Raw genomic sequence first — 56,352 nt, 5'->3', positions numbered from 1 at the left:
TCCTGGAGTTCGGGGAGCCGTCTCGGCGCCTGGTTGCGCCAGTCGGCGAGGATCGCGGTGCGCAGTCCGGAGGTGAGGCCGAGGTCGCCGGCGATGTGGCGGGCGTCGAGCAGGCCGAGCTGGACCTTGAGGTCGTCGCCCGCGGTCTTGCGGGCCTCGGCGGGGGTGCGTACCGAGTGGTCGAGGGCGAGGCCGAGGTCCCAGACGGGGTACCAGAGCCGGTCGGCGACGGCGGCCACCGCGCCGGAGTCGCCGCCGTCGTGCAGCAGCAGGAGGTCCAGGTCGCTGCGCGGCGAGAGTTCACCGCGGCCGTAGCCGCCGACGGCGACCAGCGAGACACCGCCGCGGATGCCCTCGGTGGCCGCCGCGAACAGCCCGGTCAGCCATTCGTCGGTGAGCTCGGCGAGGGCGCTACGGCGCGGCGGCCCGGACCGCGCCCCCTCGGTGAGGAGGCGCAGCCGGGCCGCCGCGTAGCCGCTGGGTCCCGTGTCCTCTGCGTCGTTCCGCACATCCGTACCCGTCACCCGGCGACTCCTGCCTGTATGCAGATGGTGGTTCTGTTCTACAGCGCGTCGGGGCCGCGCTCGCCCGTGCGCACCCGCACGGCGGTCTCGACCGGGAGCGACCAGACCTTGCCGTCACCGATCTTGCCGGTGCGCGCGGCCTTGACGATCACGTCGATCAGCTGCTCGGCGTCGTCGTCCTCGGCCAGCACCTCGATGCGGATCTTGGGAACCAGGTCGACGGTGTACTCGGCACCACGGTAGACCTCGGTGTGGCCGCGCTGCCGACCGTAGCCGCTGGCCTCGGTGACCGTGAGGCCGTGGACGCCGAAGGCCTGCAGGGCTTCCTTGATCTCGTCGAGCCGGTGCGGCTTCACGACGGCGGTGATGAGCTTCATGCGTCCACCTTCTTGCTCGAACCGGCCAGGGCTCCGCCTGCGATGGCGCTGACGACACCGCCGCCCGCGCCGCTGAAGTCGTATGCAGTCTCGGCGTGCTCGGCCTGGTCGATGCCGGAGATCTCGTCGTCCTCGGAGACCCGCATGCCGATGGTCTTGTCGAGGAGGAAGGCGAGGACGGCGGAGGCGACGAGGGAGTAGGCGAGGACGGCACCGACACCGGCGAACTGCTTCCACAGCTGGGTGAAGGAGTGGTCGCCGTAGAAGACACCGGTCGCGGTGGACTGGCCCTTGCCGGTGGCGAAGAAGCCGATGAGCAGGGAGCCGATGATGCCGCCGACCATGTGGACGCCGACCACGTCCAGGGAGTCGTCGTAGCCGAACTTGAACTTCAGGCCGACGGCCGCGGCGCAGGCGACACCGGCGATGGCACCGACGGCGATCGCGCCGAGCGGGGAGACCGCACCACCCGAGGGGGTGATCGCGACCAGACCGGCGACCGCTCCGGAGGCGGCGCCCAGCGTGGTGAACGCGCCGTGCCGGATCTTCTCGTAGGCGAGCCAGGCGAGCATGGCGGCGGCGGTGGCGACCTGCGTGTTGACGAACATCAGCGCGCCGACGCCGTCGTCGTTGCCGAGCCAGGAGCCGGCGTTGAAGCCGAACCAGCCGAACCACAGGAGCCCGGCGCCGAGCATGACCAGCGGGAGGCTGTGCGGGCGCATCGGGTCCTTCTTGAAGCCGACGCGCTTGCCGATGACCAGGATGACGCCGAGGGCGCCGGCACCGGCGTTGATGTGGACCGCGGTACCACCGGCGAAGTCGATCACGCCGAGCTTGAAGGCCCAGCCGTCGGCGCCCCAGACCCAGTGGGCGACCGGGACGTAGACAACCGTGAGCCACAGGGCGACGAAGAGCGCCCAGGCCGAGAACTTGACGCGGTCCGCGATGGCGCCGCTTATCAGGGCCGGCGTGATGACCGCGAACATCATCTGGAAGACCATGAAGACGAAGATCGGGATCGTGTAGCCGTCCCAGAGCTCCGTCAGGCCGATGTTGCTCAGGCCCAGCCAGTCGGAGTTGAAGCCGATGAAGCCGTTGCTGGAGCCGAAGGCCAGGGAGAAGCCGTAGAGCACCCACAGGATGGTGACGATCCCGATGCTGATGAAGCTCATCATCAGCATGTTGAGGGTGCTCTTGACGCGGACCATGCCGCCGTAGAAGAAGGCGAGTCCCGGCGTCATGAGCAGCACCAGGGCGGAGCAGATGAGCATGAAGCCCGTGTTCGCGGCAGACAGCTTGGGTGCCTCCGCGGCAAGCGTGATGGCGGCTGATGCCATCGGCGTCTCCTCGTCGGTTGTACGGCCCCGTGCGGGTCGGAGCGTGAGCGGTCCGGTGAAGCGGGGGGTGGGCCGGTTATGCGCCATGAGATTGGCGCAGCGCGGTTTCGGTCGGTGCCCCTCGTTGTTTCGCCGGGGTGACGAAGGCGCCTTGCGTGTTACGCGTCGATGAACTGCGAGATGTCCGACTGCGGGATCGTTATCGTGACGCAACCTTCCCGGGGAGGCATCCCGGCACAAGAGAGCCGGCCGCGGTGGCCTTCCGAATGACCTGGCATGGGGGAGCCGAGTCGGGCAGTTCGGGAGGGCCGGCCGCGGCCGGGGTCCGGGGTCGCCGGAGGTCAGACCGCTTCGGCGGTCTCCGGCAGGTCGGCGGCCAGCTGCTCGGTGAGGTCGACGACCGCCGCGAGGTCGCCGTGGTCACGGACGGCCGAGTCGACCGTCTTTCGAATACGGGTGTTCACGCGCTCGGAGCGCACCTTCTTGGCGATGCCCAGGGCCTCGGAGACGAGCACCGTGCTCTGCTCGGCCTCGCTCCGCAGCAGGTGCACGGTGGCCATGCCGATCAGGTTCAGCGCGTACGACCGCTGGTGCTCGGCGTCCTTGGCGAACAGCTCCACGGCCCGCTGCATCAGGGGCTCCGCCAGGGACGCGTAGGTGGGGCTGCGGCCGGCGACATAGGCGAGGTCGCGGAAGGAGTGCGAGTTCTCGCCGTAGAGCTCGGCCTCGGAGAAGAAGCGGATCCAGTCGGGGTCCGGCTCGTCCCACTCGTCCGCCTCGGCGAAGGTGTCCTCGGCCATCCGGACCGCCCGCTTGCACTTGCCGGGCTGGCCCATGTTGGCGTAGGCGCGGGCCTCCATCGCATACAGCATCGACTGGGTGCGCGGGCTGGCGCAGTCCCGGCTGCCGTACTGGGCGAGGTGGATCAGCTCCAGCGCGTCGTCGGGCCGGCCGAGGTGGATCATCTGACGGCTCATGCTGGAGAGCACGTACGAGCCGAGCGGCTTGTCGCCGGCCTCCTTGGCCGCGTGCAGGGCGAGCACGAAGTACTTCTGGGCGGTGGGCTGGAGCCCGACGTCGTACGACATCCAGCCGGCCAGTTCGGCGAGTTCGGCGGCGACCTGGAAGAGCTTGCGGGAGGTGGCCTCGGGCTGGGGCTCCTGGAGCAGGTCGGTGACCTCGTGCAGCTGGCCGACGACCGCCTTGCGGCGCAGTCCGCCGCCGCACTGGGCGTCCCACTGGCGGAACATCACCGTGGTGGACTCCAGCAGCTCCAGCTCGGGCCTGGAGAGGCGGCCGGGCCGGCGGGACTCGGCCGCCGACTCGGTGACCGCGTGCTGCGGGCCGCCCGGCGAGGGGACCAGCCAACGCTGCATGGGCTCGATGAGGGACGGGCCCGCCGACAGGGCCAGCGAGGTTCCGAGGAAGCCGCGCCGCGCCAGCATCAGGTCGCTGCGCGAGAACTCGCTGAGCAGGGCCACTGTCTGCGGGCCCGTCCAGGGCAGGTCGACGCCGGTCGCGGAGGGTGACTGGCGTGCGGCCCGCAGACCCAGGTCCTCGACCGAGACGACACAGCCGAACCGCTCGGAGAACAGCTCGGAGAGGATCCTGGGGATGGGCTCGCGCGGGTTCTCCCCGTCGAGCCAGCGGCGCACCCTGGACGTGTCGGTGGAGATGTGGTTGGCGCCCAACTGGCGTGCTCTGCGGTTCACTTGCCGCGCCAGCTCGCCCTTCGACCAGCCACTGCGCACGAACCACGAGTTGAGCAGCTCATTGGGGCGCTTGTCGGTGCTGGTCGCGGTCGCCCCGCTTCCGCCGTTGCCGCCCACTGGAACGCCCCCATCCCTGAGACCACTTGATGCCGGATGCGCCAAGCCCTATCAGAATGCCGGTAAATACGGCCGCCCGTCCCGCGGTTCTCACCCTTCGAACGGGATCCCGAGTTGCCTCCGGCATACCCACGAGTGCATGTGCCCCCAGGCCTCGTGCACTCAAAGTAATCCTACGATCACTGGTCCAGCCATGGCGATCCCGGAAACGCCACCATTCGCCACCCCTTCGAATGAACTCACGATGCCCTTGGCGCGATTCACTTGACATAGGACGGCCGGGAGTTGGCGGAACGATGCGTTCGGGGGCGCGTGTCCTCAGGTACACCACCCGGAATGCTTCGAGGCGCCGCCTTGACCGTGCGGGCGGACGGGAAAGCGGAGCCGTAGCGTCACGTTCCGTTTCAGTCCCGTTCCGTGTCGTAACCACCGGCGCGCCGGACCCGTTGGAGGGGGCATGGGCTTCACGATCGGCGGCATGCGAGAGATCCGCTCCGGCACACGTCGGCGCGGTCGTTCGTCGGACTGCACCGCCGTCGCCGAGTTCACCGGCCTGTGGGGCTGGGACGTGGTGCCGGGCGCCCGGGCCGCGGCCGGGGCGTGCTCCTGCGGGCACGCCGACTGTCCCGCGCCGGGCGCGCACCCGCTGGACTTCGCGCCCCAGGTGTCCGCGGGCGCCACGCTCGACGAGGTCACCAAGGCCTGGGGCGAGTTCCCGGGCGCGGCGGTGATGCTGCCGGTCGGCCGCGCGTTCGACGTCATCGAGGTCGCCGAGCCCGCCGGGCGGCGCGCCCTGGTCCGCCTGGAGCGCATGGGCCTGCCGCTCGGGCCGGTCACCGCCACCCCGGAGGGCCGCGCCCACTTCTTCGTCGCCCCCGGCGCCGCCGCCGAACTCCCCGGCCTGCTCTACCGCATGGGCTGGGACGACCCGACCTCGCTCGACCTGCGCGGCCTCGGCTCCGGTGCGTACATCACCGCGCCGCCGTCGGACCGGGGCGGCCTGGGCCCGGTGCGCTGGCTGCGGCCGCCGGCCCTGGACTCGGCGACCAGGCCGCCGGCCGCGCGCCTGCTGCTGGGGACGCTGGCGTACGTGGCGCACCGCTCGCGGGCGTAGGGCTCCGCACACAGCGAAGCGCCCGCTCCCGGCTGTGTCCCGGGAACGGGCGCTTCTTGCAGCTGTGGGTAAATTTACCCGGCTGCTACTCCCCGATAAGGGCGTCAACGAACGCCTCCGGCTCGAACGGGGCCAGGTCGTCCGCGCCCTCGCCGAGGCCGATGAGCTTGACCGGAACCCCCAGTTCGCGCTGGACCGCGATCACGATGCCGCCCTTCGCGGTGCCGTCCAGCTTGGTGAGCACGATGCCGGTGATGTCCACGACCTCGGCGAACACCCGGGCCTGGACCAGGCCGTTCTGCCCGGTGGTGGCGTCGAGGACGAGCAGCACCTCGTCCAGCGGGGCGTGCTTCTCGACGACCCGCTTGACCTTGCCGAGCTCGTCCATGAGCCCGGTCTTGGTGTGAAGCCGCCCGGCGGTGTCGATGAGGACGACGTCGACCCCCATCTCCTTGCCCTCCTTCACCGCGTCGAACGCGACGGAGGCGGGGTCACCGGCCTCCGGCCCGCGCACGGTGTGGGCGCCGACCCGCTCGCCCCAGGTCTGGAGCTGGTCGGCGGCGGCGGCCCGGAAGGTGTCGGCGGCGCCGAGGACGACCGTCCGGCCGTCGGCGACGAGCACCCGGGCGAGCTTGCCGGTGGTGGTGGTCTTGCCGGTGCCGTTGACACCGACGACCATCACGATGCCGGGCTTGCGGTCCTCGGGCTCGGTCTGCACCGCGCGGTCGACGTCGGTGCCGACCAGCTTGAGCAGCTCCTCGCGCAGCAGCCCGCGCAGCTCGTCGGGGGTGCGGGTGCCGAGCACCTTGACGCGCTCGCGCAGCCGGTCGACCAGTTCGGTGGTGGGCTGCACACCGACGTCGGCGGTGAGCAGGGTGTCCTCGACCTCCTCCCAGGTCTCCTCGTCGAGGTGCTCGCGCGAGAGCAGCGTGAGCAGCCCCTTGCCGAGGGCGTTCTGGGAGCGGGACAGCCGGGCGCGCAGCCGGACCAGGCGGCCGGCAGTGGGCTCCGGGATCTCGATCGCGGGAGCTTCGGGGACGGGCGGCTCTTCCACGACGACGGGAGCCGAGCCGTCGGGAAGATCGACCTCCTCTATCGTCCGGCGCGGTTCGTCGCGCGGCGTCTCGGCCTCGTCGCCGACGTGCGGCTCGGCCGGGGGCGCGGTGATGTCGGGCGCGGCGGGGGGCGGCGGGGGCAGCGACTTCTTGCGCCGGCTGCCGACGACGAGCCCGCCGAGCGCGCCGAGCACGACCACGGCGATGACTACAGCAAGGATGACGGTTTCCATAACCCGTCCAGTATCCATCCCTCCATCACGGCCGACTTTGTTCCCTCGCGAAGGAGTCCCTGGAGGATCCCCCGAATACGGGCGTACCTTTTGAGCGGATTAGTCGGTCTAACGTACGATGATTGACCATGAGCACCACCGCCCGTCACGACGGCGCGCTCGAACATCTCGAAGAGTCGCTGGCGCACCACGGCCTGGAAACCCGGGGCATCGAGCCGGTTCCGGACTCCGAGCGCACCGCGACGACCCGCGGTCTGCTGCCCACCTGGATCGCCGCCAACATCACGGTCCTGCTGGTGACCATGGGCGCCGGTCTGGCCGTGTCGTTCGGGCTGAACTTCTGGCAGATCCTGGTGGTGGCCGGTGTCGCGCCGGTGGTGGCCTACGGGCTGGTCGGACTGATCGGCATCGCGGGCAAACGCGGGGGCGCCCCCGGTATGGCCCTGTCACGGGCGGTCTTCGGGCAGCGTGGCAACCTGCTGCCCGGCGGGCTGATCTGGGTGGCGCGCTGGGGGTGGGAGACGATCAACGCGGTGACCGGCGCCTATGCCCTGCTGACCGTCCTGGACGTGCTCTTCGGTGTCCGGAGCAACACCGCGCTGATCATCGCGACCCTGCTGCTCTTCGTGGCCGCGACGTTCGTGATCTCGGGCATGGGCATCAGGCTGGTGCAGCGCTGCAACCGCTGGGCGGCCTGGCTGTTCGGGGCCTTCTCCGTGCTGGTCGTCGGCCGCCTGGTGGTGACGGCGGACTGGGGCAGGGTGTTCGGGCAGGGCGCCGGTTCCACGGCCGCGCTGGTCACCGGGGTCGGTCTGATCGCGGCCGGCGGGATGAGCTGGGCGCCGGCCGCACCCGACTTCACGCGCTACCTGCCGGGTACGGCGTCCTCGACGGCGATCGTGCGCAACACGGCCGCCGGCGCGGGGATCGTCGTACTCCCCCTGGTGCTGGTGGGCGCGGTGACCGCGTCGGCGATGCCCGACCTCGCGGGGGCCGCCGACCCGGTCTCCTTCCTGGGCGCGGCCCTCCCCCGGTGGCTCGCGGTGCCGTACCTGCTGATCGCCCTCGTCGGCATGCTGCTGATCAACGCGATGTCCATGTACTCGGCGGGCTTCACCGCGCAGACGCTCGGCTTCCGCGTCCACCGCCTCTGGGCGGTCTCGGTCAACGCGGTGATCTCGCTCGTCCTGGGCGCCGTCCTGATGCTGGCGGCGACCTCCTTCATGGGCGCCTTCACCGCCTTCCTGGCACTGCTCGCGGTGGCGTTCTCGGCGTGGGTGGGCGTCTTCGGAGTGGACATGCTCCGGCGGCGCGAGTACGACGCCGCCGCCCTCCTCGACACGACCCCGGCCGGCGCCTACTGGTATCGGGCGGGCTTCTCCCCCGCCGCCGTGACGGCCTGGGCGCTCGGGCTGGCGACCGGCCTCCTGTTCACCGGCTCCGACTGGTTCACCGGGCCGCTCGCCACCAACAACCCCGTCGGCCGGTACGGGCTCGGCTGGCTGGCGACGATCGGCCTCTCGGGCCTGGTGTACGCGGTGCTGCCGAAGCCGGCGGTGGTGACGGCGGCGGCCGGGGAGCCCGCGCCTCTGGCTGTCTGACGCACCGTCAGCTACTGTCCCCGCCACAGCCGCCGGCCAAGGTGAAGGGGAACTCCCATGCCCGTCTCGGTCGTTCGCTTCAACCTCGTCGAGCCCGGGGCCGACTCCGCGTCCCTGGGGGCCCGTTACCGGGCGGCCGTGGAGATGGCCGCGTACGCCGACACACACGGGGTCACCACGGTCCAGACCGAGGAGCACCACGGGGTGGACAACAACTGGCTCCCGTCGCCGTTCGCGTTCGCGGGCGCCGTGTTCGGGGCGACGCGCTCCATCGCGGTGACCGTGTCGGCCGTGATCGGCCCGCTGCACGACCCGCTGCGGCTGGCGGAGGACATCGCGGTCCTCGACCTGCTCAGCGGCGGGCGGCTGGTGACGGTGGCCGGGATCGGTTACCGGCCCGAGGAGTACGCCCTGTTCGACGTGGACTGGAAGCGGCGGGGGCGGCTCCAGGACGAGGTGCTGGAGACGGTGCTGAAGGCATGGAGCGGCGAGGAGTTCGAGTACCGGGGCCGTACGGTACGGGTCACACCGCGCCCCTTCACCGACCCGCACCCGCTGCTGCTGGTGGGCGGCTCCTCCAAGGCCGCCGCCCGCCGCGCGGCCCGGCTCGGCCTGCCCTTCTTCCCGAGCGCGCACCTTCCGGAACTGGAGGCTTACTACAAGGAGCGGCTCACCGAGTACGGCACGGAGGGCTGGACGATGATGCCGACGGCCGAGACACCGCTGCTGCACATCGCCGAGGACCCGGACCGGGCGTGGGAGCGGTACGGAGAGCACTTCCTGCACGAGGCCCGGACCTACGCGTCCTGGCAGTCCGGGGACATCCACTCGGCGGTGCGTTCGGGGGCGACGACGGTGGCGGAACTCCGCGCGGAGGGCGTCTACCGCATCCTCACGCCGGAGCAGTGCGTGTCGGCGGGGCTGGACAACCTGGTGCTGCATCCCCTGGCGGGCGGAATGCCGGTCGAGGAGGGCTGGCGAAGCCTACGGCTGTTCGCAGAATCCGTACTCCCGGCCCTGTCGGCATAGGGGGGCGGGCCGCTTCGGCGTGGGGCGGGGGCGAGCCGGGCGCCGCCGGACACCGCCGTCGTGGCCCATCGCCGCCGCGGCGGACACGAGTGGACGGCGGTCAGAAGCGGGTGCCCCGGAAGGGGGGCGGGGGCGAGCCGGGCGCCGCCGGACACCGCCGTCGTGGCCCATCGCCGCTGCGGCGGACAAGTGTGGGCGGCGGTTCAGAAAGCGGGCGGAGCCGGCGGCGGGCGCGCAGGGAGTGGGGCGGTTCAGAAAGCGGGCGGAGCTGGTGGTGGGGGCGCAGGGTGAGTGGGCGTCGGTTTGTGTGGGGAAAGCCGTCGCCCCCGCCCGGGCAGTGACCGGGCGGGGGCGACGGGGGATACGAGGAGAGGGGCAGCGGGGACTTGGCCCTTCTCCCCGAGTTCGAGGGGGCGGGTCAGCCCATCTCCTCCAGCGACTTGCCCTTCGTCTCCTTGACGAACTTGAGCACGAACGGGATGGAGAGGGCCGCGAAGACCGTGTAGATCACGTAGGTCGCGGAGAGGTTCCAGTCGGCCAGCGACGGGAAGCTCGCGGTGATGGCCCAGTTGGCGATCCACTGGGCGGAGGCGGCCACGCCCAGCGCGGCGGCACGGATCCGGTTCGGGAACATCTCGCCGAGGAAGACCCAGACGACGACACCCCAGGACAGGGCGAAGAAGAGGACGAAGACGTGCGCGGCGATCAGGGCGATCCAGCCCTGCGTGGCCGGGAGCTTGCCATCGACCAGGTCGTAGGAGAAGGCCCAGGCCTCGAGGCCGAGACCGATGACCATGCCGACCGAACCGATCAGGGCCAGCGGCTTGCGGCCGACGCGGTCCACGAAGATCATCGCGATCACGGTGCCGATGATGTTGATGATCGACGTCGTGAAGGAGTAGAAGAACGAGTCCGTCGGGTCGACGCCCACCGACTGCCACAGCGTCGAGGAGTAGTAGAACGCGACGTTGATGCCGACGAACTGCTGGAAGACGGAGAGGCCGATACCGACCCAGACGATCGGCTTGAAGAAGAAGGAGCCGCCGAGCAGGTCCTTGAACGTGGACTTGTGCTCGCTCTTCATCGCGTGCTCGATCTCGGCGACGCGGGCGTCCAGGTTCGCGTTCTTGCCCTCGACCTCTTCGAGGATCGCGCGGGCGCGTTCCCGCTTGCCGACGGAGAGCAGGAAGCGCGGGGACTCGGGGATCGCGAAGGAGAGCAGACCGTACAGGACGGCCGGGATCACCATGACGCCCAGCATGACCTGCCAGGCCTCCAGCCCCATCAGCTTGCCGCGCTGGTCGCCGCCGGCGGCGTTGAGCAGACCCCAGTTGACCAGCTGCGAGATGGCGATGCCGACGACGATCGCGGCCTGTTGGAAGGACCCGAGACGGCCGCGGTAGGCCGGCGGGGCGACCTCGGCGATGTAGGCGGGGCCGATCACGGAGGCCATGCCGATGGCGAAACCGCCGACGATCCGCCAGAAGGCGAGGTCCCACAGGGCGAAGGGCAGCGCCGAACCGACGGCGCTGACGGTGAACAGCACGGCGGAGATCTGCATGCACCGGATGCGGCCGATGCGGTCGGCTATCCGGCCCGCGGTCGCGGCACCGATGGCACAGCCGATCAGGGCGATGGCGATGACCTGGGCGAGGGCCGCGGACCCGATGTCGTAACGGCTCCGGATCGCCTCGACGGCGCCGTTGATGACGGAGCTGTCGTAGCCGAAGAGGAACCCGCCCATCGCGGCCGCCGCCGCGATGAAGATGACATGCCCGAGATGATCGGGGTGAGCCGTCCCGGCTCCTGACTGGGGTGCCTGCGCAGTGCTGGTCACAAGAAACTCCTCGGGCCACCGGCAACGCTGCCGGGTGGGGGGTGAGCCCTCTCAGGTCAAGTGGCGCACAGGTTCACGCCGCTCACACCTGAAGGTAAAAGCAACGTTGCAGAGACTATGCCTTCAAGTATCGAAGTCAATAGTCAGGTGAGTGTGACGTTGTCGAGTGATCATCGGAGGAATACGTTCAGTTCTTGAAGGGAACGTGAAGGGATTCCGGTCAGCGCACGTCAGCGCAGGCGCTGGCTGATGACCTTCGACACACCGTCGCCCTGCATGGAGACGCCGTACAGCGCGTCGGCCACCTCCATGGTGCGCTTCTGGTGCGTGATCACGATCAGCTGCGAGGACTCTTGGAGCTCCTGCATGATGCGGATCAGCCGCTGGAGGTTGGTGTCGTCCAGGGCCGCCTCCACCTCGTCCATGACGTAGAACGGGCTGGGGCGCGCCTTGAAGATGGACACCAGCATCGCGACGGCGGTCAGCGAGCGTTCACCACCCGACAGCAGGGAGAGCCGCTTGACCTTCTTGCCCGGCGGGCGGGCCTCGACGTCCACGCCCGTGGTGAGCATGTTGTCGGGGTCGGTCAGGAAGAGCCGTCCCTCACCGCCCGGGAAGAGCCGGCTGAAGACGCCCTCGAACTCCCTCGCCGTGTCCCGGAACGCCTCCGTGAAGACCTGCTCGACACGCTCGTCGACCTCCTTCACGACCTGAAGCAGGTCGGCGCGGGTCTTCTTCAGGTCCTCCAGCTGCTCGCTGAGGAACTTGTGCCGTTCCTCGAGGGCGGCGAACTCCTCAAGGGCGAGCGGGTTCACCTTGCCGAGCTGCTGGTAGGCGCGCTCGGCCGCCTTGAGCCGGCGCTCCTGCTCGGCCCGGTGGAAGGGTTTCGGCTGGTTGCGCGGGTGCTCGGGGTCCTCGGGCAGCATCTCGCCCTCGGCGGGGGGCGAGGGCGGCACCAGCTGGTGCGGGCCGTACTCCGCCATGAGTCCCGCCGGTTCCACACCGAGTTCCTCCAGCGCCTTGGTCTCCAGCTGCTCGATCCGCAGCCGTTTCTCGGCGCCGAGTACCTCGCCCCGGTGAACTGAATCCGTGAGTTTGTCGAGCTCCGCCTTGAGGTCGCGGCCGGTGCCGCGGGCGGCGGTCAGTTCCTGCTCGCGTTGCGCCTTCGCGGCCTCGGCGGCGGCCCGTTCCCGGTCTGCCCGGCCGGCCGAGACCTCGACGTGCGCGAGGAGCTGGCGGGCGCCGGAGGCGACGGCCTCCGCCACGGCCGCCTCGTGGCGCAGCCGGGCCCGGCGCTGTTCGGCACGCGCGCGGGCCTCGCGTTCCGCGCGGGCGGCGCGGTCGAGGGAGTCGGCGCGGCCGGCCAGGCCCTTGACGCGTTCCTCGTGGGTACGGACCTGGAGGCGGGCCTCCATCTCGGTCTGCCGGGCGTTGGCGCCGTCGGCGGCGAGCCGGTCCCGGGCGGAGGTGTCCGGCTCCTCCTCCACCGGCATCTCCTCGGCGACGGCCAGCCGCTCGGCCAGCACCTCGGCCTCTTCGAGGGCCTTGTCGAGGGATTCCTGGGCGCGGGCGGCGGCGGCCGTGGAGCGTTCCGCCTCGCCCGCCGCGCCGCGGGCCTGTCCGGCGAGCCGGCCGAGCTGCTGGGCCACGGCCGACTTCTCGCGGTCGGCGGCGCGGCGGCGTTCGCCGACCTCTTCCACGAGGGCGGCGCAGGACCTGCGGTGGGCCTGGGCCGACTCCTGCGCCTCGGCCAGTTCCGCGCAGCGGACGGCGAGTTCCTCCAGTTCGGCGGCGGCCTCGTCGACGGAGGCCTGCACCTCGAGGAGGCTGGGCGCGCCCGCGGAGCCGCCGTGCGCGAAGTGGGCGCCGAGGAGGTCGCCTTCGGCGGTCACCGCGGTGAGGTGGGGGTGCCGGTAGACGAGTTCTTCGGCGGCTTCGAGGGTGTCGACGACGACGATGCCGTGGAGGAGGCGACGGACGGCGGGCATGAGCTCGGCGGGGCCACGGACGAGAGCGGCGGCGGGTTGCGGGGCGGGGGGTGCGGGGAGGGCGGCGGCCGGTTGCGGAGCAGGGGGTGCGGGGACAGCCCGTCCGCCGGGTGCGGGTGCGTCGTGGTCGGTCGCGCCGTTCCCCGCGCCCCTATGGGGCGCCTGATCGTGTCCGGTGTTGTCCAGGGGGGCGGGTGCCGCGGTGTCGTGGTCGGTCGCGCCGTTTCCCGCGTCCCTTTGGGGCGCCTGGTCGTGTCCCTCGTTGTACACAGTTGGTTCAGGGGTGCCGGACAGGAGGAGGGCTGCTCTGCCGCCGTCCTGTTTGCGCAGGAGGCGGATGGCGTCGGCTGCCGACGCGGGGGTGGTCACGGCGATCGCGTCCGCCGCCGTGCCGAAGGCCGCCGCGAGGGCGATCTCGTGGCCGGGGGTGACCGTGAGGAGTTCCGCGGCGGGGCCCAGGATCCCGGTGAGGCGGTCCTTCGCGCCGAGCAGTATGCCCGTGCCGTCCTTGCGCCGCAGGCCCAGGGCCAGTGCCTCGTGGCGGGCCTGGGTCGCGGCGCGCCGGCGTTCCGCCGCGGTGGTCGCCTCGCGGGCCGCCGTCAGGGCCGCCTCCGCCTCGGCGAGCCGCTGCTTCGCCGTCTCGTGCCGTTCGGCCAGTTCGTGGTCGTCGGCGTCGAGGCCGTCGACCTCGGCCTTGAGCGCCTCGTACTCCTCCTGCGCGGTGACCGCCCGCTCCTGGGCCTCGTCACGCGCGGCGGCGAGCCGGTCGATCTCGGCCTGGGCCGACGCCGCGCGGGACCGGGCCGCACCGGCCTGGCCGTTCAGCCGGGCCAGGCTCTCCCGGCGGTCGGCGATGGAGCGGGCCACGTCCTTGAGCCGCCGTTCCTCCGCGGCCAGCTCGCGCTCCAGCTCGGCGCGGTGCGCCACCGTGTCGTCGAGGGCGTGCTGGGCCGCTTCCAGGGCGGCCTCCAGCTCGGCCTCCTGCTCCCGGACGCGCTGGGCCTCGCGTTCCATGTCCTCGGGGTCGCGGCCGCGCCGCTCCTCGGGGGGCGTGGAGGTGGCGCTCTTCACCCGGGCGTCGGCCAGCGAGATCGTGCCGCGGACCCGTTCGGCGAGCTGGGAGAGTTCGTACCAGGTCTGCTGGGCCCGCTGGAGGCGCGGGGTGAGCTGCCGTACCTCGTCCTCCAGGAGCGACTCGCGCTGGAGGGCCTTCTTCAGCTCCTGCTCGGCGGCTTCCTTGCGTTCCTTGAGGGCGGCCTCGTCGGCGATCTCGGTCTGGAGTGCGTTGCGGAGTCGTACGAGGTCGTCGGCGAGCAGGCGCAGGCGGGCGTCGCGCAGGTCCGCCTGGATGACGGCGGCCCGGCGGGCGACCGCCGCCTGGCGGCCGAGGGGCTTGAGCTGGCGGCGGAGTTCGTCGGTGAGGTCCTGGACGCGGGCGAGGTTGGCCTGCATCGCGTCCAGCTTCCGCAGCGCCTTCTCCTTGCGCTTGCGGTGCTTGAGGACGCCGGCCGCCTCCTCGATGAAGGCGCGGCGGCCCATCGGGTCGGCGTGCAGGACGGAGTCGAGCTGGCCCTGGCCGACGATGACGTGCATCTCGCGGCCGATACCCGAGTCGCTCAGCAGTTCCTGGACGTCCAGCAGGCGGCAGGTGTCGCCGTTGATCTGGTACTCGCTGCCGCCGTTGCGGAACATGATCCGCGTGATGGTGACCTCGGCGTACTCGATGGGCAGGGCGCCGTCGGAGTTGTCGATGGTCAGGGACACCTCGGCGCGGCCCAGCGGCGGGCGGCCGGTGGTGCCGGCGAAGATGACGTCCTCCATCTTGCCGCCGCGCAGCGACTTGGCGCTGTGCTCGCCCATGACCCAGGTGAGCGCGTCCACGACGTTGGACTTGCCCGAGCCGTTCGGACCGACGACGCACGTGATACCCGGCTCGAACCGGAGCGTGGTCGCCGAGGCGAACGACTTGAACCCGCGCAGGGTCAGGGCCTTGAGGTGCACGCCGCTGGACTCTACCCGCCGCCGCTACCCCACTCCACGAAGCCCCGCAACCCCGCGGTTTCACGTATGAACATGCAGGGCACACCAGACGTTAAAGACGGTGAAAGGATGCGCGGGGCTACAAGCGGGTCGGGGCGCAGGGGGGCAAGAAAGAAGGGACGCCGGAGCGTCCCTTGCAAATCTTGACAACTTGAGCGGTTGGAAGGGCTGCCCAACCACTGCATATGTGCTGTTGTGGAGCGATGCAGCGATCAGGTGAGCGCAGGCTCCGCCTGGTGTGCGTCGATGCTCTCCATGATCCTGTCGTGAGAAGCGGCAGCCGTCAGCGCGTCGTTCTCGGCCTGGATCCGGCCGAGCTCGGACTCGAGGTCCTGGACACGCTGCTGGAGCCGTCGCATCTCGGCGAGGAGTCGCGGGTCGGAGCCGCCGACGTAACCGAGAAGCGCCTTTGCCATGATGGATGGTCCTCCACACTGAGTGACCGACCGAAGCGGTGTGGGTCGTGAGGGATCGCACCCGCGGTGCTTGACACATCCGAGTGTTGCTCGACTGTTGCGCCATGCCAAACAACTAAGGTGCGCGGGGCTTTCAGCGTCTCACCAAAAAGTTTGACGGTCAACACGATCACGCCCCGTATTGGCGGGCGAACCCGGGGGAACGCGGCCCTGGCGGGCGGCGCTGCGACTCCGGCGGGGCCCTCGGGGCGTGACGGTCAGGCGTATCAGCGGAGCCTGCCACGGCGCGCGCTTCTTGGCAACCACCAGGCCCTTTCTGCTTCGGGCACATGCCGGTGGCAGTTCGCTCCGCTTCCGTCCGGGTCCTTCACCGCGCGGAGTCAGCGGATGGCGAAGCCGTCGTAGCCGCCCCGCGGTGTGTCCCAGATCTCGGTGACACCGTCGACCCGCCCGGGCGTGTCATCGCCCTGGAGCCAGTCGAGCAGACCTTCGCAGCCCTTGCGGGGGCCCTCCGCGACCACCTGCACGCGGCCGTCGCCCAAATTGAGAGCAAAACCACTCAGCCCGCCGATCTCCAGTGCCTTGGCCCGCGTGAACCAGCGGAATCCCACGCCCTGCACCCGTCCGCGGACCCAGGCGACCAGTCGCACATCCTCACTCATGGGTGCAACCTAACCGGCCAATGTCACTCGGGACACTGCCTCCCCCAGCGCCATGCGGTACCGTCCCCCTCCAATGAATCTCATATGAAACTCACTCGATCGAGTGAGTCTGGTTGACCAGAAGGAGTCATTGGCCACATCGGCCCCTGGTCGGCCCCGACCGCGAGGACGAGGGAAGAAGGCAAGGACATGGGACGCCACCGACGCTCCGCCGCCGGCCGCGCCGCCACGGGCCGCGCCACAGGGGTCACGGAGAACAACGACCCGTACACGGGCGGCCACGACCCGCAGGACTCTTACGCGGCCCTCCGGTTCGGCACGGGCACCGCGCCCTACCTGCACCAGGAGGAGTACTCCGACACCAACGCGCGCAGCTCGGCCTACCTGTTCGCCACCGAGGGCGACTACGCCCGTTTCATGGACACCACCGCCTTCCCCGTCGAGGAGTTCACCCCGGCCGGCGGCTCCTCCGGCGGCGGGCACCGGCGCCGGAAGAAGGGCGGACGGCCCGTCGCCACGGGTCTGCTCGGGGTCTCGGCCGCCGTCGCCATCGGCACCGTCGCGGTGGCCTCCGGTGTGGTGCCGGGCCTGGAGAACTACAAGCTCGGCGGCACCAGCAGCACCGGCGGCGACCGGGTGCAGGCCGCCGGCGTGCCCAGCAACACGGCCTCCGAGCAGGGCGGCACCTCCGGCAGCGCCGAGAGCCGCGGCACCGGTTCCTCGACCAGCCGGGACACCCAGCGCTCCGCCTCGCCGGCCGCGCCGGCCTCCCCGTCCGCATCGGCTTCCAAGTCCGCCTCCGCTTCGCCCACCCCGACGAAGCCGGCTGCCGAGAAGCCCACGCCCAGCGCCACGCCGTCCACGGAGAAGCCGGCGGCGACGCCCTCCAGGACGGCCACCAAGGCGCCGGCGCGGGCGGCCGCGCCGATCACCGTGTCCCAGGCGGCCGCCGCCGAGGCCGAGGTGCTGAAGCTGGTGAACGAGGAGCGGGCCAAGGTCGGCTGCAGCGCGCTGTCCGCGAACTCCTCGCTGACCAAGCTGGCCGAGACGTTCAGCGAGGACATGGCGGCGCGGGACTTCTTCGACCACACCGACCCGGACGGCAAGACGCCGTGGGACCGGGCCGCGGCGGCCGGCATATCCAACCTCGGCGGCGAGAACATAGCCCGGGGCCAGGCCGACGCCCAGGCCGTCATGGACGCCTGGATGAACAGCGAAGGCCACCGTGCCAACATCCTGAACTGCGACTTCAAGACCCTCGGGGTCGGCGTGCACTTCGGCGCGGGCGGCCCGTGGTGGACGCAGGACTTCGGCTACTGAACCCGGCCCGCTGTCCGCGGGCCGCTCAGCGGAGGGTGCGCTAACCGACGGTTAGCGCACCCTGTCAGTTAGCGCTGTGTTCCCGTACCCTTGGTCCATGACCGTCACCCAGGACCGCGCCGAGGAGACGCCCCCTCCGTACGACGCCTTCGCCAGGGCCTGCCCCTCGCGCACCACCCTCGAACACGTCATGGGCCGCTGGGGCGGACTCACGCTCAGCGCCCTGCACGAGGGGTCGTTCCGGTTCAACGAGCTGCGCCGCCGGGTCGACGGCGTCAGCGAGAAGATGCTCTCCCAGACGCTCCAGGCCCTGGAGCGCGACGGCCTGGTGCTTCGCGAGGCGCAGCCGACCAACCCGCCGCGCGTCGACTACGAACTCACCCCGCTCGGTCACGAGGTCGCCGAACGCCTGCTGTCCGTCGTGCACTTCGTGGAGAGCCGGATGGACGAGGTGCTGGCCGCCCGGGTGCTTTACGACGAGACGCGCGGCGCCCGCTGACACTTCGGGCAGAAGTAGCTGGACCGGTTCATCCAGGGGCGCCTGCGCATCGGCGTACCGCACCGCCGGCAGGGCAGCCCTTCCCGGCCGTACGCGTCCAGGGAGCGGTCGAAGTACCCCGACTCGCCGTTCACGTTGACGTAGAGGCTGTCGAAGCTGGTGCCGCCGACCGCCAGGGCCGCGTTCATCACGTCCCGCACATGACCGAGGAGTTCCGTGGTGCGGGGGCGGGTGAAACCGGCGGTCGGGCGTTCGTAGTGCAGACGCGCGCGCCAGAGCGCCTCGTCCGCGTAGATGTTGCCGACCCCGCTGATCAACGACTGGTCCAGCAGGGCCCTTTTGATGGTGGACCGCTTCCGGCGCAGCGCCTCGTGGAAGGCCTCGTCGTCGAACAGCGGGTCGAGGGGGTCGCGGGCGATGTGCGCGATGACGTCGGGCAGCCCGTCGAGGGTGTTGTCGTGCAACGACAGCCCGCCGAAGGTGCGTTGGTCCACGAAGCGGAGTTCGGTGCCGAGGCCGTCCGCGAACCGGACCCGGATGCGCAGGTGCTTCTCGTCCGGTGCCGCGTGCTGCTGGACCAGCAGCTGACCGCTCATGCCGAGATGGGCGAGGACCGACTGGTTCGTGTCCTCCAGCGGCAGCCACAGGTACTTGCCGCGCCGGCTCGGAGTGCCGACGCGATGGCCCTTGAGCCGGTGCGCGAAGTCGTCGGCGCCGGCCACGTGCCGTCGTACGGCACGCGGGTGCAGGACCTCGGTCTCGGCTACGACCCGGTGGGCGACCCACCGCTCCAGGCCGCGCCGTACGACCTCGACCTCGGGCAGTTCGGGCATCGGGGCTCCCGTTCCAGGACCGTGGAAGACTCCGAGCGCCCGCCCCGGCTGGTGCCGGGGCGGGCGCTCGGACTGCGCTGTTCGTCAGGCGGAGGCGGTGGACGACGAGTCGTCGTCCTTCTCGGCCTCGGCTGCGGCGGCCCGCTCGGCTGCCGCGGCCTCGGCCCGCTCGTCCGCCGCGGCGCGGATCGCGCGCCACGCGGACTCGGCGGCTTGCTGCTCCGCCTCCTTCTTGCTGCGGCCGGTGCCGGTGCCGTACGAGACGCCTCCGACGCGGGCGGCAGCAGTGAAGGTCTTCTCGTGGTCGGGGCCGGTCTCCGTGACCAGGTACTCGGGCACGCCGAGGCCCTCCGTCGCGGTGAGCTCCTGGAGACTGGTCTTCCAGTCCAGGCCGGCTCCGAGGTTCGAGGACTTCTCGATCAGTGGGTCGAAGAGCCGGTGCACCAGCTCGGACGCCGAATCGAGGCCCTGGTCGAGATAGACCGCGCCGATCACCGCTTCCAGGGTGTCGGCGAGGATGGACGCCTTGTCCCGGCCGCCCGTGCCCTCTTCACCGCGGCCGAGCCGGATGAAGGAGCCCAGGTCGAGTCCGCGACCCACCTCCGCGAGCGCACGCGAGTTCACCACCGCGGCCCGGAGCTTGGCCAACTGGCCCTCCGGCAGGTCCGGGTGGGTGTTGTACAGCGTGTCCGTCACGACAAGGCCGAGGACGGAGTCACCGAGGAACTCCAGCCGCTCGTTCGTCGGCAGACCGCCGTTCTCGTACGCGTAGGAACGGTGGGTCAGTGCACGCACCAGAAGGGCGGACTCGAGCTTGTAGCCGAGCCGCCCTTCCAGAAGCGTGTGGGACGAGGCCGTGCTGTCCGCTTTCTTCTTGGCGGACGGGTCCGCCTTGGGCTCTTCGCCCTTCTTGGGACTGGACACAGTGCCTCTCACCTGGCCGCTCAGACTTCGAGGACCTGGCGCTTGTTGTAGGTGCCGCAAGACGGGCACGCGATGTGCTGCTGCTTGGGCTCGTGGCAGCGCTCGCACGCAACCAGGGTGGGGACCGCAGCCTTCCACTGCGACCGGCGGTGGCGCGTGTTGCTGCGCGACATCTTCCGCTTCGGAACAGCCACGGCTACTTCTCCTGCTTCTCGTCGACGCCCGCTTCCGCGTCAGCGCCGCTCATCTCGTCCTTCTCGCCGTCCTTCATGGAACCGGCGAGTCCCTGCAAAGCCGCCCAACGGATGTCGACGGCGTCATGGTGGTGGTCCGGGTCGTCCGTGAGCCGGGCTCCGCACTCGGAGCACAGGCCCAGACAGTCGTCCTGGCACACCGGCTGCATCGGCAGTGCGAGCACCACCGCATCACGCAGCACGGGTTCGAGGTCGAACAGGCCGTCCTCGATGAAGTACCTGTCCTCGTCGTCCTCGGCGTCGTCGCCCGGTTCCGCGATCACGCGGCCCCGGTCGTCGGCGTCAGGGTACGAGAACAGTTCCTGGAAGTCCGCTTCGAGCTCCTGCCCGACCGGCTCCAGACACCTTACGCACTCCCCCTCGGCCTGTGCACGGGCGGTGCCGGTGACGAGCACACCTTCCATGACCGACTCGAGCCGGAGTTCGAGCTCCACCGGGGCGCCTTCCGGCACTCCGATGACTCCCTTGATACCGAAGTCCTGGGGAGCGTCGATCGTGCGGGTCAGGCGCTGCAGGGCACCAGGACGCCGTCCCAGCTCGTGTGTGTCGAACACGAACGGGTTGCGGTGGTCGAGGCGCGCGTGAGGAGCCATTCCTGCTTTCGATCTTCGAGCTCAGAGGGACGCCGTCCGGAGGGAGTCTCCGGGCAGCGTTGATCGCGAACGTAGACGCGACCGAAGAGCCAGGATACTGGACCTTTCGCTGTCGGCCCAATCCGGCCGGTGCCGGCCGGCTCCCGGGGTGCCCGGCTACAGTCCCCGGCCCTGCTCGTAGGCCCTCAGCTGCTCCGGCGTGATCATGCCGGTGTCGAAGAGGCTGGTCTCGTCGAGATCGTACGACTGGTGCGCCTGGTGCTGGACGGCCGGTTGCTGCTGGGGGTCGTAGACGGGCTGCTGGCCGGTTTCGTAGCCCTGGTAGGCGGCGGCGTACGGATCCGCCTGCTGGTAGCCGTAGGGGTCCTGCTGGTAGCCGTACCCGTCCTGCTGGGCGTACGCGGGCTGCTGCTGTTGCGGATAGCCGTACGGATCCTGCGCCACGGGCTGCTGCACCGGCTGCTGGTCGTACGACGGCTGCTGCTGCGCGGCGGCGGGCTGCTCGGCCTGCGCGGCCGCCCGGTCCTCCTGGTCGGCGAGGGCCGCCAGGTCGGCGAGGTAGTCGGCGTCGCTGGAGTGCTGGAAGGTCGTGTTGTCGTCGGCCAGCACGCCGAGGGCGTCGGTGGCGATCCGGCCGTGCAGCTTGGCGCGGCCCTTGCCGACCGCCTCCAGGGTCTTGGCGAGGACCGCCTCGAAGGCGCCCAGCTTGGCGTCCACGTAGGCGTCGGCGTCCCGGCGCAGGGTCTCGGGGTCGTGGCTGCGCTCGGGCGCGTCGTCTTCCTCCGGGTCCACGTAGCCCTGCTCGTCGAGGCCCGGGCCGGTGCCGAGCAGCTTCTCGCGGCCGCGGCCGACCGAGCCGAGCGTCTTGGTGAGGACGACCTCGAAGTTGGCGAGCTTGGAGTCGACGTAGTCGTCGGCGTCGGCGCGGACCTCCTCGGCCTCCTGACGGGCCTCGGCGAGGATCCGGTCGGCCTCGGTCTGGGAGCGCCGGGCCACCTCGGTGTCCGAGATCAGCGAGCCGCGTTCGGCGTGCGCGGTCTCGATGATCCGCTCGGCCTCCATCCGGGCCTGCTCGACCATCTGGTCCCGGTCGCCGATCAGCTCCTGGGCCTGCGCGAGGGAGCCGGGCAGCGCCTGGCGCAGCTCTTCCAGCATCGCGAGCAGGTCGGCGCGGTTGACCACGCACGACGCCGACATGGGCATGGACCGGGCGCCCGAGACCGTGGCCACGATCTCGTCGAGCTTCTTCTGCACGTCCACCTGTGCTCGCCACTCTCTACAGCTGGGTTGGAGACGGACGGGACGACTGTAGCCCCATCAGTCCCTGTCGAGACGCTTGTTGAGGGCTTCCAGGACGGGCGGGGGAACCAGGTGCGAGACGTCGCCGCCCCACTGGGCGACCTCCTTGACCAGCGAGGAGGAGAGGAAGCTGTAGGTGGGGTTGGTCGGCACGAAGAGCGTCTCGACGCCCGACAGACCGTTGTTCATCTGGGCCATCTGGAGTTCGTAGTCGAAGTCGCTGACGGCACGGAGACCCTTGACGATGGCGGGGATCTCTCGCTGCTTGCAGAAGTCGACGAGGAGGCCGTGGAAGGCCTCGACCCGGACGTTCCCGTAGTCGGCGGTGACCGTGCGGATCAGGTCGATCCGCTCGTCGATCTCGAACAGGCCCTTCTTGGACTTGTTGATCATCACGGCGACGTAGACCTCGTCATAGAGACGGGAGGCACGGGCAATGATGTCGAGGTGTCCGTTAGTGATCGGGTCGAACGACCCGGGACAGACGGCGCGGCGCACTTGTGATCCCTCGCTCTCCGGTCCGGTCATCGTGCGTCTTCGCACGTAGAGGCGGCGCGACCGTACCAAAACGTTCCCTCGCCGTAGCGACGGGACCGGAGAGGTTCGAAGCCGGTCGGCCAGCGGAAATCGCCGCCTCTGGTGCTGCGCTCCACGGTGACGAGGGCGTCGGGCGTGAGCCAGCCCCCTGAGTGGAGTGTGAGGAGAATCTCCCGAAGATCGTCGTCGGAGACGGCGTACGGGGGGTCCAGGAAGACGATGTCGTACGGCTGTGCCGGCGCCGGTGACTGGATGATCTGTTCCGCTTTGCCGGCCCTGACTTCGGCGCCGGGCAGGCCCAGATTCTTGACGTTTTCACGTACGACGCGGGCTGCTCTCGCGTCGGCCTCGACGAGGAGAGTGTGGCCGGCGCCCCGGGAGAGGGCCTCCAGGCCCACGGCGCCGGAGCCGGCGTAGAGGTCGAGGACGCGTTCGCCGTCCAGGGGGCCGCCGAGGAGGGACTGCCAGGTGGAGAAGAGGCCTTCGCGTGCGCGGTCCGAGGTGGGGCGGGTGCCTGTGCCTGGTGGCACCGTCAGCCGACGTCCGCCGGCTGCGCCTGCGATCACGCGGGTCATCTCGGGTCCTTCTTCGGGGGCGGCTTCACGGGTTCAGTTTGGCAGGCCTACGGGGGTGGGTGCCGGTGTGCGACGGCGGCCGCGGGTGCGGTGTGGCTGGTCGCGCAGTTCCTCGCGCCCCTGAGGTGGTCACCTCTAGCCCTTTTCCAAGTACTGCTCTCTCTCCTCGTCCAGGAGGGCGTCCAGGGCCGTTCGTAGACCGGGGAGGTCGGTCAGTTCGGGGTCTCGGGCCACCAGGGCCGTTGCCTCCTCCCGCGCCTCCGCGATGATCTCCTCGTCCTCGATGACCGCCAGGACGCGGAGGCTGGAGCGGGCGCCTGACTGGGCCTGGCCCAGGACGTCGCCCTCTCTGCGCTGTTCCAGGTCGATCCGCGACAGCTCGAAGCCGTCCAGGGTCGAGGCGACCGCCGTCAGGCGCTGGCGGGCCGCGCTGGCCTCGGGCATCTCCGTGACCAGGAGGCAGAGGCCGGGGGCGGAACCCCGGCCGACGCGGCCGCGCAGCTGGTGGAGCTGGGAGACGCCGAAACGGTCGGCGTCCATGATCACCATGGCGGTGGCGTTGGGGACGTTCACGCCGACCTCGATGACCGTGGTGGCGACGAGGACGTCCGTGCCACCCGCGGTGAAGCGGCGCATGACCGCGTCCTTGTCGTCCGGGTGCATGCGGCCGTGCAGGACCTCGACGCGGAGCCCGTTCAGCGGGCCCTTGGCGAGGTGGTCGGCCACGTCCAGGACGGCCAGCGGCGGGCGCTTCTCCGCCTCGTCCTCGGCGGACTTCTTCGCCTTCTTGGGGTCGGCCGCCTCGTCGGCGTCGTCGCCGATGCGGGGGCAGACGACGTACGCCTGGTGGCCGTTCCCGACTTCCTCCCTGACCCGTTCCCAGGCGCGGGACAGGAAGTGGGGCTTGTCGGCGGCGGGGACCACATGGGTGGCGATCGGGGACCGACCCGCCGGGAGCTGGTCCAGGACCGACGTCTCCAGGTCGCCGAAGACCGTCATCGCGACCGTGCGCGGGATGGGGGTCGCCGTCATGACGAGGAGGTGGGGCGGCTGCTTGCCCTTGCCGCGCAGGGCGTCCCGCTGCTCGACGCCGAAGCGGTGCTGCTCGTCGACCACGACCAGGCCGAGGTCGTGGAACTGGACCTTGTCCTCGATCAGCGCGTGGGTGCCGATGACGATGCCGGCCTCGCCGGTGACCAGGTCGAGCATGGCCTGGCGGCGGGCCGCCGTGCCCATGGAGCCGGTGAGCAGGACGACCTTGGTGGCGTGGTCCGCGCCGCCCAGCATGCCGCCCTCCGCCAGCTCGCCCATCATCTCGGTGACCGAGCGGTGGTGCTGCTGGGCCAGCACCTCGGTGGGCGCCAGCATGGCCGCCTGACCGCCGGCGTCGACGACCGCGAGCATCGCGCGGAGGGCCACCAAGGTCTTGCCCGAGCCGACCTCGCCCTGCAGCAGCCGGTGCATCGGGTGTTCCGTCGCCAGGTCGTCGAAGATCTCCTTCGAGACCTTCTTCTGGCCGTCCGTGAGGGTGAAGGGGAGGCGGTCGTCGAAGGCCGTGAGGAGGCCGTCGGGGGACGGTTCGCGGGCCACCGCCGGGAGTTGGGCGTCGGCGTGCCGACGGCGGGCCAGGGCCACCTGGAGGACGAAGGCCTCGTCCCACTTGAGGCGGTCGCGGGCCTGGGTGATGTCCGCCTTGGTGCCCGGGCGGTGGATCTTGAGGAGGGCCTCGGGGAGCGGGACCAGTCCGCGGCCCTCGCGGAGGGAGGGGGGCAGCGGGTCCAGGGCCTCCTGGGCGCTGGGCAGGACCGTCTGGACCGCCTTGCCGATCTTCCAGGACTCCAGTTTGGCGGTGGCCGGGTACAGGGGCAGCAGGGCTCCGGCCCAGCTCTCGACCGATTCGGCGGGGTCGTCGCCGCGGAGCAGTTCGTAGGCCGGGTGGGCCAGTTGGAGGCGGCGGTTGAAGACCGAGACCTTGCCGGCGAACATCGCGCGGGTGCCCGGCAGGAGTTCCTTGTGGGGCTTGTGCACGCCGGCGCCGAAGAAGACCAGTTGGAGCCGGCCGCTGCCGTCGGTGATCGTGACCTCCAGGCGCTGGCCCTTGCCGCGGGGCGCCTTGGCGGAGGCGAACGTGTGCAGGCGGGCGTCGGCCACCATGGCGACCACCGTGACGTGTTCGTCCATGGGCAGGTCGGCGAGGTGGGTGAGCTGGCCGCGCTCCTCGTACCTGCGGGGATAGTGGTGCAGGAGGTCGCCGACGGTGTGCAGGCCGAGATGCTCGGCCATCACCTTCGCGGTGGCGGGGCCGAGCACTGACTTCAGCGGTTGTTTCAGTGGTTCTTCCAGTGCGGGCACGAGATCCATTGCACACCACGCCACTGACAATCCCGGATACGGTTCGGGAAACACCTGGTCAGACGGTCGTTTTGAGTCATAGGATGGCGCGCTCCGGCCATCCTTCCGCGGTCACCGCCCCATCAGGGACCGCCCGACCCCGCGCCGACCACGTCTTCCCCCCTCCGGCGCAGCGACGATGGATTCCCAGACCTCACAGTCATCCCAGGCATCACAGTCACCTCATACGTTCCAGGTCGACCTGCGTGGTCTGGTGGACCTGCTCTCCCATCACCTGTACTCCAGCCCCAAGGTCTACCTGCGCGAGCTGCTGCAGAACGCCGTGGACGCGATCACCGCGAGACGGGCCGAGCAGCCCGACGCCCCGGCGCGGGTGCGGCTGTACGCGGACGGCAGTTCGCTCCGGGTGGAGGACAGCGGCGTCGGGCTCACCGAGTCGGACGTGCACAGTCTGCTGGCGACCATCGGGCGCAGCTCCAAGCGGAGCGACGGGCTTCAGGAGGCCCGCTCCGACTTCCTGGGCCAGTTCGGCATCGGGCTGCTGGCCTGTTTCGTGGTCGCCGAGCGGATCCGGGTGGTCAGCCGCAGTGCCCGGACGCCGGGCGCGCCGCCCGTGGAGTGGACGGCGCGCGAGGACGGGTCGTACACCGTGCGGACGCTGCCGCCCGAGGCGCGGCCGGAGCCCGGTACCACCGTGCATCTGGTGGCGCGGGCGGGTGCGGCGGAGTGGCTGGACGAGCGGCGGGTGCTCCAGCTCGCGCGGGACTTCGGTTCGCTGCTGCCCTACGACGTCCGGGTGGGCGAGGAGGCGGTCACCGACCTGCCCGCGCCCTGGGACCGGCCGTACCCCTCCCCCGCGACCCGCCGGGTGGCGCTGGCCCGGCACTGTCACGAGCTGTTCGGGTTCACCCCGCTGGACTCGATCGCCCTGGACGTGCCGCTGGCCGGGATCCGGGGCGTGGCCTACGTGCTGCCGTCGGCGGTGAGTCCCGCCCAGCGGGCCACCCACCGGGTGCACCTGAAGGGGATGCTGCTCACCGAGCGGGCCGAACAGCTGCTGCCCGACTGGGCGTTCTTCGTGCGCTGCGTCCTGGACACGGACAGTCTGCGGCCCACCGCGTCCCGCGAGTCGCTGTACGAGGACGAGACGCTGGCCGCCGTGCGGGAGGCGCTCGGTGAGCGGATCCGGTCCTGGCTGACCGGTCTCGCGGCCGGGGATCCGGAACGGCTGTCCGCCTTCCTGTCGGTGCACCACCTGGGTGTGAAGTCGCTGGCCCGGCACGACGGGGAGATGCTGCGCACGATGTTGCCGTGGCTGCCCTTCGAGACGACCGACGGGCAGCTGTCCCTGGAGGAGTTCGCGCAGCGGCACCCGGTGGTGCACTTCACGCGGACGGTCGAGGAGTACCGGCAGGTCGCGCCGATCGCCTCCGCGCAGGGCGTCGGGGTGGTCAACGGCGGCTACACGTACGACAGCGAGCTGGTCGAGGCGCTGCCGTCGGTGCGGCCGGGGACCGTGGTCGCGGAGCTGGACGCGGACACCGTGACCGCGCACCTGGACGCGGTGGACCCGGCGGAGGAGCTGGCGCTGGCGGGGTTCCTGGCGGTGGCGCGGGCCAAGCTCGACCCGTTGCAGTGCGACATCGTGCTGCGGGCCTTCCACCCCCTGTCGGTGCCCGCCCTGCACCTGGACGACCGTGCCGCCCGCCATGAGCAGGCCCGCGCGGAGGCCGAGGAGCAGGCCGACGACCTGTGGGCGGGCATCCTGGGCTCGCTGCGCGGCAGCGCGCCCCGCGCGCGGCTGGTGCTGAACCACCTGAACCCGCTGATCCGGCGGATCAGTTCGCTGAAGGACCCGGAGCTGATCGGCACCGCGACCGAGTCGCTCTACGGTCAGGCGCTGCTGATGGCCCAGCGTCCGCTGCGGCCGGCCGACTCGGCGCTGATCAACCGCTCGTTCATCGGCCTCCTGGAATGGGCCACTCATGGGGAGGCCGATCGCTGATGAGCGGAACCGACAGGACCGCCGACTTCGACTCGCTGCGCCGGGCGATGGCGGAGAACTCCGAGGAGCCGGAGGGGCCCGCCCGCAACGCGCGCGCGGAGCAGCTGCTTGCGGAGGCCGAGAAGCTGAACATCCCGCTGGCCGTGATCGAGGCGCTCGGGCACCAGCTGAAGGTCTACAACTACAGCTCCGAGAAGGACAAGATGTTCGTCCCGTTCGCGCGGCTGCTGCGGATGTGGGACGAGCGGCCCGGGGACTTCGACGAGTACGAGACGCATTCGCTGCACTGGGTCTTCAAGTGGATGACGGCCGGCATGCTCGACCAGCCGCACATCCCGCTCGCCTCGATCGAGAAGTGGCTGGGCGAGATGGAGCACCGCTACCGGCTCGCCGGGCACTCGGAGCGGGCCGTGCGCAGCGCCGAGTTCAGCGTCGCCGGGCACATCGGTGACCTGCCGCGCGCGGAGCGGGCGTACGCGGCCTGGCTGGCGGCGGACCGGGACCGGATGGCCGACTGCCACGCCTGCGAGCTGCACGGTCAGGGCGGCTGGCAGCTGCGCAACGGCCGGGACGAGGAGGCCCTGGAGCTGTGGCGGCCGGTCCTGGAGGGCGAGTACAGCTGCGCCCACGAGCCGCACACCGTCCTCGCCTCCTCGCTGCTCCCGCTGCTGCGGCTGGGCCGGGCCGACGAGGCCCGCGCCCACCACCTGCGCGGTTTCCGGCTGGTCCGGCCCATGGAGAGCATGCGGGGCGCCTACGCCGACCATGTGGAGTTCTGCGCGCTGACCGGCAACGAGGCACGGGGTCTGGAGCTGCTGGCGGAACGTCCCGCCTACTTCACGGACAGCGGGCAGCCGCGCAGCCGGATGGACTTCCTGGCGGTCGTGGCGCTGCTGATGGACCGGCTGACCGGACTGGGGCTCGGCGAACAGCGGGTGCCGGGTCCGGCCGGACGGACCTGGACCGCCGGCGAACTCGCCGGGCACGCGCGCGGGGAGGCCCTGGAGCTGGCCGCCCGGTTCGACGCCCGCAACGGCACCTCGTACGTGGGCGACCAGCTGCGCGAGCGCATGGCGCGGCAGCCGCTGGCGGACCGGCTGCCGCTGGGCGTGCGGGCGGTGCGCACGGCGCCCGCCCGGCCGGCCGGGCCGGCCGTTCCCGCGCCCCCGGCGGAGCGGCCGGGGCTGCCGGAGCTGCTCGCCGAGGCGCGCCGGCTGTCGGACACGCTCCAGCCGCACGCCCTGGAGGCGTGGGCGGCGGTCGCGCGGGCCGCGGAGGAGACCGAGGTGGACACGTACGTCCGTGCGGAGATCACCGATCACACGGCGATGGGGCGCGGCCCGGAGGGCGTCGAGCTGTTCGAGCGGGCGGCCGAGCTGTACGCGGAGGCGGGCGACCGGGGCGAGGCGATCGCGGCCCACGCGCGCGCGGCGTACGTACGGGCGCTGTCCGGGGAGCTGGACGAGGCGCTGGCCGGGATCGACGAGCCGTACGACCGGATCCTCGCGCTGTACGCCGAGGACGCGACGGGGGTACGGCAGACGGCCTCCGTGCTGATGAGCCGGGCGCGGATCCTGATGCGGCAGGTGCACGAGCGGTCGACGGGCGCCGCGGAGGCCGAGCGGGCCGTACGGGAGCTGCTGGCGCTGGTCGGCGGGCGGGGCGGGTCCGACGTACGGCTGGTGTCCCGGGCGGCCGAGGGGCGGGCGATGCTCGCCGAACTGGCCGAGCAGGCCGGGGACGGGGAGCGGGCGGGCGAGCTGTTCCGGCAGGCGTCGGCGCAGTTCGTCGGCGCGGAGCTGCCGTGGTTCGCGGTCGAGTACGAGGTCCGGGTGGCCGGGCTCGCCCACGAGCAGGGTGACCTGGCCGAGGCGGAGCGGGCGCTGCGCTCGGCCCTGGAGCACGGTGGACCGTACGTGGAGCCGGTCGGGCGGGCCCAGCTGCATCTGCAGCTAGCCGAGGTGGTCGGCGGGCGGGGCGCGGCCGAGGAGGCCGCCGACCACGCTCTCCAGGCCGCGCACTGGGCCGACGAGGCCGGCGAGAGCGGCACGCTGGGCGCCTGGGCCCGGCACCAGCTGGGCGGCTTCCTGCTGCGGCAGGGCCGGTTCGCGGAGGCGGCCGAGGTGCTGGAGTCGGCGCTGGCGGATCTGCGGGCCGAGACGCACGGGGACGGCGTGGTGGTCCAGACGCAGTGGTGGCTCGGGGACTGCCTGAGCGAGCTCGGCGAGCACCACGCGGCGGCCGAGCGGCGGCTCCAGGCGGCCGAGATCGCCCGGCACTGGCCCGAGCAGCACGATCACGCCACCCTGGCCCACCTGGCGGCCGAGTCGCTGGGCAACGCGGGACTGCCGGTGGAGGCGGACCGGGCGTACGTGCGGGCGGGCGAGCTGTGGCGGGCGATGGGCAACGTGCACTTCCTGGTGCGGTCGCTGCGTGCCCGGGCCTGGCTGGCGCTGCGTACGGAGGACGGGCCGGCGGGCGCGCGGAAGCTGATGGCGGACGCGGTCCGGGAGTGCGAGGCGGCGCTGGAGTCCGCCGCGGACCCGGCCGCGGCGGAGCGGCTCGCCGGTGAACTCGGTCACACCCACCGGCAGTTCGGTGACCTGCTGGCCCGTTCGGTGCCCGAGGACGCCGAGGACACGGCGATCCAGGCGGCGTTCGAGGCGGCGCTCGCGGAGATGACGACGGCGGTCTCGGTGTTCGCCGGGCTCGGCGCGGACGCGGTGCACAGCCGTACCGGTGCCGAACTCGCGGCGGGCTGGCTGGAGGCGGACCTGAGCCGTCCGGCGGACGCGGCGGCACGCGCGCGAGCGGTGCTGGACGCCTATGCGGGGGCCGACCCGGCCGACGAGACGGTCCGGGCCCGGCAGGCGGAGGCCCGGCAGCTGCTGGAGCCCACGGAGGGCTGAGGGGGGCGCGCGGTCAGGGGTTCACTCGACGCCGATGAGGAGCGGGGCGCCCTGCCGGCCGCCGTCGTAGACCACCGTGTCGACGGCGAGGTACGCCTCGCGCACGCGTGCCCGCAGGCGGTCGGCGACGCCCTCGGGCGCCTCGTCGCCGAGGACCAGGGTGACCAGTTCACCGCCGGCCTGGAGCATGCGGTCCAGGACGGTCTCGGCGGTGGCCGTGACGTCCGAGCCGATCACGGCCACGTCACCGTCGACGAGCCCCAGCACGTCCCCGGCCTGGCAGATGCCGGCCATGGTCCAGGACTGGCGTTCGGCGACCACGACCTCGGCGTAGCGGGTGGCGCCGGCCGCCGAGGTCATCTGGACCACGTCCTCGTCGAAGCGGCGGTCCGGCTGGTGCACGGCGAGCGCGGCGATGCCCTGGACCGCCGAGCGGGTCGGGATGAGGGCGACCCGGATGCCCTCCGCGCGGGCCTGCTCGGCCGCCGCGGCGGCGGTGTGCCGCAGGTCGGCGTCGTTGGGCAGCAGCACCACCTCGCGCGCGTGGGCGCGCCGTACGGCGTCCACCAGCTCCCCGCTGGCGGGCGGCTCCCCGGGGCGGGCGAGCACGGCGGTGGCACCGGCCTCGGCGTACAGTCCGGCCAGCCCCTCCCCCGGTACGACGGCCACCACGGCCCGCTGCACCCGCTCGCGCGGCGCCCGTTCCCCGCCGGCGTGCGCGTCCCCGGCGCCGAAGTGGGTGATCCGGATGCGGTGCGGCCGTCCGGCCTCGACCCCGGCCTCCACGGCCGCGCCCGCGTCGTCGACGTGCACATGGACGTTCCACAGGCCGTCGCCGCCGACCACCACCAGGGAGTCGCCGAGGGCGTCGAGCCTGGTCCGCAGCCGGTCCACGGCGCTCTCCTCGGCCTCCAGCAGGTAGATGACCTCGAAGGCGGGCCCGGCGGCCTCGGCGCGGTTCTCGGCGCGGGCGTCGGAGACGGCGTCCACGCGCGCGTGGACGAGCGGACCCGCCCCCGCGGCCCGTGCGTCGAACGTGGCCGGCGTCTCCCCCGTGAACGCCTCCACCAGCGCTCCCAGCACCGCGACCAGGCCCCGGCCGCCGGCGTCGACCACTCCGGCCCGCTCCAGGGCGGCCAGCTGGCCCGGGGTCGCCGCGAGCGCCTCGCACGCGCCCGCGTAGGCGGCCCGCGCGACCGCCGCGCAGTCGTCCCCGGTCCCGTCGGCGGCGGCCGCGGCGGCGGTGGCGACCGACAGCACGGTGCCCTCCACGGGATGGGCGACGGCCTGCCGGGCGGAGTCGGCGGCGTGCCGCAGGGCGAGCCGCAGCCCCTCGCCGTCGATGTGAGTCGCCTCACCCTCGGTGAGGACGTGGGCCATGCCGCGCAGCAGCTGCGCCAGGATCGTGCCGGAGTTGCCGCGTGCGCCTATGAGGGCCCCGTGCGCCATCGCGTGGGCGGCGTCGGCGAGGGTCGGGACCTCCTCGCCCAGCTCGTAGCCCGCGAAGACGGCCTCCACGGCGCCCGCGGCGGACTCCACCGTCAGGTAGAGGTTGGTGCCGGTGTCGCCGTCGGCCACCGGGTAGACGTTGATCGCGTCGATCTCCTCGCGTGCCCGGCCGAGCGCCCCGAGCGCGAGAGCGCACCAGGTGCGTACCGCGAGAGCATCGAGGAATGTCTGCGGCACCTGCGCCACCTGCGCCTCCTTGAGCTGGCCGGACGTGGACGCAGCGTAGACCCCGCAGGGGCGGAAACCGGAAGAGGGCCGGGAGCGGGCCCCTGAGCTGCCATGCTAGTTTCGTCTAACCGTCGCAGCCGTTGTATGCTGCTCCGGTTGCCCGATCTGATCGGGCCATTCCCCTGGCAACGCCAATCAAGATCTCAGATCCATTCGATCTCGATCCCGGCAAGCCGGGATTCAACCGTAAGTGCATCTGAAGTCTTTGGAGTGACCCGTGGCTGCCAACTGCGACGTCTGCGGCAAGGGGCCGGGCTTCGGCAACAACATCTCGCACTCGCACCGCCGTACGTCCCGTCGCTGGAACCCGAACATCCAGCGTGTGCGTACCGTGGTCGGCGGGACGCCGAAGCGCGTGAACGCCTGCACCTCGTGCATCAAGGCCGGCAAGGTCTCGCGCTGACGCACTGTCGCTGAGCGCGCGGCCACCGCTGGTTCGCTGCACTGAGCCGGTCCACCGAAAGGTGGGCCGGCTTTTTGCCGTGCCCCCAAATCCCGGGGCCGAGCCTCCGCGTGGTCGTGTCCTGACAGGCTGTCCCCATGCGTTTCGGCATTCTGGGCCCCCTCGACCTGCGCACCGACGACGGCACCCCGCTCGACCCCGGCGGCCCTCGTCCCCGCGCGCTGCTCGCCCTGCTGCTCCTGGACGCCGGCCGCGCGGTCTCCACCCAGCGCCTCACCGACGGCCTGTACGGCGCCGAGCCGCCCGCCGGAGCGGCCAACGCGCTCCAGTCGCAGGTCTCCCGGCTGCGCAGGCGGCTGGCCCCGCACGGCGAGATCGAGGCCACCGCCACCGGCTACCGCCTCGTCACCGCCCGCGACAGCGTGGACGCGCATCGCTTCGAGGAACTGGCCGCGGCCGGCCGGGCCGCACTCGCCGCCGGTGACCACGCGCGGGCCGCGGCCCGCCTGCGGGAGGCGCTCGCGCTGTGGCGCGGGCCCGCGCTGCCCGACCTCCCGGACGCGCCCGCCGAGGCCGCGCGGCTCGAGGAACTGCGACTGGCCGCCGTACAGGACCGGATCGAGGCGGAGCTGGCGCTGGGCGGCGGTGCCGAGCTCGTGCCGGAGCTGCGGGCGCTGCTGGCGGACCGGCCGCTGAGCGAGCGGCTGTACGGGCAGCTGATGCGGGCCCTGCACGCGGGCGGGCGGCCCGCCGAGGCGCTCACGGTGTTCGAGGAGGCCCGCCGGACGCTCGCCGACGAATTGGGCGCGGATCCGTCGCCGGAACTGTCCGCGCTCCATCTGGATCTGCTCAGGGGTGTGGCACCGGAGCGGCCACGGCTGCCGGTCCAGCTCACCCGGTTCGTCGGCCGCGAGCCCGAACTCGGCCGGATCGCCGCCGTCCTCGCCGGCTCCCGGCTCGTCACGCTGACCGGGCCGGGCGGCGCGGGCAAGACACGGCTGGCGATCGAGGCGGCCCAGCACCGTCCCGCCGCCTGTTTCGTCGAACTCGCGCCCCTGACCGACGGTGCCCGCATCCCGTACGCGGTCCTGGCCGCGCTCGGGGTCCGGGAGGGGCTGCGCAGTCCCGCCGCGGACATCACGGACCGGCTGCTGGCCGCGCTGGAGGACCGGGAGCTGCTGCTCGTCCTCGACAACTGCGAGCACCTGGTGGCGGAGGCCGCCCGGGTCGTCTCGCTGCTGCTCGCCGCGTGTCCCGGGGTGCGGGTGCTGGCCACCAGCCGGGAGTCGCTGGGCATCACCGGCGAGATCCTGGTGCCGGTGCCCCCGCTGCCGCCGGAACCGGCCGTACGGCTCTTCCTGGACCGGGCCCGTGCCGTGCGCCCCGGTTTCGAGGGGCACGCGCGCGTGGCCGGCATCTGTGCCGCCCTGGACGGGCTGCCGCTGGCCATCGAGCTGGCGGCGGCCCGGCTGCGCACCCTGACCCCGGACGAACTGGCCGACCGGCTGGACGACCGGTTCCGGCTGCTGTCACGCGGCGACCGCTCCAAGGCGCCCCGGCACCGCACCCTGCGCGCGGTCGTGGAGTGGAGCTGGGACCTGCTGGACGAGGAGGAGCGGGAGCTGGCGCGGCAGCTGACGGTGTTCTCGGGGGGCGCGACGCTGGCCGCGGTCGAGGCGGTGTGCGGGCTGGCGTACCCGGAGGACGTGCTGGCCTCGCTGGTGGAGAAGTCCTTCCTGGAGGTGTCCGAGGGGCGCTACCGGATGCTGGAGACGATCCGCGCGTTCGCCGCCGAGGAACCACGGGACCTGAAGGACGCCCACGCGCGGTACTTCCTGCGGCTGGCCGAGGAGGCCGAGCCGCACCTGCGCGGCGGCGGGCAACTGCCCTGGCTGGCCCGGCTGGCCGCCGAGCACGGCAACCTGGACGCGGCCCTGCGGCACCTGGTGCGCCACGACACCGACGGCGCGCTGCGCCTGATGGGTCCGCTCTCCTGGTTCTGGCGGCTGCGCGGACTGTACGGGGAGCGGGTGACGACGGCACGGGAGCTGCTGGCCGCCGTCGGGGACGCACCGCCGGCCGGACTGGAGGAGGAGTACGTGCTCTGCGCGGTCAACGCGCTCTCCGGCGCGGGTGAGGAAACTGAGCTCATCGCGCGCGTGGACGCCGTTCTGGACGCGTACCCGGGGCCGCTGCGGCTGCCGTACATCCTGGTGCTGTGGGCGGTCGCGGCCGGTCCGCGGCCCGCCGCCGACGACCACGCCCTCGCGCTGGCGGGCGACTCCCCGTGGGCGCGCGCCCTGCTCGACGTGGGCCTCGGCTTCCGCGCCCAGTTCGCGGGCCGGCCGCAGGAGTCCGAGGAGTGCTTCAGCCGGGCGCTGGCGGGATACCGGGCCACCGGCGACCGCTGGGGCATGGCCAACTGCCTCGACCCGCTGGGCCTGGCCGCCCACGCCCGCGGTGAGTCCGGGCGCGCCCTGGAACTGCTCGACGAGGGCCTGGCGTACATGCGGGAGCTGGCCGCCCCGGAGGAGACCGCCGACGTGCTGCGCAGCCGTGGCACCGTGCTGCTGCACCGGGGCGACACGGCGGCGGCCGAGGCGCACTTCGAGGAGGCGCTGACGCTGGCCCGTGGCGCCGGGCTGCCCGACAAGGCGGCGGCCGCCCGGCGCGGCCTCGGTGACGCGGCCCGGCTGGCCGGGGACCCGGCACGCGCGCGCGTGCACTACGAGCACGCCCTCCAGGAGTGCGCCGCCAACTGGTTCAGCGTCGGCGAGACCGTCCGCGGTCTCCTCGGGCTCGGCCGGGCGGCCGCCGCCGAGGGGCACACCGAGGAGGCCCGCGACTGGTTCCGGCAGGCCGCCGGCCTCGCCGTGGAGGGTCCCGGCGTCCTGGAACTCGCCGACGTGGCCGAGGCGCTGGCGTCCGTCGCCGGCACCGCGGAGCGGGCCGCGGTGCTGCTGGGCGCGGCGACGGGCCTGCGGGGCGTCCGGTCCGAGGCCGATCCGGACGTCGTACGGGTGGTGGCGGACGTCCGCGCGCGGCTGTCGCCCGAGGAGTACGACCGGGCCCACGAGCGGGGCCGGCGGCAACGGTCAGCGGCGGTCAGCGAACGGTAGGGGGACGGTCAGCGCCCCCGCCGAAGCTCCTCGCATGACGAAGCAGACTCCGCAGGACAAGAGCCTGACCCACCTCAGCGTGCTCATCTCCGGCGCCAGCGTCGCCGGACCCGCCCTCGCCCTCAACCTGGCCCGGCTCGGCGCCCGCGTCACCGTCGTCGAGAAGGCCCCCGGCCTGCGCGGTGGCGGTTTCGCGGTCGACTTCCGCGGCCATGTCCACCGCACCGTCCTGACCTCCATGGGCATCTGGGACGAGATCCACGCCCGCCAGACCCACATGGGCCGCCAGACCGTCGTGGCCGCCGACGGCAGCCCGCGCGTGGACCTGCCCGCCGAGATGATGAGCGGCGACGTGGAGATCTTCCGCGGTGACCTCGCACGGATCATGTACGAGCGCACCAGGGACGACGTCGAGTACGTCTTCGGCGACTCGATCGCCTCCCTCGCCCAGGACGCCGACGGTGTCGACGTCACCTTCGAGCGGGGCGCGCCCCGCCGCTTCGACCTGGTCGTCGGCGCCGACGGGCTGCACTCGAACACCCGTCGGCTCGTCTTCGGTGACGAGTCCCGCCACCTGCGCTTCCTCGACCACTATGTGGCCGGCTTCGACGTCCCCAACCACCTGGGGCTGGACCGCACCGGCCGGGTCTACAGCGAGCCCGGCCGCGCGGTCGTCGTGGGCAACTACGACGGCGACCCGGACCGCGCGGGCGCGCTGCTGGTCTTCCGGTCCGGGGAGCTGTCGTACGACCGCCGGGACGTCCCGGGGATCAAGCGGATCCTGAGGGACCGCTTCGCCGGGATGGGCTGGGAGGTCCCGGCCGTCCTCGAGGCCTTGGAGGAGGCCGACGACCTGTACTTCGACGCGATCGCCCAGATCCACGTGGACCGGCTCGTCGAGGGGCGGGTGGCGCTGCTCGGGGACGCCGGGTACGGGGCGACCATGGGCGGGATGGGGACCGGCGTGGCGATCGTCGGGGCGCATGTCCTCGCCGGTGAACTCGCCCTCGCGGGCGGTGACTTCCGTACCGCGTTCGCCGAGTACGAGACCCGGATCCGGGACTTCGCCAAGGGCTGCCAGAAGATCTCCGGGAACGCGGGCCCGTTCTTCGCGCCGCCCACCGAACGCCGTATCCGCAGCCGGGACCGGATGTACCGGATCCTCGCCTCGCGTCCGCTGGCCCGCTTCTTCAAGAGGCTGACGGAGAAGGCGGCGACCGACATCAGGCTGCGGGAGTACCCCTGCTGAGGTCCCAGCCGTGGTCGACGGGGCCGATCCCGGCACCGAGCGCGAACCCGGCCGCGATCGCCCCGGTGACGTACGCCTTGGCCGCCGTCACCGCCGCCGGCACGGACCGCCCCTTCGCGAGCTGCGACGCGATCGCGGACGCGAGGGTGCAGCCCGTGCCGTGCGTGTGCCGGTTGGCGTACCGGGGGGCGCGCAGCAGGTGCTCCTCGGTGCCGTCCGTGAGCAGGTCCACAGCCTCACCGGGCAGGTGCCCGCCCTTGATCAGCACCCAGGTGGGTCCGTACGACAGCACGGCCGCCGCGGCCCGGCGCAGACCGGCCTCCGACTCGACGTGCACGCCGGTGAGCTGGGCCACCTCGTCGAGGTTCGGGGTGGCCACGGTGGCGAGCGGGAGCAGCCTGGTGCGGACGGACTCCAGTGCGGAGGCGGCCAGGAGGGGGTCCCCGTGCTTGGAGACGCCGACCGGGTCCACGACCACGGGCACACCGGTCCCGGCGATCAACTCGGCGACCGCCTCGACGAGTTCCGCGGAGGCGAGCATGCCGGTCTTGACCGCGTCGACACCGATGTCGTCCACGACGGCGCGGTACTGGGCGCGCACGGCCGCCACCGGCAGTTCCCAGGCGCCCCGCACGCCCAGGGAGTTCTGCGCGGTGACCGCGGTGATCACGCTCATCCCGTGCACGCCGAGGGCGAGCATGGTCTTCAGGTCGGCCTGGATCCCGGCCCCGCCGCCGGAGTCGGAGCCCGCGACCGTCAGTACCCTCGGCGGACTGTTCATGACTCGATGTCCCCGAAGTGGTCCCAGCCGCCCTTGCTGGTCCAGGGCGCCCCGTCGACGGTGACCTGGGGCAGCGCGGACGGGTTGAGGACCTCGCCGATCACCTTCCAGCGGGCGGGCAGTTTCACGTCCGGCGGGAAGGTCGCCACGATCGCGTGGTCCTCGCCGCCGGTCAGCACCCACTGGATGGGGTCGACGCCGACGGCCTGCCCGATGTCGTTCATCTGGGTGGGGACGTCGATCGCGCCGGAGCGGATGTCGATGCGGACCTTGCTGGCCTCGGCGATGTGCCCCAGGTCGGCGATGAGTCCGTCGCTCACGTCGCACATCGCGGTCGCGCCGAGCCCGGCGGCGGCCGGACCGGCGTGGTACGGGGGTTCGGGGCGGCGGTGGGCCTCCACGAAGGCGCGCGGCGAGCGGAAGCCGCGGGAGAGCACCGCGTAGCCGGCCGCCGACCAGCCCAGCCAGCCGGTGACGGCCACCAGGTCGCCGGGCTGGGCGCCGGCCCGGGTGACCGGCTCCTGGTTGCGCAGGTCGCCGAGCGCGGTGATGGAGACCATGATCGTGTCACCGCGGACCACGTCGCCGCCGACCACCGAGGCACCGGCCACCTGGCACTCGTCCCGGATGCCGTCCATCAGTTCGCTGGGCCAGGTCACGGGCAGTTCGGCGGGGACGACCAGACCGAGCAGCAGCGCGGTCGGCACGGCGCCCATGGCGGCGATGTCCGCGAGGTTCTGGGCGGCGGCCTTGCGGCCCACGTCGTACGCCGTGGACCAGTCGCGGCGGAAGTGCCGCCCCTCCAGCAGGATGTCGGTGCTCGCCACGACCCGGCGATCGGGCGCGGCGACCACCGCGGCGTCGTCGCCGGGGCCGACGCGGACCGCCGGAGTGGTGGTGAGACGGGAAGTGAGCTCCCTGATGAGCCCGAACTCACCTAGCTCACCAACAGTGCCCTTCATTGCCCTTGCGCCCCTTCTGTGGCTTGCCGTGCCCGCTCGCGCGTCATCGTCGTCCTGGATACGGTCGAGGTGACCGTCAACATCTGTCCTGCCTGCACCCTGGCGCGCAAGCCCCTGTCCGCGCAGGTCTCCCCGCGGTGTGCGGCGACGCGATACCGTGGCGTTCCTTTTCCCCACATGATCCTCGTGGCCGCCCTGGAGGTTCCGTGGTACAGGCGTACATCCTGATCCAGACGGAGGTCGGCAAAGCGTCGACCGTCGCCGAGACGATCAGCAAGATCCCCGGAGTCATCCAGGCCGAGGATGTGACAGGACCGTACGACGTCATCGTGCGCGCGCAGTCCGAGACGGTCGACGAACTCGGTCGCATGGTGGTCGCGAAGGTCCAGCAGGTGGACGGCATCACCCGCACCCTGACCTGCCCGGTGGTCCATCTGTAGCCCCCGTCTACCCTTGGCCGGTGAACTCCTTCCGTCACCGGCCATTCGGTCTGCCCACGCTCGCCGCGCTGATGATCGCGGCAGCGGGCTGCTCCTCAGCAGACGACGCCCCGTCGGCGGCGGTTCCCAGTCCGGGCGCGGCGGTTGCGAAGCTCTGCGGTCGCCTGGACCGGGTACTGCCGACGAAGGTCGACAAGCTGGGCCGACGTGATCCGGAACCGGCCTCCGCGCTGACGGCCGGGTGGGGCGGCGACCCGGCGATCATACTGCGGTGCGGGGTTTCGCGGCCCGCGAAGATGGCCGACCCGGAGGCCGACGGGGTGGAGGTGAACGGGGTGGGGTGGCTGCTGGAGCAGCGGGCCGACAAGTCGTTCCGGTTCACGACGACGTTGCGGAAGGCGTATGTCGAGGTGACGATCCCGGCGCGGCGGACGGGGGACGGCGTGGCGCCGTTGGTGAGCTTGGCGCCTGCCGTCAAGGAGGCGGTTCCGGAGGGGATCGCCGACTAGGCGCCGTGCGGGGAGCCGTTGGGTGTCGGGTGCGGGTGCGTCGTGGCTTGTCGCGCAGTTCCTCCCCCAGCCTTCGGCCGGGGGTACCCCCAGCGCCCCTTTCGGGGCGCTCCGGCTCGGGGTGTTTCGGGGCGGGGTGTTTTCTAGCGGAGGCCTGTTGAGCGGGTCAGGGCTGCCTGGATGAGGCGGTCGATCAGGGCCGCGTAGCCGACGCCGGTCGCCTGCCACATCTGCGGGTACATCGAGATCGGGGTGAAGCCGGGCATCGTGTTGATCTCGTTGATCACGAAGTCGCCGTCCTCCGCGAGGAAGAAGTCGGCGCGGACCAGGCCCTCGCAGGACGCGGCCTCGAAGGCGTCCACCGCGAGCCTCTGGACCTCGGCGGTCTCCTCCGGCGTGAGGGGGGCCGGGACGATGCCGGGGGTGGAGTCGATGTACTTGGCCTCGAAGTCGTAGTACGCGTGCTCCGACGGCGGCGGGATCTCGGCGGGGACCGAGGCGCGCGGGCCGTCCTCGAACTCCAGCACGCCGACCTCGATCTCACGGCCGCGCACGGCCGCCTCGATGAGGATCTTCGGGTCGTGGGACTGGGCCTCGGCGATCGCCTCGTCCAGGCCGGACAGGCCGTCGACCTTGGTGATGCCGATCGACGAGCCCGCGCGCGCGGGCTTCACGAACAGCGGCCAGCCGTGCTCGCCCGCGAAGTCGACGATCCTCCTGCGGGCGGCGGACTCGTCCTGCTGCCACTCGCGGGGCCGGATCACCAGGTAGGGGCCTACCTTGAGCCCGAACGAGGAGAACACCCGCTTCATGTACTCCTTGTCCTGGCCGACGGCCGAGGCGAGCACGCCCGAGCCGACGTAGGGGACACCGGAGAGCTCCAGGAGGCCCTGGAGGGTGCCGTCCTCGCCGTAGGGGCCGTGCAGCACCGGGAAGACGACGTCGACCTCGCCGAGCGCCTTGGGCACCGAGCCGGGCTCGCTGTAGACGACCTCGCGGCTGGCCGGGTCGACCGGGAGCACGACGCCGCCCTCGGTGGACTCGGCGAGGTCGCCGACCTCCGGGGTACGGCGTTCGGTGATCGCCATGCGTTCCGGTTCGTCGGCCGTGAGCACCCAGCGGCCTTCCCTGGTGATGCCGATCGGCAGGACGTCGTACTTCGTCCGGTCGATGGCGGCGAGGACGGCGCCCGCGGTGACCGTGGAGATCCCGTGCTCGGAGCTGCGACCGCCGAACACGACGGCCACGCGCGGCTTGCGAGCGGGCTGCTCAGGGCTCTGGGGAAGGTTCTCGGTGCTCATATGGCGATGAGAGTACCCGGTGGTAGGGCCCCGATACAGCGTCCGGCCGGTGCCGTGGCTCAGCGTCGCTCGGGCTTCGCGCTGCGCGACATCAGCTCCTTGAGGGCGACCACCGGCGGCTTGCCCTCGTGGACGATGTCGACGACCGTCTCGGTGATCGGCATCTCGACGCCGTGCCGACGGGCCAGATCGGCCACCGACTCACAGGACTTGACGCCCTCGGCGGTCTGCCGGGTGACCGCGATGGTCTCCTCCAGCGTCATGCCCTTGCCGAGGTTGGCGCCGAAGGTGTGGTTGCGGGACAGCGGCGAGGAACAGGTCGCCACCAGGTCGCCGAGCCCGGCGAGTCCGGAGAAGGTCAGCGGGTCGGCGCCGAGCGCGCTGCCGAGCCGGGCGGTCTCCGCGAGACCGCGCGTGATGAGCGAGCCCTTGGCGTTGTCGCCGAGTCCCATGCCGTCCGCGATGCCGACGGCGAGACCGATGACGTTCTTCACGGCACCGCCCAGTTCGCAGCCGACCACGTCGGTCTCGGTGTAGGGGCGGAAGTACGGCGTGTGGCAGGCGGCCTGGAGGCGCCGGGCCACCGTCTCGTCGGTGCAGGCGACCACGGCGGCGGCCGGCATCCGGGCGGCGATCTCACGGGCGAGGTTGGGCCCCGTGACGACGGCGATCCGGTCCGCGCCGACCTTGGTGACGTCCTCGATGACCTCGCTCATCCGCATGGCCGTGCCGAGTTCGACGCCCTTCATGAGGGACACGAGGACGGTGTCGGGCGCGAGCAGCGGCGTCCATTCGGCGAGGTTGACCCGCATGCTCTGGGACGGCACCGACAGGAAGGTGAAGTCGGCGCCCGCGGCCGCCTCGGCGGGGTCGGTCGTGGCCCGCAGGTTCGCGGGGAGTTCCACGCCCGGCAGGTAGTCGGGGTTGGTACGGCCGGAGTTGATCGCCTCCGCGACCTCCGCGCGCCGCGCCCACAGGGTGACCTCGCACCCGGCGTCGGCGAGCACCATCCCGAAGGCCGTACCCCACGAACCCGCACTGAAGACCGCCGCCTTGGCCGGCTTGCTCACTTGCCGCTCTCCTCTTCCAGACCACTCCGCGCACGCGCCCGGCGCCGCTGCTCGATCCGTACCTGGCGAGGATCGTAGGGGGTCTCGGGGGCCTTCTCGCCGCGGATCTCCTCCAGCTGGCGCGTGATCGCCGCCATGATGACCTCGGTCGCCTCCTTGAGGACGTCCTGGGTCATGTCCTTGCCGTAGAAGCGGGTCAGGTCGACCGGCGGGCCCGCGAGCACGTGGTGGGTCTTGCGGGGCAGCAGACTGGGCTTCTTCGCGTACGGCGGGAGCAGTTCGTTGGCGCCCCACTGGGCGACCGGGATGACCGGGCACCTGGTCTGGAGGGCGACCCGGGCGGCACCGGTCTTGCCGGTCATGGGCCACTGGTCCGGGTCCCGGGTGATCGTTCCCTCAGGGTAGAAGGCGACGCACTCGCCGCGCTCCACGGCGTCGATCGCGGCCCGGAAGGCGCTGAGCGCGTCGGTGGACTCGCGGTAGACGGGGATCTGGCCGGTACCGCGCATGGCGGCGCCGACGAATCCCTTCTTGAAAAGCCCGCTCTTCGCCAGGAAACGCGGAACACGGCCGGTGTTGTACTGATAGTGGGCGTAGGCGAAGGGGTCGATGTGGGAATTGTGGTTCACCGCGGTGATAAATCCGCCCTCGGCCGGAATGTTCTCCATTCCGCGCCAGTCCCGCTTGATCAGAACCACCAGCGGCGGTTTGCAGAGCACCGCAGCGAAGCGGTACCAGAAGCCGATTCTCCGGCGGGGCACGCGGACACCTTCCTCTAGGTCTTCCTCCCGGCCTGGGATCGGGAAGAAGTGTGGCCCCGGCCCGCCGGTCTGTCGAGAACACCGTACGCCTCGGTGTCGCGGCCACCGGGTGGGCCCGGGTGACAATGAGGCAACAAGGGAGGGACGGTACGACGGTGCAGTGGACCTTGGTCATCCCGCTCAAACCTCTGGCGCGGGCCAAGAGCAGGCTCGCGGACACCGCGGCGGACGGGGTGCGTCCCTCGCTGGCCCTCGCCTTCGCCCAGGACACGGTGGCGGCGGCGCTGGCCTGCCAGGCCGTGAAGGATGTGGCGGTCGTCACGGTCGATCCGCTGGCCGGGCGGGAGCTCTCGGCGCTGGGCGCGCGCATCGTCCCCGACACGCCGGGAGGCGGCCTCAACGAGGCGCTGCGGCACGGCGCGGCGGTGGTCCGCGCATCGCGTCCGGAAACCCCCGTGGCGGCCCTGAACGCCGATCTGCCGGCGTTGCGGCCACTGGAATTGGCCCGGGTGCTGGACTCGGCCGCGGAATTCCCGCGCGCTTTTCTCCCGGACGCGGCGGCGATCGGCACCACTCTGCTGGCGGCAGCGCCCGGCAGTGAATTGGCGCCCGCATTCGGTCCGGATTCCCGCGCCCGGCACGCCGCCTCGGGCGCCGTGGAACTGCGGCTGACCGACGTGGACTCGGTACGGCAGGACGTGGACACCGGCGCCGACCTGCGCACCGCACTGGCCCTGGGCGTGGGCCCGCGCACCGCAGCCGTGGCGGCCCGTCTGCTGATCCCCGACCAGTAGGCTGCGCCCATGCAGGCCACCGCATACACGTACGACCCCGAAACCCACACCGGCCAGGTACTCCTGGACGACGGCACCCCGCTCCCCTTCGACGCCCCCGCCTTCGAGGCCGGCGCCCTGCGGCTGCTGCGGCCGGGGCAGCGGGTGAGGATCGAAACGGAGGGGGCTGGAGACGACCTCCGGATCACCCTCGTGACCTTGCAGACGTTCTGAGGCGAGAAACCTAGGGGCGCTGGGGGTACCCCCGGCCGAAGGCTGGGGGAGGAACTGCGCGACAAGCCCCCACCGGCCCGCACCTGAAAGCTCCCTGGAACACACCGCGGGCCGGACTCCCCAGGGGAATCCGGCCCGTCGCGTGAGTATCCCGACCGCGCCGCCCGACGAACCTCAGCGAGCGGTCGTCTTCTTGGCGGCAGCCTTCCGCGCGGTCGACTTCTTCGCCGGCGCCTTCTTGGCCGTGACCTTCTTGGCCGGAGCCTTCTTCGCGGCGGTCTTCTTCGCCGTCGCCGTGGTCTTCTTCGCGGGCGTCTTCTTCGCCGTCGCCGTGGTCTTCTTGGCGGCCGCCGCGCCCGTGGTCTTCTTCGCCGTCGTCTTCTTCGCGGCGGCGGTGGTGGTGGTCTTGCGGGCCGCGCCCGTCGCCTTCTTGGCGGTGGTCTTCTTCGCCGCGGCCTTCTTGACCGTCGCCGAAGCGGCGCCGGTCAGGCTGCCCTTGGGCGCCTTCTTGACCGAGACCTCGCCGCCGCGCGGGAGCTTCTTGGAGCCGCTCACCAGGTCCTTGAAGCCCTGACCGGCGCGGAAGCGCGGCACGGAGGTCTTCTTGACCCGAACCCGCTCGCCGGTCTGGGGGTTGCGGGCGTAACGGGCGGGGCGGTCCACCTTCTCGAAGGACCCGAAGCCGGTGACCGAGACCCGCTCACCCGCGACGACCGCGCGGACGATGGCGTCCAGGACATGGTCGACGGCGTCGGCCGCCTGCTGGCGGCCGCCCATCTTGTCGGCAATCGCTTCTACGAGCTGCGCCTTGTTCACGTCTTCCCCTTCGGAGACATCGCCAGAACGAAAGTGTTCAAGCTTTTTCGCACGTTAGGCAGATATATACCGCAAATCAAACACGAAACGGGCTTATCACCCTCGTGCCGCAACGGATTCGACTGTCTCGCGAGGTCCGGTCAGCCTTCCTCTTGCGGGAATCGACCCGCTTCGAGGTCGGCGTTGAACCGCTCGAGCCGCCTTGCCGCGTCGGCGATGTCGTGCTTGGCCGCGGCCGTAATGACCAGCAGCTTCCGGGTCAGCGCCATCCGTACGCCCTCCGGGACTTGCAGTGCGCGCACTGTTGTGTGCGCTTGTTTGAGTTGGTCCGCGACCGCCGCATAGAGCTGGAGTTGGCCGTCGTGTTCCATGCACAGATTGTGCCATCTGGGGCGAGTTGTCGCCTGCGCAGGGGGCAACTGCCGCCTCAAATGGCCTTCCGGGCACTTGCGAAAGCCCCGGACACAGCACTCACCTACCCCCACAACATCGGCCCTAACGTGGGAAGTTGGCAAGACCTGCGACAACGCGAGCGTCCGTTCGGGTGCAGACATGGCTGTACCCCCAATCGTGGCGATCGGGGGTACAGACGGGGTGTCGCGGTGGCTGAAACCAGCCGTATTCAGATGTGGTGGATCACGCCCGAACCGGGCTCCGGATCAGACCTGGAGCGTCCGCGGCTTGTACGACGGACGCTTGGCCTCGTACGCCGCGATGTCGGCCTCGTTCTGGAGCGTGATGGAGATGTCGTCCAGGCCGTTCAGCAGCCGCCAGCGGGAGTTCTCGTCCAGCTCGAAGGAGGCGGTGATGCCCTCGGCGCGCACCTCGCGGTTCTCCAGGTCGACGGTGATCTCGGCCTCGGGGTCGTTCTCGGAGAGCTCCTGCAGGGCCTCCACGATCTTCTGGTCGATGACCACCGTGAGCAGGCCGTTCTTCAGCGAGTTGCCCCGGAAGATGTCGGCGAAGCGGGAGGAGATCACGGTCTTGAAGCCGTAGTTCTGCAGCGCCCAGACCGCGTGCTCACGGGAGGAGCCGGTACCGAAGTCGGGGCCGGCCACCAGGACGCTGGCGCCCTGCCGCTCGGGACGGTTGAGGATGAAGTTCTCGTCCTTGCGCCAGGCCTCGAACAGACCGTCCTCGAAGCCGTCCCTGGTCACCTTCTTGAGCCAGTGAGCGGGGATGATCTGGTCGGTGTCGACGTTGGAGCGGCGCAGCGGGACGGCCCGGCCGGTGTGCGTGGTGAATGCTTCCATGGCTGATCAGACTCCAGCGGGCGTACGGGCGTCGGACAGGTCGGCCGGGGAGGCCAGGTGGCCCAGGACGGCGGTGGCCGCCGCGACCTGCGGCGACACCAGGTGGGTACGCCCGCCCTTGCCCTGCCGGCCCTCGAAGTTGCGGTTGGAGGTGGACGCGGAGCGCTCGCCCGGGGCCAGCTGGTCGGGGTTCATGCCCAGGCACATCGAGCAGCCCGCGTGCCGCCATTCGGCGCCGGCCTCCTTGAAGACCACGTCCAGGCCCTCGGAGACGGCCTGCAGACCGACCCGGGCGGAGCCGGGGACGACCAGCATCCGTACGCCGTCGGCGACTTTGCGGTCCTTGAGGATGTCGGCTGCGGCGCGCAGGTCCTCGATCCGGCCGTTGGTGCAGGAGCCTACGAAGACGGTGTCCACGTTGATGGAGCGCAGCGGCTGGCCGGCCTCCAACCCCATGTACTCCAGGGCCTTTTCGGCGGCCAGGCGCTCCGAAGCGTCTTCGTACGAAGCCGGGTCGGGGACGTGCGCCGAAAGCGGGGCGCCCTGGCCCGGGTTGGTGCCCCAGGTGACGAACGGCGAGAGGGCGGCCGCGTCGATGTGCACCTCGGCGTCGAATTCCGCGTCCGCGTCCGTCTTGAGGGTCTTCCAGTACTCGACCGCGGCGTCCCAGTCCGCACCCTCGGGGGCGTGGGCGCGGCCCTTGATGTACGCGAAGGTGGTCTCGTCGGGGGCGATCATGCCCGCGCGGGCACCGGCCTCGATCGACATGTTGCAGATGGTCATGCGGGCCTCCATCGAGAGCTTCTCGATGGCGGAGCCGCGGTACTCCAGGATGTAGCCCTGGCCGCCGCCCGTACCGATCTTGGCGATGATCGCCAGGATCAGGTCCTTGGCGGTGACGCCCTCGGGCAGCTCGCCGTCGACCGTGATGGCCATGGTCTTGGGACGGGCCAGCGGCAGCGTCTGGGTGGCCAGCACGTGCTCCACCTGGGAGGTGCCGATGCCGAACGCCAGCGCGCCGAAGGCGCCGTGCGTGGAGGTGTGCGAGTCGCCGCAGACGACGGTCGTGCCGGGCTGGGTCAGGCCCAGCTGCGGGCCGACCACGTGCACGACGCCCTGCTCGACGTCGCCCAGCGGGTGCAGGCGCACGCCGAACTCGGCGCAGTTCTTGCGCAGCGTCTCCAGCTGGGCGCGGGAGACCGGGTCCGCGATGGGCTTGTCGATGTCGAGGGTCGGGGTGTTGTGGTCCTCGGTCGCGATGGTGAGGTCGAGGCGGCGCACCGGACGGCCGTTCTGGCGCAGACCGTCGAAGGCCTGCGGGCTGGTCACCTCGTGCAGCAGGTGCAGATCGATGAAGAGGAGGTCGGGCTCGCCCTCGGCGCGCCGGACGACATGGTCGTCCCAGACCTTCTCCGCGAGTGTCCTACCCATCGCTTTCCCTCCGGCCGGCAGACGTGCACCGGCCCAACTAGAGATCTTGAGGAAGCGGCTGCCCGAGTTCCGGGCCCCTGAAGTCGTGGTTCCGGGCGTCCGCCGCCGGGCCCGTTGGTACGCGGGCCACTGTGTGATTCCAGGGTGGCGCGTTCCACGGAAAATTGAACTTGCGTTTCACAGAGTGAGACGTGAGTATCGTTGCATGGACAACAGTAGCGGCGTCGGCGTTCTGGACAAGGCGGCCCTTGTCCTGAGCGCTCTGGAGTCCGGTCCGGCCACCCTCGCGGGTCTGGTCGGGGCCACCGGACTGGCACGGCCCACGGCCCATCGGCTGGCCGTGGCTCTGGAACACCACCGCATGGTGGCACGCGACATGCAGGGCCGTTTCATTCTCGGTCCCCGACTCGCGGAACTGGCCGCGGCGGCCGGCGAGGACCGCCTGCTCGCGACGGCGGGCCCGGTGCTCACGCACCTGCGGGACATCACCGGCGAGAGCGCGCAGCTCTATCGCCGCCAGGGCGACATGCGGATCTGCGTGGCCGCGGCGGAGCGGCTGTCCGGCCTCCGGGACACCGTACCGGTCGGCTCGACGCTCACGATGAAGGCGGGGTCGTCGGCGCAGATCCTGATGGCCTGGGAGGAGCCGGAGCGGCTGCACCGGGGCCTCCAGGGGGCCCGCTTCACGGCGACGGCCCTGTCCGGCGTCCGCCGCCGCGGCTGGGCCCAGTCCATCGGCGAACGCGAGCCGGGTGTCGCCTCGGTGTCGGCGCCGGTGCGGGGGCCGTCCAACCGCGTGGTCGCCGCCGTGTCCGTCTCCGGCCCGATCGAGCGCCTGACCCGGCACCCGGGCCGCATGCACGCGCAGGCGGTCATCGACGCGGCGGGCCGCCTCTCCGAGGCCCTGCGCCGCACGGGCTGAGCCCCGAAACGAACGCTCCCGTCAGAAGAGGCCGACCCCAACGCCGCGGCCGGCCTTCTTCCCGACGTGAGTGGAGAAACGCAGGGGCGCGGGGAACTGCGCGATCAGCCACACGCAACCCGCGCTCTCCCCCTGGCCGGAGCCCTACGGCGCAGAGATTGCCACCACCCGTCGTCAGCCGACTGCTGCGCCGTCGTGGCTTGTCGCGCAGTTCCCCGCGCCCCTACGGGGCGCTCCTGTAAGCGAACCGGTCCTTTGCGTAGCGGCCCCGGCGCTCCACTGGCACCGTCCCGCTCGCCGCGCCCAGTCCGAACTCCGGCATGTCGAAGTAGATCGACTCGTACGAGCCCTCGGGTGCGACGTACGTCTCGTGCCACAGGCCCACGTGCTGCCGCAGCTTCCCCGCCCGCTCCTTGCGGTTCACGATGCTCCACATCCCGTGGTGGAGCAGGTCCGGCGAACTCGCGTACGCGTACAGCTTCTCCTTGGACTCCCAGTACTGGACGACGTAGTACGTCCGCGGCGAGGCCGTCAGCAGGACCCGCCCCAGCAGCCCCCGGTCAGGGTTCCGCGCAAGCTCCCCCAGCATGCGGAACATGGACAGCATGACCGGGAGCCACTGGTGCACCGCCCAGAAGTGATTGACGCGCATGCCGATCAGCAGCACCACCGCGTCACCCTCACGCGCCGCGGTCGTACGGCCCGGAATCGGTCTGGCGATCATGCGGAACACCCCCGGTCCCTGTCGGATAGCGTCACTATCCTTCTGTCGGTGCTTGGATAGTGGCACTTACCAAGGAGAGGCGCAAGAGATGCGGCTGGCCCGGTTGAGCGAGCGCAGCGGGGTGACCGTCGCGACGATCAAGTACTACCTGCGCGAGGGGCTGTTGCCGCCCGGCCGCCAGGTCAACACCACGACCGCGGAGTACGACGAGGAGCACCTGCGCCGGCTACGGCTGGTCCGGGCGATGATCCAGGTGGGCCGGGTGCCGGTGGCGAAGGTGCGCGAGGTGCTCGGGCACGTCGACGACGAGTCGCTGGGCCGCACGATCAGGGTGGGCGCCGCGCTGTGGGCGCTGCCGCAGGTACCGGAGCCGGACGAGGACGACGAGTACGTCCGGGCCGCGCACCGGGAGGTGGGCGCCCTGCTCTCGACCCTGGGCTGGGAGAACGCCAAGCAGCTCACGACCATCTCCCCGGCGTACCGCCAGCTGGTGGTCGCGGTGGCGGCGTTCCGTCGGCTCGGTTACGACTGGGACAGTGAACTCCTCGTGACACGGGCGAAGTTGATGCACCAGGCGGCGATCGCCGATCTGGACTTCCTGGAGACGCATCCGTCGGAGAAGGAGAAGGTGGCGGCCGCGGTGGCCAGCGCGGTGCTGGTGGAGCCGATGCTCCAGGCGCTGCACCGGCTGGCCCAGGAGGAGGAGACGGCCCGGCGCTACGGCTTCGAGTAGGGCCCGGACACACCGAAGGGCCCTCCGCCTGAGCGGAGGGCCCTTCATTTTGTACCCCCGACCGGATTCGAACCGGCGCTACCGCCTTGAGAGGGCGGCGTGCTAGGCCGCTACACAACGGGGGCGTGGATCTTGCAAGCGTTTGATGTGCGACGCCGCAGATCCGAGCTGGTCTACCTGGACTCGAACCAAGACTAACTGAACCAGAATCAGTCGTGCTGCCAATTACACCATAGACCAATGATGGTTTAGACCAGTTCGTACCCCCGACCGGATTCGAACCGGCGCTACCGCCTTGAGAGGGCGGCGTGCTAGGCCGCTACACAACGGGGGCCCTAGCGATCATCCGTAGATGATCTCCGTACCCCCGACCGGATTCGAACCGGCGCTACTGCCTTGAGAGGGCAGCGTGCTAGGCCGCTACACAACGGGGGCTTTGTGGATGTGATCCACGCCTGCAGATGAGCTCTGCGAGCTGGCCTACCTGGACTCGAACCAAGACTAACTGAACCAGAATCAGTCGTGCTGCCAATTACACCATAGGCCACTGGAACGCAAGCCCCTGAGGGGTTCTTGTTCTAGTTTCGCTCCTCCGGTTCCGGCCTTTCGGCCCGCTCCCCGGCGGCGCAGGAAGAACATTACCTGAAGGTGGACGGGGCTCCAAAACGGGTATCGGCGCGGAGGATCGCGGGCAGTTCGGCGAGGGAGGCGATCCTGTGCGGTCCGACGGGCGCGTCACCGCCCGTGGCGGGGCCGTGGCGGTCGATCCACACGGACAGCAGTCCGGCGTCGACGGCGCCGCGCGCGTCGATCTCCGGGTGGTCGCCGACGTACGCGACCTCGTGCGGGGCGAGTTCCAGCGCGTCACAGGCCGCCAGGAAGGCGCCGGCGGCCGGCTTGGAGACGCCCAGTTCGGCGGCGCACAGGACGACCTCGAACCGGTCGTGCACACCGAGCGTGCGCAGCTTGTGTTCCTGGACGTGCAGGCTGGAGTTGGACAGCACGGCGTGCCGGTAGTCGGCGGCCAGCGCGTCCAGGGCCGGCAGGACGTCCGGGAAGAGGGCCCAGGCGGCCTCGTAGTACGTCCGGTACCGGCGGAACCAGTCGTCGGCCTCGTCGCCGCTCAGCGCCTCGCCGAGGAACACCCGGATCCGCTCCCGGCGCTGCTCCTCGAAGGACAGCTCCCCCGCCGAGAACCGCGCCCACTGCTGGTCGGTGATCGCCCGCCACCGCACCAGCGCCGCCTCGGCACTCTCGTACGCCGGGAACAGTCCCTCCGCCGCGAGATGCGCCCGCATGCCCTCGCGGTCGGCGGTGGTGTAGTCGAAGAGCGTGTCGTCCACGTCCCAGACCACGGCTCTGATCGTCATACCGCCGAAGGTACCTGCTGGGTACGACGAAGGGGCGGCCCCGGGACGAAAACCGGAGCCGCCCCGTCACACGGGCGTGCCCTACGCGGCCAGCTTCGCCAGCGCCGCGTCGATCCGGGCCAGGGTCTTCTCCTTGCCCAGGACCTCCAGGGACTCGAAGAGCGGCAGGCCGACCGTGCGGCCGGTGACGGCCACCCGGACCGGCGCCTGGGCCTTGCCGAGCTTGAGGCCGTGGGCCTCGCCGGCGGCCAGGACGGCCTCCTTCAGGGACTCCGGGGAGGTCCAGTCGGCGGACTCCAGCTTCTCGCGGGCCGTGGCCAGCAGGGCGTCGCTGCCCTCCTTCATGGCCTTGGCCCACGAGGCCTCGTCCTCGACGGGCTCGGGGAGGAACAGGAAGTCGACGTTGTCGGTGATCTCCGAGAGGACCTTCAGACGGGTCTGGGCGTGCGGGGCGATCGCCTCCCACTTGGCCTCGTCGAAGTCCTCCGGCGCCCAGGGCGCGAAGGGGGCCTTCAGCCAGGGGGCGCAGCGCTCGGTGAAGTCCTTCACGTCCAGCATGCGGATGTGGTCGGCGTTGATCGCCTCGCACTTCTTCAGGTCGAAGCGGGCCGGGTTGGGGTTCACGTCGGCGATGTCGAAGGCGGCCACCATCTCGTCGATGGAGAAGATGTCCTGGTCCGCGGAGAGCGACCACCCCAGCAGGGAGAGGTAGTTGAGCAGGCCCTCGGGCAGGAAGCCCTGCTCGCGGTAGAGGTTCAGGGACGCCTGCGGGTCGCGCTTGGAGAGCTTCTTGTTGCCCTCGCCCATGACGTACGGCAGGTGGCCGAAGGCCGGGGTCTGCTTGGCGATGCCCAGCTCGGTCAGCGCCTTGTAGAGGGCGACCTGGCGCGGGGTGGAGGAGAGCAGGTCCTCGCCGCGCAGGACGTGGGTGATCTCCATCAGGGCGTCGTCGACCGGGTTGACCAGCGTGTACAGCGGGGCGCCGTTGGCGCGGACGATGCCGTAGTCCGGGACGTTCTCCGGGGTGAAGGTCAGCTCGCCGCGGACCAGGTCCGTGAAGGTGATCGTCTCGTCCGGCATCCGGAAGCGGACGATGGGCGTCCGGCCCTGGGCCTGGTACTCCTCGACCTGCTCGGCGGTGAGGTCACGGCAGTGGCCGTCGTAGCCGGACGGCTTGCCGGCGGCGCGGGCGGCCTCGCGGCGGCTGTCCAGCTCCTCCTGGGAGCAGTAGCAGCGGTAGGCGTGCCCGGCGTCCAGCAGCTTCCGCGCGACGTCCTGGTAGATGTCCATGCGCTGCGACTGGCGGTACGGCGCGTGCGGGCCGCCGACCTCGGGGCCCTCGTCCCAGTCGAAGCCGAGCCAGCGCATCGCGTCGAGCAGCTGGTTGTACGACTCCTCGGAGTCGCGGGCCGCGTCGGTGTCCTCGATGCGGAAGACCAGGGTGCCCTTGTGGTGCCGGGCGAACGCCCAGTTGAACAGGGCGGTGCGGACCAGGCCCACGTGGGGGTTACCGGTGGGCGAGGGGCAGAAACGGACGCGAACGGGGGAGCCGGGTGCGCTAGCCACGCTTGACAACCTTGTTGGTGAGAGTGCCGATGCCTTCGATGGTGACGGCGACCTCGTCGCCGACGTTGAGGGGGCCGACCCCTGCCGGGGTGCCGGTGAGGATCACGTCGCCGGGCAGCAGCGTCATGGCCTCGGTGATGTGGACGATCAGGTCCGCGATGGGGTGGATCATCTCGCTCGTACGGCCGAGCTGACGCTGTTCGCCGTTGACGGTGAGCTGGACCGTCAGGTCGGACGCGGTGGCCAGGTCGAGGTCCGTCTCCACCCAGGGGCCGAGCGGGCAGGAGGTGTCGAAGCCCTTGGCGCGGGCCCACTGCTTCTCGCGCTTCTGGACGTCACGGGCGGTGACGTCGTTGGCGCAGGTGTAGCCGAAGATGACGTCCGCCACGCGCTCGCGCGGGACCTCGCGGCACAGACGGCCGATGACCACGGCCAGTTCGGCCTCGTGGTGGAGGTCCTCGGAGAAGGCGGGGTACTGGATCGCGTCACCGGGGCCGATCACCGAGGTGGACGGCTTGAAGAAGGCGAAGGGGGCGTCCGGGACCTCGTTGCCCAGCTCCCGCGCGTGCTCCGCGTAGTTGCGGCCGTAGGCCACGACCTTGTTGGGGAGCACCGGCGGGAGGAGCCTGACCTTGCTCAGCGGGACCTTGGTCCCGGAGAGCTCGAAGTCGGTGAACGGAATGCCCTTGATGATGTCGAGGACGAGTTCGTCCTGCTTGTCGCCCTCGACGGCGCCGAAGGCGACGTTCCCGTCGATGGAGAACCTGGCGATGCGCACGGGATCCTGGCGCCCCTCACTGAGCCGGCTGGAGTCTGACGCTCCAGGCTAACGCGGGGCGGGGCGGCCGCCGTGGAATAACCCAGGTGGCCGTGGAATAACCCAGGTGACTGAGTGGTCGGCGGCTCCGCTCCCGTATGGCTCGGTGGTCCCCGCGCCTAGTCGGCGACCGGGGTCCCGGCCGGGATCTCCATGAGGATCGTGCGCCGCGGGTTGGCGGTCTGGGCGGGGAGGTCGAGGGAGTGCTCGGGCAGTGCGGGGGTCCCCAGTTCCTCGGCGTCCTCGAGGTGGGCGAGGGTGGTGCGCCGGGGGTTGGCTATGTTGCGGAACATCATCGTCGTCTTCACGGTTGTCGTGGACCCCGTCGTGTGTGGGTTGGCAGAGACTTCCCTCTTGTAAAGCGCCAGGCTAAACATCGAATTCCCGACGGAAGTCGCCAACTAGCCGTGATCCAGGTGTGAGTTTGCTCACGAAGCAGGGGGCAAAGCGGTCATTCCGCGCTCGCAATTCGGGGAAACGAAACGGACATTGACGAACTGAACCTGTCATTCCGCTCCTGATCATGGCGACTGGGACACGCCCCACCCGCTCTCCCCTGGCAGGCATACGTCCGTTATGTACGCGATCAGCCCCGACATCTCGTAACGTGTCACTCACACGCTGTCACGGAGGTCACAGCTCGGCCCACGGCCCTTGTTGGAGATCCGGCACTGTGCTGGAATTCCACGGAACCGCCGCAGGATCGAGCCGGCGCGCAGGGGGCGCAACGCAGCGCCGAGTGGCGGCGAGACAGGGGGAGCCAGCGCCGGTCACACTCACGACCAACAGGGGGCGTATTCAGGGCGCTCCCCCTACAACGCCGACACCGTGTCCCTCCATTCAGCGGAGGGGTGCCTGGTCCAGAGGTTGCGACGCTAGTGCAGGGACGTTTCAAGAGGGATGGCAGCGCTCCGGCGGAGCCGGAGGCGCACGGCGGGACCGACCGCGGTTCCTCGCCCCAGCACGCCCAGAACCCGGGCCACGCCCCGGTCGGCGGTGGTGACGGCGGTGAGCGCCCCGGGCGTCCCGCCGTGTCCGCTTCTTCGGGGTCTCCGGGATCTCCGGGGTCCACCGGATCCACGGGCCCCCAGCCGACCGCGACGCCGACGCCGTCGGTCAAGCCCCCGAAGGGCCCGTCCAACCCGGGCTCGCGCATAGCCCTGCGCAACTGGCGCATCTCCACGCGCCTGGTGTCGCTGCTCGCGCTCCCCGTGGTGGCGGCGACGACGCTCGGCGCGGTCCGCATCAACCAGTCGCTCGACGACATCCAGCAGCTCGACAACATGAAGCTGCTGACGGACATGACCACGCAGGCCACCGAGCTGGCCCAGACGCTCCAGAACGAGCGTGACAAGTCGGCGGGTCCCCTCGCGCACGGCGCGTCGACCAGCGACGTCACGGTCAAGGGTCTCGAGCAGGCGACCGACCGGGCCCGCGAGAACTTCCTCAACGCCTCCGAGGAGATCGACACCGCGAGCAAGAACGGTCAGCTCCAGGGCGTCCGTGACAGCCTCGTCGGTCTGGCCGGTCAGCTCGACGACCTGGCGAAGATCCGCAAGGACGCCTACCAGCAGAAGGAGAACTCGACCCAGACGGTCGAGTCCTACCACCGGCTGATCACCCAGCTGATCGACCTCTCGCAGGACATGGCGCAGGCCTCCAGCAACCCGGAGATGATCCAGCGCACCCGCGCCCTGGCGGCGTTCTCCACCGCCAAGGAGTACGCGTCCGTGCAGCGCGCCGTCATCGCCGCGGCCCTGCCCGCCAACAACACGAACACCGGCGACCTCTCCGAGAACGACCGCCTGTACGGCGAGTCGGCCCAGGAGAGCGAGACCTCCGAACTCACGATCTTCCGGAAGATCTACGTCGGCAACGCGGCCGAACTGCTCAAGCCGATCGACGAGAACAACCCGACGATCGAGGCCGCGAACACCTACGCCAAGCGTGCCCTCGGCGCCCAGAACGGTCTGAACGAGCTCTCCAAGCGGTCGTACCTCGACTGGGTGGACGACAGCTCGACCAAGATCGACCAGATGCAGAAGATCGAGCACACGCTCCTCGAGGACATGGAGCAGAAGGCCCGCGAGCTGCGTTCCTCCTCGCAGCAGGAAGCGATCATCTCCGGTGCGCTGATCCTGCTCGTCCTCGGTGTGTCGCTGGTCGGCGCCTTCATCGTGGCCCGCTCCATGATCCGCTCGCTGCGCCGCCTCCAGGAGACCGCCACCAAGGTCGCCCAGGACCGGCTGCCCGAGCTGGTCAAGCAGCTCTCCGAGTCCGACCCGCAGGACGTCGACACGTCCGTGGAGTCGGTCGGTGTGCACTCCCGGGACGAGATCGGCCAGGTGGCCGCGGCCTTCGACGACGTGCACCGCGAGGCCGTCCGCCTCGCCGCCGAGCAGGCCCTCCTCCGGGGCAACGTCAACGCGATGTTCACCAACCTCTCGCGCCGCTCCCAGGGCCTCATCCAGCGTCAGCTCTCGCTCATCTCCGAACTGGAGTCCCGCGAGGCCGACCCGGACCAGCTGTCCTCCCTCTTCAAGCTCGACCACCTCGCGACGCGTATGCGCCGTAACGGTGAGAACCTCCTGGTCCTCGCGGGTGAAGAGCCCGGCCGCCGCTGGACCCGCCCGGTCCCGCTGGTCGACGTCCTCCGCGCCGCCGCCTCCGAGGTGGAGCAGTACGAGCGCATCGAGCTGGCCGCCGTGCCGACCACCGAAGTGGCCGGCCGCGTGGTCAACGACCTCGTGCACCTGCTCGCCGAGCTGCTCGAGAACGCCACGTCGTTCTCCTCACCGCAGACCAAGGTCAAGGTCACCGGTCACGCCCTGCCCGACGGCCGGGTGCTGATCGAGATCCACGACACCGGTATCGGCCTCTCCCCCGAGGACCTCGCGGCGATCAACGAGCGGCTCGCCTCGCCGCCCACCGTGGACGTCTCGGTCTCCCGCCGCATGGGCCTCTTCGTGGTCGGCCGGCTGTCGCAGCGGCACGGCATCCGGATCCAGCTGCGCCCCTCCGACTCCGGTGGTACGACCGCGCTGGTCATGCTCCCGGTCGACGTCGCCCAGGGCGGCAAGAAGCCCGCTCCCGGCAAGCCCGGTGTCCCGGCGCAGTCCGGCGGTCCGGCCGCCGCGCAGGCCGCGGCCGGTGCCGCGGCGGCCCGGCGGGGCAACGGCCAGGGCGGTGCGCCCGGTTCGCTCGGCGCGGGTGCCCCCGCCCCGGCCCTCGGCGGCGGT

The 56,352-nt window shown here is 71.3% G+C and carries 49 protein-coding genes and 5 tRNA genes (1 of these 54 only partly in view); 17 read left to right on the top strand and 37 right to left on the bottom strand.

What is annotated here, in order from left to right:
* The 4 genes from MB828_RS25175 to nsdA form a co-directional block, all read right to left on the bottom strand.
* Positions 1 to 524: the 5' end (the start) of a [protein-PII] uridylyltransferase gene (locus MB828_RS25175; protein ID WP_301650194.1), read on the bottom strand. 1,936 nt of this gene lie to the left of the window's left edge; the window shows 524 of its 2,460 coding nt (coding positions 1–524); it begins with the start codon at positions 522 to 524; its stop codon lies beyond the left edge, outside the window.
* A 38-nt stretch (positions 525 to 562) separates the two neighbouring features.
* Positions 563 to 901, bottom strand: coding sequence for a P-II family nitrogen regulator (locus MB828_RS25170; protein WP_003997576.1), 339 nt, complete (start codon positions 899 to 901; stop codon positions 563 to 565).
* Positions 898 to 2,238 (bottom strand): ammonium transporter, encoded by a 1,341-nt coding sequence (locus MB828_RS25165; protein ID WP_301650193.1) that lies wholly within the window; start codon positions 2,236 to 2,238, stop codon positions 898 to 900. The genes MB828_RS25170 and MB828_RS25165 overlap by 4 nt, the downstream gene beginning before the upstream one ends.
* Positions 2,239 to 2,579: 341 nt before the next feature.
* Positions 2,580 to 4,067, bottom strand: coding sequence for a transcriptional repressor NsdA (nsdA, locus tag MB828_RS25160; protein WP_301650192.1), 1,488 nt, complete (start codon positions 4,065 to 4,067; stop codon positions 2,580 to 2,582).
* A 457-nt stretch (positions 4,068 to 4,524) separates the two neighbouring features.
* Between nsdA and MB828_RS25155 the strand changes: the two genes are divergently transcribed.
* Positions 4,525 to 5,181, top strand: coding sequence for a bifunctional DNA primase/polymerase (locus tag MB828_RS25155; RefSeq protein WP_301650191.1), 657 nt, complete (start codon positions 4,525 to 4,527; stop codon positions 5,179 to 5,181).
* Positions 5,182 to 5,266: 85 nt separating this feature from the next.
* Here the strand turns inward: MB828_RS25155 and ftsY are convergent, their stop codons facing one another.
* Positions 5,267 to 6,469: a signal recognition particle-docking protein FtsY gene (ftsY, locus tag MB828_RS25150; protein ID WP_301650190.1), complete on the bottom strand. Its 1,203-nt coding sequence runs from the start codon at positions 6,467 to 6,469 to the stop codon at positions 5,267 to 5,269.
* A gap of 128 nt (positions 6,470 to 6,597) precedes the next feature.
* On the opposite strand from ftsY, the gene MB828_RS25145 reads away from it, so the two are divergent.
* Together MB828_RS25145 and MB828_RS25140 are read left to right on the top strand one after the other, a co-directional pair.
* Entirely contained in the window at positions 6,598 to 8,070 is a 1,473-nt protein-coding gene (locus tag MB828_RS25145) for a cytosine permease (protein ID WP_301650189.1), read from the top strand.
* 57 nt (positions 8,071 to 8,127) lie between these two features.
* Positions 8,128 to 9,099, top strand: coding sequence for an LLM class flavin-dependent oxidoreductase (locus tag MB828_RS25140; RefSeq protein WP_301650188.1), 972 nt, complete (start codon positions 8,128 to 8,130; stop codon positions 9,097 to 9,099).
* A 418-nt stretch (positions 9,100 to 9,517) separates the two neighbouring features.
* Here the strand turns inward: MB828_RS25140 and MB828_RS25135 are convergent, their stop codons facing one another.
* The 4 genes from MB828_RS25135 to MB828_RS25120 all read right to left on the bottom strand — a co-directional run bounded on the left by MB828_RS25135 (position 9,518) and on the right by MB828_RS25120 (position 16,042).
* A complete protein-coding gene (locus MB828_RS25135; RefSeq protein ID WP_133027296.1) occupies positions 9,518 to 10,936 on the bottom strand; it encodes a sugar porter family MFS transporter in 1,419 nt (472 codons plus the stop codon).
* A 230-nt stretch (positions 10,937 to 11,166) separates the two neighbouring features.
* Entirely contained in the window at positions 11,167 to 14,925 is a 3,759-nt protein-coding gene (locus MB828_RS25130; RefSeq protein WP_301650187.1) for an AAA family ATPase, read from the bottom strand.
* A gap of 251 nt (positions 14,926 to 15,176) precedes the next feature.
* Entirely contained in the window at positions 15,177 to 15,380 is a 204-nt protein-coding gene (locus tag MB828_RS25125; RefSeq protein WP_030048901.1) for a hypothetical protein, read from the bottom strand.
* Between the two features lie 380 nt (positions 15,381 to 15,760).
* Positions 15,761 to 16,042 (bottom strand): acylphosphatase, encoded by a 282-nt coding sequence (locus MB828_RS25120; protein WP_133027294.1) that lies wholly within the window; start codon positions 16,040 to 16,042, stop codon positions 15,761 to 15,763.
* A gap of 189 nt (positions 16,043 to 16,231) precedes the next feature.
* On the opposite strand from MB828_RS25120, the gene MB828_RS25115 reads away from it, so the two are divergent.
* Entirely contained in the window at positions 16,232 to 17,362 is a 1,131-nt protein-coding gene (locus MB828_RS25115) for a CAP domain-containing protein (RefSeq protein ID WP_301650186.1), read from the top strand.
* 97 nt (positions 17,363 to 17,459) lie between these two features.
* Complete coding sequence (locus MB828_RS25110) at positions 17,460 to 17,861, top strand: winged helix-turn-helix transcriptional regulator (RefSeq protein ID WP_301650185.1); 402 nt, start codon at positions 17,460 to 17,462, stop codon at positions 17,859 to 17,861.
* Here MB828_RS25110 and mutM read toward each other — a convergent pair.
* The 8 genes from mutM to recG all read right to left on the bottom strand — a co-directional run bounded on the left by mutM (position 17,834) and on the right by recG (position 25,237).
* Positions 17,834 to 18,694 carry a bifunctional DNA-formamidopyrimidine glycosylase/DNA-(apurinic or apyrimidinic site) lyase gene (gene mutM / locus MB828_RS25105; RefSeq protein WP_133027289.1) on the bottom strand — a complete coding sequence of 287 codons (861 nt, stop codon included), beginning with the start codon at positions 18,692 to 18,694 and terminating at the stop codon, positions 17,834 to 17,836. The genes MB828_RS25110 and mutM overlap by 28 nt on opposite strands.
* Before the next feature lie 84 nt (positions 18,695 to 18,778).
* Positions 18,779 to 19,630, bottom strand: coding sequence for a ribonuclease III (gene rnc, locus MB828_RS25100; protein WP_301650184.1), 852 nt, complete (start codon positions 19,628 to 19,630; stop codon positions 18,779 to 18,781).
* A gap of 8 nt (positions 19,631 to 19,638) precedes the next feature.
* A complete protein-coding gene (gene rpmF, locus MB828_RS25095) occupies positions 19,639 to 19,812 on the bottom strand; it encodes a 50S ribosomal protein L32 (protein ID WP_003951102.1) in 174 nt (57 codons plus the stop codon).
* Positions 19,813 to 19,814: 2 nt separating this feature from the next.
* A complete protein-coding gene (locus tag MB828_RS25090; RefSeq protein WP_133027287.1) occupies positions 19,815 to 20,465 on the bottom strand; it encodes a YceD family protein in 651 nt (216 codons plus the stop codon).
* Between the two features lie 156 nt (positions 20,466 to 20,621).
* Positions 20,622 to 21,725 carry a cell division initiation protein gene (locus tag MB828_RS25085; RefSeq protein WP_133027286.1) on the bottom strand — a complete coding sequence of 368 codons (1,104 nt, stop codon included), beginning with the start codon at positions 21,723 to 21,725 and terminating at the stop codon, positions 20,622 to 20,624.
* Positions 21,726 to 21,782: 57 nt separating this feature from the next.
* Positions 21,783 to 22,262: a pantetheine-phosphate adenylyltransferase gene (coaD, locus tag MB828_RS25080; protein ID WP_046733979.1), complete on the bottom strand. Its 480-nt coding sequence runs from the start codon at positions 22,260 to 22,262 to the stop codon at positions 21,783 to 21,785.
* 26 nt (positions 22,263 to 22,288) lie between these two features.
* Positions 22,289 to 22,876: a 16S rRNA (guanine(966)-N(2))-methyltransferase RsmD gene (gene rsmD, locus MB828_RS25075; protein ID WP_133027285.1), complete on the bottom strand. Its 588-nt coding sequence runs from the start codon at positions 22,874 to 22,876 to the stop codon at positions 22,289 to 22,291.
* Positions 22,877 to 23,011: 135 nt separating this feature from the next.
* Entirely contained in the window at positions 23,012 to 25,237 is a 2,226-nt protein-coding gene (recG, locus tag MB828_RS25070; protein WP_301650183.1) for an ATP-dependent DNA helicase RecG, read from the bottom strand.
* A 169-nt stretch (positions 25,238 to 25,406) separates the two neighbouring features.
* On the opposite strand from recG, the gene MB828_RS25065 reads away from it, so the two are divergent.
* Together MB828_RS25065 and MB828_RS25060 are read left to right on the top strand one after the other, a co-directional pair.
* Positions 25,407 to 27,233, top strand: a complete 1,827-nt coding sequence (locus tag MB828_RS25065; protein ID WP_133027283.1) for an HSP90 family protein — start codon at positions 25,407 to 25,409, stop codon at positions 27,231 to 27,233.
* Positions 27,233 to 30,142: a tetratricopeptide repeat protein gene (locus tag MB828_RS25060; protein WP_301650182.1), complete on the top strand. Its 2,910-nt coding sequence runs from the start codon at positions 27,233 to 27,235 to the stop codon at positions 30,140 to 30,142. The genes MB828_RS25065 and MB828_RS25060 overlap by 1 nt, the downstream gene beginning before the upstream one ends.
* Before the next feature lie 21 nt (positions 30,143 to 30,163).
* Here the strand turns inward: MB828_RS25060 and MB828_RS25055 are convergent, their stop codons facing one another.
* Positions 30,164 to 31,837, bottom strand: coding sequence for a DAK2 domain-containing protein (locus tag MB828_RS25055; RefSeq protein WP_301650181.1), 1,674 nt, complete (start codon positions 31,835 to 31,837; stop codon positions 30,164 to 30,166).
* Positions 31,838 to 32,096: 259 nt separating this feature from the next.
* Between MB828_RS25055 and rpmB the strand changes: the two genes are divergently transcribed.
* From rpmB to MB828_RS25040, 3 genes are all read left to right on the top strand, one after another.
* The gene (gene rpmB, locus MB828_RS25050; RefSeq protein ID WP_003993230.1) at positions 32,097 to 32,282 is read left to right on the top strand and encodes a 50S ribosomal protein L28; all 186 of its coding nucleotides are present in this window, start codon (positions 32,097 to 32,099) and stop codon (positions 32,280 to 32,282) included.
* A gap of 137 nt (positions 32,283 to 32,419) precedes the next feature.
* Positions 32,420 to 35,401 carry a BTAD domain-containing putative transcriptional regulator gene (locus MB828_RS25045; protein ID WP_301650180.1) on the top strand — a complete coding sequence of 994 codons (2,982 nt, stop codon included), beginning with the start codon at positions 32,420 to 32,422 and terminating at the stop codon, positions 35,399 to 35,401.
* Positions 35,402 to 35,435: 34 nt separating this feature from the next.
* A complete protein-coding gene (locus MB828_RS25040; RefSeq protein ID WP_301650179.1) occupies positions 35,436 to 36,650 on the top strand; it encodes an FAD-dependent monooxygenase in 1,215 nt (404 codons plus the stop codon).
* Here the strand turns inward: MB828_RS25040 and thiD are convergent.
* Complete coding sequence (gene thiD / locus MB828_RS25035; protein WP_301650178.1) at positions 36,625 to 37,431, bottom strand: bifunctional hydroxymethylpyrimidine kinase/phosphomethylpyrimidine kinase; 807 nt, start codon at positions 37,429 to 37,431, stop codon at positions 36,625 to 36,627. The genes MB828_RS25040 and thiD overlap by 26 nt on opposite strands.
* Positions 37,428 to 38,393, bottom strand: a complete 966-nt coding sequence (locus tag MB828_RS25030; protein WP_046733970.1) for a thiamine-phosphate kinase — start codon at positions 38,391 to 38,393, stop codon at positions 37,428 to 37,430. The genes thiD and MB828_RS25030 overlap by 4 nt, the downstream gene beginning before the upstream one ends.
* A 206-nt stretch (positions 38,394 to 38,599) precedes the next feature.
* Between MB828_RS25030 and MB828_RS25025 the strand changes: the two genes are divergently transcribed.
* Positions 38,600 to 38,833 (top strand): Lrp/AsnC family transcriptional regulator, encoded by a 234-nt coding sequence (locus MB828_RS25025; RefSeq protein ID WP_037654619.1) that lies wholly within the window; start codon positions 38,600 to 38,602, stop codon positions 38,831 to 38,833.
* A gap of 20 nt (positions 38,834 to 38,853) precedes the next feature.
* Positions 38,854 to 39,342, top strand: coding sequence for a DUF3515 domain-containing protein (locus MB828_RS25020; protein ID WP_301650177.1), 489 nt, complete (start codon positions 38,854 to 38,856; stop codon positions 39,340 to 39,342).
* Between the two features lie 143 nt (positions 39,343 to 39,485).
* On the opposite strand, the gene MB828_RS25015 is transcribed toward MB828_RS25020, so the two are convergent.
* The 3 genes from MB828_RS25015 to MB828_RS25005 are packed head-to-tail and all read right to left on the bottom strand — an operon-like array spanning position 39,486 to position 42,474.
* Entirely contained in the window at positions 39,486 to 40,643 is a 1,158-nt protein-coding gene (locus MB828_RS25015) for a D-alanine--D-alanine ligase family protein (RefSeq protein WP_133027276.1), read from the bottom strand.
* A 59-nt stretch (positions 40,644 to 40,702) separates the two neighbouring features.
* Complete coding sequence (locus tag MB828_RS25010; RefSeq protein WP_301650176.1) at positions 40,703 to 41,713, bottom strand: NAD(P)H-dependent glycerol-3-phosphate dehydrogenase; 1,011 nt, start codon at positions 41,711 to 41,713, stop codon at positions 40,703 to 40,705.
* Positions 41,710 to 42,474 carry a lysophospholipid acyltransferase family protein gene (locus MB828_RS25005; protein WP_133027274.1) on the bottom strand — a complete coding sequence of 255 codons (765 nt, stop codon included), beginning with the start codon at positions 42,472 to 42,474 and terminating at the stop codon, positions 41,710 to 41,712. The genes MB828_RS25010 and MB828_RS25005 overlap by 4 nt, the downstream gene beginning before the upstream one ends.
* A gap of 155 nt (positions 42,475 to 42,629) precedes the next feature.
* Between MB828_RS25005 and cofC the strand changes: the two genes are divergently transcribed.
* Together cofC and MB828_RS24995 are read left to right on the top strand one after the other, a co-directional pair.
* A complete protein-coding gene (cofC, locus tag MB828_RS25000) occupies positions 42,630 to 43,268 on the top strand; it encodes a 2-phospho-L-lactate guanylyltransferase (protein WP_301650175.1) in 639 nt (212 codons plus the stop codon).
* A gap of 9 nt (positions 43,269 to 43,277) precedes the next feature.
* A complete protein-coding gene (locus MB828_RS24995; RefSeq protein WP_301650174.1) occupies positions 43,278 to 43,481 on the top strand; it encodes a hypothetical protein in 204 nt (67 codons plus the stop codon).
* A 174-nt stretch (positions 43,482 to 43,655) separates the two neighbouring features.
* On the opposite strand, the gene MB828_RS24990 is transcribed toward MB828_RS24995, so the two are convergent.
* The 4 genes from MB828_RS24990 to leuC form a co-directional block, all read right to left on the bottom strand.
* Entirely contained in the window at positions 43,656 to 44,297 is a 642-nt protein-coding gene (locus MB828_RS24990) for an HU family DNA-binding protein (protein ID WP_133027271.1), read from the bottom strand.
* A 140-nt stretch (positions 44,298 to 44,437) separates the two neighbouring features.
* On the bottom strand, positions 44,438 to 44,668 hold the full coding sequence (locus MB828_RS24985) for a hypothetical protein (RefSeq protein ID WP_133027270.1): 231 nt from the start codon (positions 44,666 to 44,668) through the stop codon (positions 44,438 to 44,440).
* 288 nt (positions 44,669 to 44,956) lie between these two features.
* Complete coding sequence (leuD, locus tag MB828_RS24980; protein WP_133027269.1) at positions 44,957 to 45,550, bottom strand: 3-isopropylmalate dehydratase small subunit; 594 nt, start codon at positions 45,548 to 45,550, stop codon at positions 44,957 to 44,959.
* Between the two features lie 6 nt (positions 45,551 to 45,556).
* Positions 45,557 to 46,981, bottom strand: a complete 1,425-nt coding sequence (gene leuC / locus MB828_RS24975; RefSeq protein ID WP_133027268.1) for a 3-isopropylmalate dehydratase large subunit — start codon at positions 46,979 to 46,981, stop codon at positions 45,557 to 45,559.
* A 205-nt stretch (positions 46,982 to 47,186) separates the two neighbouring features.
* Here leuC and ndgR point away from each other — a divergent pair, with 205 nt between their 5' ends.
* Positions 47,187 to 47,903, top strand: coding sequence for an IclR family transcriptional regulator NdgR (ndgR, locus tag MB828_RS24970; protein WP_003993203.1), 717 nt, complete (start codon positions 47,187 to 47,189; stop codon positions 47,901 to 47,903).
* A gap of 223 nt (positions 47,904 to 48,126) precedes the next feature.
* Here the strand turns inward: ndgR and MB828_RS24965 are convergent, their stop codons facing one another.
* Complete coding sequence (locus MB828_RS24965) at positions 48,127 to 48,627, bottom strand: DUF4188 domain-containing protein (RefSeq protein ID WP_301650173.1); 501 nt, start codon at positions 48,625 to 48,627, stop codon at positions 48,127 to 48,129.
* Positions 48,628 to 48,715: 88 nt separating this feature from the next.
* Between MB828_RS24965 and MB828_RS24960 the strand changes: the two genes are divergently transcribed.
* Entirely contained in the window at positions 48,716 to 49,360 is a 645-nt protein-coding gene (locus MB828_RS24960; protein WP_301650172.1) for a MerR family transcriptional regulator, read from the top strand.
* A 52-nt stretch (positions 49,361 to 49,412) separates the two neighbouring features.
* On the opposite strand, the gene MB828_RS24955 is transcribed toward MB828_RS24960, so the two are convergent.
* The 9 genes from MB828_RS24955 to MB828_RS24915 form a co-directional block, all read right to left on the bottom strand.
* Positions 49,413 to 49,485: transfer RNA gene (locus MB828_RS24955), tRNA-Glu, on the bottom strand.
* A 43-nt stretch (positions 49,486 to 49,528) separates the two neighbouring features.
* A tRNA-Gln gene (locus MB828_RS24950) sits at positions 49,529 to 49,600 on the bottom strand.
* A 21-nt stretch (positions 49,601 to 49,621) separates the two neighbouring features.
* Positions 49,622 to 49,694: transfer RNA gene (locus MB828_RS24945), tRNA-Glu, on the bottom strand.
* 28 nt (positions 49,695 to 49,722) lie between these two features.
* A tRNA-Glu gene (locus MB828_RS24940) sits at positions 49,723 to 49,795 on the bottom strand.
* A gap of 40 nt (positions 49,796 to 49,835) precedes the next feature.
* Positions 49,836 to 49,907 (bottom strand) — tRNA-Gln (locus MB828_RS24935).
* 91 nt (positions 49,908 to 49,998) lie between these two features.
* Positions 49,999 to 50,730 (bottom strand): HAD family hydrolase, encoded by a 732-nt coding sequence (locus tag MB828_RS24930; protein WP_301650171.1) that lies wholly within the window; start codon positions 50,728 to 50,730, stop codon positions 49,999 to 50,001.
* Between the two features lie 81 nt (positions 50,731 to 50,811).
* Positions 50,812 to 52,296, bottom strand: coding sequence for a glutamate--tRNA ligase (gene gltX / locus MB828_RS24925; protein ID WP_301650170.1), 1,485 nt, complete (start codon positions 52,294 to 52,296; stop codon positions 50,812 to 50,814).
* Positions 52,289 to 53,074 carry a fumarylacetoacetate hydrolase family protein gene (locus tag MB828_RS24920; protein WP_133027263.1) on the bottom strand — a complete coding sequence of 262 codons (786 nt, stop codon included), beginning with the start codon at positions 53,072 to 53,074 and terminating at the stop codon, positions 52,289 to 52,291. The genes gltX and MB828_RS24920 overlap by 8 nt, the downstream gene beginning before the upstream one ends.
* Positions 53,075 to 53,232: 158 nt before the next feature.
* Positions 53,233 to 53,421, bottom strand: coding sequence for a hypothetical protein (locus MB828_RS24915; RefSeq protein ID WP_301650169.1), 189 nt, complete (start codon positions 53,419 to 53,421; stop codon positions 53,233 to 53,235).
* 570 nt (positions 53,422 to 53,991) lie between these two features.
* On the opposite strand from MB828_RS24915, the gene MB828_RS24910 reads away from it, so the two are divergent.
* Positions 53,992 to 56,352, top strand: a 2,361-nt coding sequence (locus MB828_RS24910) for a sensor histidine kinase (protein WP_301650168.1), incomplete at its 3' end; no start/stop codon positions are given.

This window comes from Streptomyces arenae, assembly GCF_022343545.1.
Taxonomy (GTDB): Bacteria; Actinomycetota; Actinomycetes; order Streptomycetales; family Streptomycetaceae; genus Streptomyces; species Streptomyces humi.
Note: the sequence above shows the minus strand (reverse complement) of the source record. Positions and strands in the feature narration are given on the sequence as shown.

What these genes read in the sequence shown, in the direction of transcription:
- MB828_RS25170 (WP_003997576.1), bottom strand. Translation starts at nt 901, where the DNA reads ATGAAGCTCATCACCGCCGTCGTGAAGCCGCACCGGCTCGACGAGATC.
- MB828_RS25165 (WP_301650193.1), bottom strand. Translation starts at nt 2,238, where the DNA reads ATGGCATCAGCCGCCATCACGCTTGCCGCGGAGGCACCCAAGCTGTCT.
- MB828_RS25155 (WP_301650191.1), top strand. Translation starts at nt 4,525, where the DNA reads ATGGGCTTCACGATCGGCGGCATGCGAGAGATCCGCTCCGGCACACGT.
- ftsY (WP_301650190.1), bottom strand. Translation starts at nt 6,469, where the DNA reads ATGGAAACCGTCATCCTTGCTGTAGTCATCGCCGTGGTCGTGCTCGGC.
- MB828_RS25145 (WP_301650189.1), top strand. Translation starts at nt 6,598, where the DNA reads ATGAGCACCACCGCCCGTCACGACGGCGCGCTCGAACATCTCGAAGAG.
- MB828_RS25140 (WP_301650188.1), top strand. Translation starts at nt 8,128, where the DNA reads ATGCCCGTCTCGGTCGTTCGCTTCAACCTCGTCGAGCCCGGGGCCGAC.
- MB828_RS25125 (WP_030048901.1), bottom strand. Translation starts at nt 15,380, where the DNA reads ATGGCAAAGGCGCTTCTCGGTTACGTCGGCGGCTCCGACCCGCGACTC.
- MB828_RS25120 (WP_133027294.1), bottom strand. Translation starts at nt 16,042, where the DNA reads ATGAGTGAGGATGTGCGACTGGTCGCCTGGGTCCGCGGACGGGTGCAG.
- MB828_RS25115 (WP_301650186.1), top strand. Translation starts at nt 16,232, where the DNA reads ATGGGACGCCACCGACGCTCCGCCGCCGGCCGCGCCGCCACGGGCCGC.
- MB828_RS25110 (WP_301650185.1), top strand. Translation starts at nt 17,460, where the DNA reads ATGACCGTCACCCAGGACCGCGCCGAGGAGACGCCCCCTCCGTACGAC.
- mutM (WP_133027289.1), bottom strand. Translation starts at nt 18,694, where the DNA reads ATGCCCGAACTGCCCGAGGTCGAGGTCGTACGGCGCGGCCTGGAGCGG.
- MB828_RS25090 (WP_133027287.1), bottom strand. Translation starts at nt 20,465, where the DNA reads ATGGCTCCTCACGCGCGCCTCGACCACCGCAACCCGTTCGTGTTCGAC.
- rsmD (WP_133027285.1), bottom strand. Translation starts at nt 22,876, where the DNA reads ATGACCCGCGTGATCGCAGGCGCAGCCGGCGGACGTCGGCTGACGGTG.
- recG (WP_301650183.1), bottom strand. Translation starts at nt 25,237, where the DNA reads ATGGATCTCGTGCCCGCACTGGAAGAACCACTGAAACAACCGCTGAAG.
- MB828_RS25065 (WP_133027283.1), top strand. Translation starts at nt 25,407, where the DNA reads ATGGATTCCCAGACCTCACAGTCATCCCAGGCATCACAGTCACCTCAT.
- MB828_RS25060 (WP_301650182.1), top strand. Translation starts at nt 27,233, where the DNA reads ATGAGCGGAACCGACAGGACCGCCGACTTCGACTCGCTGCGCCGGGCG.
- MB828_RS25045 (WP_301650180.1), top strand. Translation starts at nt 32,420, where the DNA reads ATGCGTTTCGGCATTCTGGGCCCCCTCGACCTGCGCACCGACGACGGC.
- MB828_RS25040 (WP_301650179.1), top strand. Translation starts at nt 35,436, where the DNA reads ATGACGAAGCAGACTCCGCAGGACAAGAGCCTGACCCACCTCAGCGTG.
- thiD (WP_301650178.1), bottom strand. Translation starts at nt 37,431, where the DNA reads ATGAACAGTCCGCCGAGGGTACTGACGGTCGCGGGCTCCGACTCCGGC.
- MB828_RS25030 (WP_046733970.1), bottom strand. Translation starts at nt 38,393, where the DNA reads ATGAAGGGCACTGTTGGTGAGCTAGGTGAGTTCGGGCTCATCAGGGAG.
- MB828_RS25015 (WP_133027276.1), bottom strand. Translation starts at nt 40,643, where the DNA reads ATGAGCACCGAGAACCTTCCCCAGAGCCCTGAGCAGCCCGCTCGCAAG.
- MB828_RS24995 (WP_301650174.1), top strand. Translation starts at nt 43,278, where the DNA reads ATGCAGGCCACCGCATACACGTACGACCCCGAAACCCACACCGGCCAG.
- MB828_RS24985 (WP_133027270.1), bottom strand. Translation starts at nt 44,668, where the DNA reads ATGGAACACGACGGCCAACTCCAGCTCTATGCGGCGGTCGCGGACCAA.
- leuD (WP_133027269.1), bottom strand. Translation starts at nt 45,550, where the DNA reads ATGGAAGCATTCACCACGCACACCGGCCGGGCCGTCCCGCTGCGCCGC.
- leuC (WP_133027268.1), bottom strand. Translation starts at nt 46,981, where the DNA reads ATGGGTAGGACACTCGCGGAGAAGGTCTGGGACGACCATGTCGTCCGG.
- ndgR (WP_003993203.1), top strand. Translation starts at nt 47,187, where the DNA reads ATGGACAACAGTAGCGGCGTCGGCGTTCTGGACAAGGCGGCCCTTGTC.
- MB828_RS24965 (WP_301650173.1), bottom strand. Translation starts at nt 48,627, where the DNA reads ATGATCGCCAGACCGATTCCGGGCCGTACGACCGCGGCGCGTGAGGGT.
- MB828_RS24960 (WP_301650172.1), top strand. Translation starts at nt 48,716, where the DNA reads ATGCGGCTGGCCCGGTTGAGCGAGCGCAGCGGGGTGACCGTCGCGACG.
- MB828_RS24930 (WP_301650171.1), bottom strand. Translation starts at nt 50,730, where the DNA reads ATGACGATCAGAGCCGTGGTCTGGGACGTGGACGACACGCTCTTCGAC.